Origin of the sequence: Mucilaginibacter terrigena, assembly GCF_004168255.1 — a bacterium.
Classification (GTDB): Bacteria; Bacteroidota; Bacteroidia; order Sphingobacteriales; family Sphingobacteriaceae; genus Mucilaginibacter; species Mucilaginibacter terrigena.
In genome coordinates, this window is the sequence record NZ_SEWG01000006.1 from 173014 (window position 1) to 226651 (window position 53638).

Below are 53638 nucleotides of genomic sequence, written 5' to 3' on the forward strand. Positions count from 1 at the left end.
CCTGCAGGCCGATGTGGGCATTAGCGGCGCAAACTTTTTAATAGCCGATACAGGCAGCATCTGCATTACCGAAAATGAAGGCAACGCGCGCTTAACAACCAGTTTCCCTAAAATACATATTGCCGTGGTAGGTATCGAAAAAATGATACCATCTATAACCGACCTGGACACCTTTTGGCCCATGCTGGCCACACACGGCACCGGGCAAAACTTAACCGTTTACAATACCATATTAAGCGGCCCCCGCCAGGCGCATGAGACCGACGGGCCCGAAGAAATGTACGTAGTATTGCTTGATAATGGCCGTACCAACTTACTGGCTCAAAAAGAGCAGCGCCAGGGCCTTTACTGTATCCGCTGCGGCGCCTGCCTTAACGTTTGCCCTATATTTCAAAACGTGGGCGGCCATACTTACGATACTACATACGGAGGCCCGATAGGCTCGGTTATAGCGCCCCATATGCGCGGCATGGAGGAGTTTAAACACCTTAGCTATGCATCAAGCCTTTGCGGTAAATGTACCGAGGTTTGCCCCGTAAAAATTGAGATCCACAAAATGCTGCTGTTAAACCGCCGCGATGCGGTTGCCGAAGGCCTGGTAGCTACCAAGGAAAAATGGGGCTGGGCCGGCTGGAAGAAAGGGATGCTAAAACGCAGCCTTACCGACTTTTTTAGCGGTAAAATGAAAAACAGGTTGATGAAGATGTTTTTCAAAAAATCGTGGGGGCATTACAAAGAGATGCCCGAGGTTGCCCCAAAATCATTCAGCCAGATGTGGAAAGATGGCCATAAGCCGGAATAACGGTTGATCATTGCCTTTAGAATAATTCCCTCCCTGGGGAGGGGTGCGGTTGATTGTGTAGTGGCGGGGAGGGGTTATACGCTCTGTATCATATCAAGATATTTTAGCCTTTGTTGGTGTTGTCACCAACAACTTTAGGCAGGTATCAAGCAATTGTAAATTTGGCTAAAGCCCTCTGTGTTTGTTTGTGATCCGTTGGCTGAAGCCAACGGCAATGATAAGACAATGGCTATGCATTTTATTCATTGCCGTCCCATTTATGGGGCGGACAAGGCATCACGAAATGGGCTTTAGCCCAAATCCTTAATGCTTATCGCCAAACCCAAACTCTTTGTAAGTATTGGGCTCGTCGTTATGGTTGCTAAACGCGAAGGTGTAACTGGCCACCCACGATTCGTAATCGGCATCCTTACCCTTCGATGCTTCAAACTTGGTAGCCCTTAACATGTATATTCCCTCGCGGCTAACGCTAAAATAAACCTTGCCCGATGCATCGCTGGCAAGCTTTTGCGGATATACATTGCCCGATGCCGTTTTAATATATAGCATTACCTGCCCGGTAAATGGCTTGCCTTTAAAATTAACTACTGCTGTAATATCATCGCCATAGTTAAGCTTATAAGGGTTGCGTTTCAATACGATCTCGAAATCGTCATTTAAAACCTTTTCGTAGGCATTGCCGCCGGGTTCGTCAACGGTAATAAGTGTTTTTAAGTAACGGTTGTATTTTTCGGTAAAATTTAAAGCGTTGCTGTTTTTTAGTTTATCGGCAATTTCATCGTAGCCCTGCTCGGTAAGGTATGGTAAAAAATCTTCGCGGGGTATGTCGTTCAATTCGTTGGTGTTCATTTCAACCAGTACAAGGCCATCGTGTTCTAAATTGTAATTTAGCAGCGGCATTGCATCATTTTTAGTTACTTTGGAAAGATCGGTTTTTTTCGACCCCTCGTAGATCATAAATTTGGTAGTTTGCGCCGCGGTATAAGGCACCTCGCGTTCTTTAACAAGGGTTTCGCCCGATAAAAGGTGCAGGTTAAATTTATCGCCTTTATGCAGGTAGAAGTTTTCGGGCATTAAAAATTGATCGGGTATAAACGCTACCAACCCAAAAATTGATAACATTATAAGGAATTTAACGTAGAAGTGCTTCATAGCGAAAAGATGGATTGTTCAAACATACAAAGTTTTAAAAACTTCTTAGCTTTACCCGATGATTTTTGACCGGAAAAAGATAGATAATGACGGTTTAATAACGTTTTATAAGAAATTGTTATTGCCCCGTCTGGTCGAAGAGAAGATGTTGATTCTGCTCAGGCAGGGGCGTATTGGTAAATGGTTCTCGGGCATAGGGCAGGAAGCCATTGCCGTAGGCAGTACCCTTGCGCTTAATGCTGATGAATATATCCTGCCCATGCACCGCAACCTGGGGGTGTTTACCTCGCGCAATATTCCAATTTCGCGCTTAATGGCCCAATGGCAGGGTAAGGCATCGGGTTTTACAAAAGGCCGCGACCGCTCTTTCCACTTCGGTACGCAGGAGTTTAAGATCATAGGGATGATATCGCACCTTGGCCCGCAGCTGGCCCTGGCAGATGGTATTGCCCTTGCCGATAAATTAAAGAAAAATAAAAAAGTTACGCTGGTTTATACCGGCGAAGGCGCTACAAGCGAAGGCGATTTCCACGAGGCGCTTAATATTGCCGCCGTGTGGGACCTGCCCGTGATATTCCTGGTAGAAAATAACGGCTACGGCCTTAGCACCCCGGTTAACGAGCAGTACCGCTGCACATCGATAGTTGATAAGGCCATAGGCTACGGTATGGAAGGCCGACGCATTGATGGGAACAACGTGCTGGAAGTTTATCATACTATAAACGAGTTGGCCCAGGAGTTAAGAGAAAACCCCCGCCCTGTGCTGATAGAGTGCATGACCTTTAGGATGCGCGGGCACGAAGAGGCATCGGGCACAAAATATGTACCCCAGCATTTATTTGACGAGTGGAAGCAGAAGGACCCGCTTGATTGCTTTGAAAAGTACCTGCTTGACGAGGGCGTACTGCGCCAGGAGTGGGTACCTTATTTAAGAAACGAGTTTACCACCCTGATAGATGCCGAGGTTGAAAAGGTTTTCAGCGAGCCGGATATCATCCCGCACCTGCAAACCGAGGTGCAGAACATGTACCGCCTGTTTAACACACCGCGGCATGCCCCATCAGAAATAAGTACCAATAAACGTTATATAGATGCCATAAGCGATGGCCTGCGGCAAAGCATGCGCATGCACAATAACCTGGTTATAATGGGCCAGGATATTGCCGAATATGGCGGCGCCTTTAAAATAACACAGGGCTTTGTTGATGAATTTGGTAAAGACCGGGTGCGCAACACACCTATTTGCGAATCGGGCATTGTGGGTACGGCCATGGGGCTTGCCATAAACGATTATAAGGCTATTGTAGAAATGCAGTTTGCAGATTTTGTAAGCTGTGGTTTTAACCAGATCATAAATAACCTGGCCAAAACCTACTACCGCTGGGGCCAAACCGTTGATGTAGTGATACGTATGCCGGCAGGCGGCGGCAGCGGCGCGGGGCCATTCCACTCGCAAACCAACGAGGCCTGGTTTACCAAAACCCCCGGCTTAAAAGTTGTTTACCCGGCCTTCCCTGACGATGCCAAAGGCTTGCTGATGTCGGCAGTGGACGACCCAAACCCGGTTATCTATTTTGAGCACAAAAACTTGTACCGCAGCATGAGCGGCAACGTGCCCGATGATGATTATTATGTAGAGATAGGCAAAGCAAGGGTAGTGCGCGAAGGTACCAAAGCCAGCATAATCACCTTTGGGCTTGGCGTACACTGGGCTATTGAATATGCCGATAACCACCCCGATCAATCGATAGAGATACTGGACCTGCGCAGCCTGCAGCCCTGGGATAAAGATGCGGTTGTAAAAACCGTGAAGAAAACATCCAAGGTGCTGGTATTGCATGAAGATACGCTCACCAGCGGCTTCGGCGGCGAAATAGCTGCCTACATAGGCGAGCATTGCTTTAAATACCTCGACGGGCCTGTAATGCGCTGTGCCAGTCTTGATACTGCCATACCCATGAACAAAGCGTTGGAAGACCAGTTTATGGCCAAGGCAAGGTTAGAAGAAACAATGGATACCCTGCTGAAATTTTAACAACCAAACAGCACTTAAAATAAAACGCAGCGCTTTTAAAGGTGCTGCGTTTTTTTATGGTAACCTCCTGAAAGGTTAATCAAGCGTTATCTGCCTTTTAATGCTTTCTTCTAATGATATAAATGTTTCGGTACGCTGTATACCTTTCACGCTTTGGATGCTCTCATTCAAAACTTCGCGCAGGTGGTTGGTATCGTGGCAAACAATTTTGGCAAAAATGCTCCAGCTGCCGGTGGTGTAATGCAGCTCTACAATTTCGGGCACCAGTTTCAATTGTTTTACGGCTTCGTTATACTGCGAACCCTTTTCCAGGAAAATGCCCAGGAAAGCGGTTACATCATACCCAAGCTTTTGCGGGTTTACTTCCAGGCTGGCACCTTTTATTACACCCATCTCCTCAAGCTTTTTCATCCTAACGTGTATGGTTCCGCCAGAAACTATCAATTCCTTTGCGATTTCGGTATAAGGAGTGGTCGCATTTTTCATCAATATCGATAATATCTGTATATCGAGATTATCAATTTCTAAATTTTGAGGTTTCCTGTGAGGCATAATTTTAAATATCTATATTCAAATACAAGTATAATTATAATAAAAGTAAAAATAAAAATATTTTGTTGAAATATTTGCAAGAAAGTGTCAACTCTGTTAGATTTGTATATAGCAAATGACAATTGCTCTATCGTTCTTTAAAAAACAACATTGTTGGGTGGTGAAATTTTTGGCAGACACACCTCCTTGTCCCGGTGGCGGAGAATATGGGAAACCCGAAGCGGGCTAACCACTCTGTGAAGGTTCGAACCCTTCCCCAACAGCTAAGTTCTAAGCCGAAAGTACAAAGTCTTAAGTCATCCAGACTTCCGACTAAAGACTTTAGACTTGTAACTTAAACATCCTGTAGGATGGTGAAATTTTTGGCAGACACACCTCCTTGTCGCGGTGGCGGAGATCATGGGAAACTCTTAGCAATAAGAATAACCACTCTTTGAAGGTTCGACCCCTTCTCCTACAGCTCTTCTCATAATTTAGGTTTATAATTGGTTAGTAAAGGCCCCTGCCCATCAGGGGCTTTACTTTTGTAAGAGATTTTTTATTTGATCAAAATCGGCGTTTACCAAGCCACAAATGTTCACGTTCACGATTGCGCATGCAGCACACTTTTTTGTAAAACGCTCATATTAAGCGAATTGGGAGTTAAACTACTGACAGTCTATCGCCACCAACGAGTCAAAAAAATCAGGTATAAAAAAATCCCGGTTGTTCACCGGGACCTTCGCATTGTTTTGAATTTATTATATCACTTAAAAGAATTTGAAGCCTACGCTTACCGCCCAGATGTTTTGGCGCTGCCCGTAGTTTTCGTTAATTTTTGTAAGGCCGCCTTCGTAACGTACATCGGTTGTAATGTGGCCGATATCGATACCCGCGCCTACCTGGTAGCCCAGGGTGCTTTTCTTGTAATCGCCAAAATCGTTATAAGCGCCGCTTACATTATCGCTAAAGCTTTGAGTTTTATCTAACAAATAGCTGTAAACCGGGCCGGCCATCACCCTGAAGTTTAAATTATCGCCCCCAAAACCTTTACCTAACAGCAGAGGTACATTTAAGCTGGTAAAACGCACTTTGCCGCTGCTGGTTACTGTGCCGCCGTTGTTGTTAAAATCGAATTTACCACCGCTGCTGCCCAGGTAAAGTTCGGGCTGTACGTAAAAACTGCTTCCAAAACGGGCAAATAATCCCGCCTGGTAACCGGCCACAGTTGATTCCTTTACGTTATCGGTACTTATTTTTGAAAAATTGACGCCCGCTTTGGCGCCTAATGAAAATTGCGCCTTAGCGCTTATTGCCGCTATAAATATTATAGCCACGCTTAACAAACATTTTTTCATGGTAGTGATTTTTATTTTTGGTTAATAAAACGTTAGATGCGCAAACTTGTTTAAAGTTTAACAGCACCGCGACATATTAAACGTTAGGAGCGGCGTATTTTTTATATTTTTGCTTAAATATTTTATTTATGGCAGAGATAACTATCAGCAATAAGGATTGGGAGCGTATAAAAATAAAGGTGCAGCGCAAATATAACCACCTTACCGATGAGCAGTTGCAATACGCCGAAGGCCAGGAAGACAGCCTGATAACACGTATTATGCAACTGGTGAACCGCGACAGGCAATATGTGGTGTTCACGCTAAAAAAAGCTTTGGTGAATATGGATAATAACCGCCTTTAAAATCAGTTTATTATAAAAAGCCATTTGGCTTTTATATATTTATATTTCAATAAGTTAAGGGTGATGGATAAAAGGATGATAAGCAAATACAGGAAACCGGCTTTGTATGCGGGTGGCTTGGCTTTGGCTATAAGCATATGGAGTTTTAACGACGATCTTTTCCAGATATCCAAAAACCTGGATGTTTTTGCATCGGTATATAAAGAGGTGAACATTAACTATGTTGATGATATCAACTCGGCTAAGCTGGTTAAAACGGGAGTTGATGCCATGCTGGAAGGATTAGACCCTTATACCGAGTTTGTCCCCGAATCGGAAATTGAAGATTACAAGCTGCATTATGTAAGTACCCAATACGGCGGTATTGGCGCAAGTATCTTCCTGCGCGATAAAAAAGTGTACGTATCTGATGTATTTGAAGGGTTCCCGGCGCAGAAGGCCGATATCCGACAGGGCGACCAGATGTTAAAAATAAACGACATTGACCTTGCCGGCAAAACAAACGACCAGGTGAGCCAGCTGCTTAAAGGATCTAAAGGCGCACTTATAAAGCTTTTGATGAAGCGCGAAGGCGAGGCCCCCGTGGCCAAAAGCCTGATGCGCGATGAGATAAAGCAACCCAATGTGGTTTACTCGGGCATGGTAGGGGGCAATATGGGCTACATCAAGCTTAATAAGTTCCTGGAAAACTCTGCCGAGGAAGTAACCACCGCGCTTATAGCTATTAAAAAAAATAACCCCAACGGTATTATCCTCGATCTGCGCTCCAACGGCGGCGGCATCCTGCAGGAGGCTGTTAAAATTGTGAACCTGTTTGTACAAAAGGGCGTGCAGGTGGTATCGCAAAAAGGAAAAATAAAAGAAAAGAATTTTACATATAGCACCGTTGCTACTCCGCTTGAACCAAACCTGCCGCTGGTAGTATTGGTTAACGGCCGCTCGGCATCAGCATCAGAGATCGTTGCAGGGGCCTTGCAGGACCTGGACAGGGCGATAATTATAGGCCAGCGCAGCTACGGCAAAGGCCTGGTACAGCAAACCTTTAACCTGCCGTACAACAGCCTGGTAAAGGTAACCGTGGCTAAATACTACGTACCATCGGGCCGGTGCGTTCAGGAACTGGATTACACCCACCGTAAGGATGATGGCAGTGTGATAAAGGTGGCCGATTCATCTATCCACGAGTTTAAAACCAGGAACGGCCGCTCGGTTTATGACGGCAGCGGTATATACCCCGATGTTTTTATAAAGCAGGATAGGTTTGCCAATATTACACAAGCGCTGGTAAGCAAGCTGCTGATATTTGATTATGCTACCAAATACCGTATAGATCACCCAAAGGCGGTTGACCCTAAAACCCTGGTATTAACCGACGCGGAGTATAATGATTTTATCAAATACCTTGACGGGAAGAATTACACCTACAATACCATTTCGGAAAAAATGCTGAACAGCCTGAAAACCGAAGCAACAAAAGAGAAACAGTTCAGCGAAATACAAACGGAATACGACGCTTTGAAAGCCAAAATGGCGAGCAGTAAAAAGAACGACCTGCAGCTGCATAAGGATGAGATAAAACAAGTTCTTGAAAATGAGATCGCATCGCGCTATGCATATGAAAAGGGCCGTTACGAGGCTAACTTTAAATACGACAAAGAACTGGCCGAAGCCATAAGAACCATGCAGGACAAACCACAGCTGGCATCGATACTTAAAGGCGTAGGCGATTATAAAACCATTGGCAAACCCGTATTGGCCATGGCCGTTAAAAAGGATGATAAGGATAGCGACGACGATTAAAAGCTGCCCCCTAACCCCCTAAAGGGGGAATAAAATATTAAAAGCTTGTCCTTATTAAAGGCAGGCTTTTTTTGTAGAATAAAATTTGGCTCCCCCTTCAGGGGGCGGGGGGCTCTGTAACATCCCTGTTATAGCGTGCAAATGGGTTAAACTATAGCGGTCCTATAGTTGTCATACCTGCAAAAAACATACAATTATGAAAAAGATAATAATTACTGCAGCGATATTTTTAAGCTGTATAGCATACAAATCAGCCGATGCGCAAATTAGTTTAAGCATTAACATTGGCAGCCAGCCAGATTGGGGGCCAGTAGGTTACGACCATGCCGATTATTACTACATGCCCGATATCGATACTTATTACGATGTGCCTGCCCACCAGTATGTTTACCTGGAAAATAACGCCTGGGTACGCCGCGCAAGCTTACCTGCAAGGTACAGCAATTATAACGTATACAACGGTTATAAGGTAGTAGTGAACGAGCCAAGACCATGGACCCGCGCAACCGTTTACCGCACTAAATATGCAAGCTACAGGGGCCATACAGGGCAAACCATTATCCGCGATAGCCGCGATGTAAAATACCGTAACCATTGGGTTAGTAAAAATAACCGCCCGGTACGTGTAGAACACAGCAAGGTAATAAAAACCAAAAAAGTGAAGCATGATAATGGCAAAGGCCATGGCCGCGGGCACAGAAACTAATTCCCCCTCCATCATATATACAACAGCAAAGGCCCTTTATTCAGGGGCCTTTTGCTGTATAAAGGGGTTAGCTATTGTTTTGCAGGATACCGGTAACCAGCGATTTCCATTGCGGTACAGATAGGCCTTCGCGGGCGGCAAGGGCAATAATGGTATTGCGCACGGTATCGTAAAGGCCGGTGTCTTTATTATTTGGGGTTTCGTTACGGCCGTGTACGGCAGCGCTTACATGGTTCTGGTAACGCTCTACAATAAAAGTACTGGTAGAGTTATGGCTGAAAAAATGAGCAGTGGCCTTATCGGGGTGCCTGGGGTTGGCAACCGGCCTTACGGTCATGGTGATATATTCGCTTTCGGCATCCGCGTCTTCCAGTTCTTGTATGGCTTCAATACGCACCCATTCCTTACCATCACCAGCCATCGGGCCGGGTGCGGGCAGGTTAATGTAAAACAGGTCGCCCTTTTCGGCCATCTTGTAAACCTCGTTACCCGCGGCATCTGTTATGGCAAACTTTGCCGAGTGCGGCCCGCTTAATACATGCCATTGCGATATATCCTTCAGCCTGTCCTTCGCCAATAAAAACAGGTGGTGCGCATCAGGTACGTTTGCACAATCGGCAAATTGTATGATATCGGTTTTCTCCCCCTCGGTTTGTACGGGTATATTGTCGGCGGCGTTGTTCATGGTATGTTAATATATATCCTTACAACATAGGAGCTAATGGGGTTGTTTTAGCCGGGCTACACAAAAAAAGCGGCCTTTTTCAAAGCCGCTTTTTGGTATCTGAAATTTCCTCTACTACCAGAAGAAGGAATACAATGCTACGATGATACCGCCTACAATAAGCGCACCGGCTGTAAACGCGCGCGATGTTTTAAACATAGATGCGTCAATTTCCAACCCGTTGGTTTTAACGCCTTTGGCCTGGTCAATTTTTGATATGATGATCATCCCAATCACACATAAAACGAATACAAAACCCATACGGTCTATAAAAGGGATCTCGTATAGTTTGGTCACCTTATCATCCTGCAAGGCTTCTTTCGCAAAGCCATAAGGGTATAAAAAGCTTAAGTCGGCAAAGCGTGGCAATAGTTTAAAAAACACCGAAAATATAAACCCGCCTACTGTAGCAAACAAAGCCGCGTTGGAGGATGCTTTTTTCCAGAAGAAACCCAGGATGAACATGGCAAATATACCCGGCGATACAAAACCTGTGTACTCTTGTATATATTGAAAGCCCTGCTTGCCTTCGCCCATTAAGCGCTCGCCAATTACCAGCGACATGATAACCCCTAAGGCCATAGCCACCAAAACAGACCATTTGCCCAATACCACCAATTTTTTTTCGCTTGCCTGTGTGTTGATAGCCTTTTTATAAACATCCAGTGTAAAAATGGTGGCAATGCTGTTTGCCTTGCCGGCCAACGAGGCTACAATAGCCGCTGTAAGCGCTGCAAACGAAAGGCCCTTTAATCCGGCAGGTAAAAGATTTAAAAGCGAAGGGTAGGCCTTATTTACATCTGTAACACCCGATGAGCTTAACATCTCCTGGTGAAACATCCCCCTTTGATAAAGCACATACGCCGCAATACCCGGTAATACCACAATAACCGGCATCAGCAGTTTTAAGAACGCCGCGAACAGGATACCCGCGCGGGCGGTTTTAAGGTCGGCACCCAAAGCCCTTTGGGTTATGTACTGGTTACATCCCCAGTAGTTAAGGTTAACAATGATCATACCGCCTATAAGCACCGATAGGCCCGGCAGATCCATGTAATTGTCATTCTCCTTTTTAAATATCATATGGAAGTGGTCCGAAGCCTCATTATGTAATATTTTGAGTCCCGAAAGTATGGAATGGTCGGCGGTATGTTTTGTTAATTCACCCAATGCGATATACGTGGCGGCTAACCCACCCAGTATCAGTACAAATACTTGTATAACATCGGTATAGCCAATTACCTTCATGCCACCCAGCGTTATAACAACAGCAAACACCGCTAAAGCAACTATACAGAAATAAATATTTAAGCCCGATATACCGCTTATGGCCAATGCACCCAGGTACAGGATAGACATGAGGTTAACCACGATGTATAACAATAGCCAGAAAATGGCCATTACCATTGCCACCGTACCGTTATACCGCTGATGCAGGAACTGCGGCATGGTGAAGATCTTATTTTTGAGGTATATCGGGATAAAGAATATAGCCACGATAATTAATGTTGCCGCAGCCATCCACTCGTAAGTAGATATGGCCAGCCCCATTTTAAACGCCGAACCGCTTGTACCTATAAATTGCTCGGCCGATATATTTGAAGCGATCAGCGATGCGCCAATTGCCCACCAGGTAAGCGAGCCTTCTGCCAAAAAGTAATCTTTTGATGTGGCATCGGCGTTGCGTTTGCGCCTGTATATCCAGTACCCATAAAAGGATACAACCAAAAAGTAAATAAGGAAGACGATCTTATCGCCAAAGGTAAGAGAGTTCATTTATGTGGGTTTAACTTGGTTTATAATTTGGGAGCCTAATAATAGTTATATATATCGGTTAATCAAATTTTCAAGATATTCCTGCTGCCCGCTGATGGTTGCCGGCTCGCCATTATCAACCGCGTATTTACGCAGATCTTCGAGCGATAGTTTACCGGCCTCGAAATCCTTACCCGCGCCGTTGTTAAACGAGGCGTAGCGGTCGGCACGGATCTTTTTATAATCAGACCGTTGCAGGATATCGTTAGCAATGATAAGCGCCCGTGCAAAAATATCCATACCGCCAACATGCGCGTAGAACAGATCGGCAGGATCAGTTGAGTTACGGCGGATCTTGGCATCAAAGTTTATACCGCCACCGCTAAAGCCACCGGCCTGCAATATGATCAGCATATATTCGGTAACCTCGGTAATATCATTGGGGAACTGGTCGGTATCCCAGCCGTTCTGGCTATCGCCGCGGTTAGCATCTATCGAACCCAGCAGGCCCGCATCCGCAGCCACCTGCAACTCATGCTGAAAAGTATGACCGGCCAGGGTGGCGTGGTTAACTTCCAGGTTCAGCTTAAAATCGTTAAGCAGGTCGTACTTCTGCAAAAAGCCCAAAACGGTAGCCGCGTCATAATCGTACTGGTGCTTGGTTGGCTCGCAAGGTTTTGGTTCGATAAAAAAGTTGCCTTTAAAGCCCTGCTTGCGGGCGTAATCCTTAGCAGTATGCAAAAATTTTGCAAAATGTTCCTGCTCGCGTTTCATATCGGTGTTCAGCAGGGTCATGTAACCTTCGCGGCCTCCCCAAAACACGTAGTTTTCACCGCCAAGCGCAATAGTGGCATCAATAGCCGCTTTAACCTGGGCGCCCGCGTGCGCCAGTACATGAAAATCGGGATTGGTAGAAGCGCCGTTCATGTACCGGCGGTTGCTAAACAGGTTTGATGTACCCCAAAGCAATTTTACGCCACTATCGGCCTGCTTTTGTTTGGCGTAATCAACAAGGGCCTGCAGTCGGCGGTCGTTCTCATTAATATCGTTGGTATAATCAACCACATCCACATCGTGAAAGCAGTAATAGGGCAAATTCATTTTGGTGATAAATTCGAAGGCAGCGTCCATTTTATCTTTGGCACGTTCAACGGCATCGGTTTTAACCCCCCATGGGAAGATGTGCGTAGGCTCGCCAAACGGGTCGGCGCCGTTACCACAGAACGAATGCCAGTATGCACAGGCAAAGCGCAGGTGGTCTTTCATGGTTTTACCGGCAACGATTTTATCGGCATCGTACCAGCGAAACGCCAGCGGGTTATCAGATTGCGGCCCTTCGTATTTTACTTCCCCTATTCCTTTAAAAAATTCCTTTTCCCCGGTTACAATTGCCATAACAATTTATTTAGTGAATTATTGAATTAGTGATTTCTCGTCTTGATCGTTATCAGACAGTTATTTAGTAAACTCCTGTCCTGTCTCTTGCTTCTTGTTATCCTGCAGCCCTTCCAAATGCTTTTCAAGTATAGTTTTCCAATCCTGGTAAACAGCCTCAAACGCTTCGGTATTGGTAGGCTCAATATACCCAATCCGTTCGGCTTTGCTAAATGCTTCGGCTTGCGAAGGGAAGATCCCGGCGCCTATACCCGCGCCTAACGCCGCGCCCAGGCTGCCATCGTTATTATAAAGTTCTACCGGTACGCCGGTAGCATTTACAAAAGTTTGGGTGAACAGGGCGCTTAAAAACATATTGGTTTTACCCGCGCGGATAACTGTTGGGGTGATGCCGTTACCGCGCATGATATCCAGCCCATACCTGAACGCGCATGCAATACCCTCCTGCGCCGCGCGGAAAATATGGGTCGGGGTATGCAGGTTCAGGTCGATGTTATGCAGCTGCGCCCCAATTTGCTTGTTGTTCAGCATCCGTTCGGCACCGTTACCAAAAGGCAGGATGCGCAAGCCATCGCTGCCCATCGGTGCTGTCTCGGCCAGTTCATTCATTTGCCGGTAGGTAAGCGATGCTCCAAAAGTATTTTTTACCCAGCGGTAAAGGCTGCCTGTGCCGTTGATGCACAATAATACACCCAGGCGCTTGCGCTCGTTGGTATAGTTAACATGTGCAAAGGTGTTCACGCGCGATTGCTTGTCGTAAGCCAATTGGTCGCTCACGCCATATATTACGCCCGATGTGCCCGCTGTTGCGGCTACCTCGCCGGGTTTTAGGACGTTTAATGATAAAGCGTTGTTGGGCTGGTCGCCGGCTTTGTAAGTAACCGGGATACCGGCCGTTAGCCCCAGTAGGGAAGCAACGTCAGCAGTCACCCTGCCATGCGGCGAAAATACCGGTTTAACCGGTGGGAACAGCTTATCGCTAAAGCCAAAATAATCTACAATATCTTTAGATAGCCCGTTAGACCGGAAATCGAAGAAGATCCCCTCTGATAATGCCGAAGCCGAGGTGGTAATTTCGCCGGTAAGTTTCATGGCGATATAATCACCGGGAAGCATTATTTTATCTATTTGGGCATACACCGCCGGTTCGTTTTGTTTTACCCAGGCCAATTTTGAGGCGGTAAAGTTACCCGGCGAGTTTAGCATGTGCGATAAACAGGTTTCGGTACCGATGTCGCCGAAGGCTTTATCGCCAATTTCAACCGCCCGGCTGTCGCACCAAATGATGCTGTCGCGCAGAATTTGATGGTCTTTATCTACCAAAACAAGGCCGTGCATCTGGTAAGCTATGCCAATAGCCAAAATATTTTTAGGATCGTAACCACCTTTTTTATAGCATAGCGCCAATGCTTGCTGCGTTTGCTGCCACCACATATAGGGCGATTGCTCGGCCCAGCCGGTTTGCAGCGAAGTAATCGGCGACTCCTCATCTGGATATTGCGCGGATGCTATAACGCTTTGGCTTTCAGCATCAACTACGCATACTTTTACCGACGAAGTGCCTATATCAATGCCTAATAGCAGCATGTGTATGTTCTTTTAAGATTACGTAAGCAGTAAACAATTGGTATGAAAAAACGAATTTAAAGTAATTTTTGAAAAAGTGTCTGTTTGACGTAAATAAAGCTAAAAACAATAAAAATGATAATTTTTTTAAAACGACTTGTGTAAAACAAAAAGGTGCGTATATTTGCAATCCCAAACGGAGTGGTAGTTCAGCTGGTTAGAATGCCTGCCTGTCACGCAGGAGGTCGCGGGTTCGAGTCCCGTCCATTCCGCTAAAAAGGGTAATAATCCTAAAAACGCTTAGATCATTGATCTAAGCGTTTTTTTATAACCCAAAATACCCATTCAGTTAGTCGCGCAAACCTTCTACTTTTACTGTTGTAAGGTTTTGGCTTTCAAAGGTCAGGTTAACAGATCTGTTTCCGTTTGGCCTGGTTCGGTGAATTACATTTTTGGGTATTGTAAACAGCTGGTTGGGGAACAGCTCAACCGTGCGGTCTTCCAGGTCGATAAATACCGAGCCTTCAATGATCAGAAAACTCTCATCCGAATCAGGGTGCAAATGCCAAAAATAAGGTTCGGTCATTACGCTCATTCTTACTACATGGTCATTTACTACGGCAACCGGTATATTGGTATAAACATTATTGGTTACAGCCGTTTGCGCAATGTCAATTACAGTTAGGTTGTTATTATCCATTTGTTTAAAAATTAACCTGCAAAAAAGCCCCGGATGTAAACACAACCGGAGCTTCATGTATTTTAATAGATCATTATTTAAGCGTTATGCTGGTTTTACCCATTGTATAACCATCGGCATACATCAACACGGTATAAGTACCTTTTTGAAAGGGCGAAGGGTTTACCCAATCGATTGTATAACCGCTGCCATCGTCCCTAAAATCGATGGACGTTTTATAGGTGTATTGCAGGTCCTGGCTATCGGCATTAAATGTGCCCGAGTCATTTTGGGTTATCAGGTTGCCGGTTGGGTCAATAATTCTGATGTAAATATCATGCAGGCCTTTTTCGGCAACGGCATTGGTAGCCACAATAAAATTGATCTTTATTTTTTGTGCCTGTTTAGCTTTGGTAACGTCGCTTTCCTTACCGCTGTTTTTCACCTTATAGGCAACAACATCAGCTGTAGCCACTTTAATGGCCGATGCTACTTTAACTTTGGTATCCAGTTCCTGGTTCTTTTGCTCAAGGTCGGTAGCTTTTTGGCTAACGGTAGCCAAATTAGTTTTTAAGGTGTCGCGTTCGGTAGCCAGGGTTGTATTTTGTTTTTTAAGTTCTTCGATATCGGCAGTGTACTTGGTAACAAAATACCTTAGCTGTTTAATATCTTCCTGGGCTTTGGTAAGTTCGGCAACGGTTAATTTGCCTTTTGCCAGTTCGCTTCGTAACACGCGTATCTTTACCCGTAACGAATCGTTTTTGGCCTGCATAGCTACCGACATTTTTGCGCGGCCTGCGTTAACCTGTTCTATCTGTGCTTCAAGGCTATCCAGTTCGGTTTGCAGCCTGGTTTTTTCGTCGTTTTGGTAAACAATTTTTACATCAGAATTTTTCTTCTGCGTATACAGGTAAACATCGGTACCCAATAATGCAACCACAACAGCTATCAAAAAATAAATTACGTTTGAATTTTTTTTAGGCGCTTGTCCGGGTTGGTTTTCTACTGGTTGGTATTCCATAGTAATTAGTTAAAGGTTACGATAACCGGCTGCTAAGCTGTATACGTTATCTTTCTTTTTTAATATCTAAATAAATATAGGCAAAAAACTAACATTACGAAAGCTAAAGCCCTTATAGTACTTATATAGGCACGGGCTAAAATAAGTACAATATGATTAAAACACAAAATAGGCGTAATTATTATACTAATACTAAAACTGCTTAGTTATGAGTTTATATCTTTGGAACTTTAAAATAAAATATCCGCTTAATGCTTTTCTATAAACGCTTACTTATTACCATTTTTCTTTCTGTTATATATTCCCTGTCAATAGCGCAAACATTTACCCCCGAGGAGGTTACACCCATAGAACCCAAACGCGAGTTTAGGGGCGTGTGGATAGCAACAGTGGTAAACCTTGACTGGCCAACTAACGCCAGGGCACCGGCCGAAGCACAGAAAAGAGACCTGCTAAATCAATTAAATTTTCACCAGCAAACGGGTATTAACGCGGTAATGTTCCAGGTAAGGCCTGCTGCCGATGCTTTTTACGCCAAAAGCCGCGAACCATGGTCAAAGTATTTGACCGGTAAACAGGGGCAAGAGCCCGGCTACGACCCTTTAGAGTTTGCAACTGCCGAAGCCCATAAGCGTGGTATTGAACTGCACGCCTGGTTTAACCCTTATCGTGCAACGTTCGATAATAAGTTTTTTACCATTGCACCAAACCATATTACCCGCACTAAACCCGAGTGGTTTTTTATTTACGAAGGTATAAAGTTGTTTAACCCGGGTATCCCCGAGGTGCGCGAATACATTGTGCAGGTGATACTTGATGTGGTGAAGAATTATGATGTAGACGGCATACATATGGACGATTACTTTTACCCTTACCCGGTAAGGGGGCAGGTAATAAACGATGCCGAAACGTTTGCCGAATATGGCGGGGACTTTGATAATATTAAGGACTGGCGAAGGGACAACGTAGATAAACTGGTGCACATGCTGGCCGACAGCATACATAAATATAAACCCCACATGAAGTTTGGCATAAGCCCTTTTGGGATATGGGCAAACAAAAGCCAGCACCCTGATGGCTCTGAAACCAACGGAGGGTCGTCATACATTGAAAACTTTGCCGATACCCGTAAATGGATGCAGGAAGGTTGGATAGACTATATAAACCCGCAGATATACTGGCATATTGGCTACCGCCTGGCGGCTTTTGATACGCTTTTAAACTGGTGGAGCAACAATACCTACAACAGGCACTTATATATTGGCCAGGGGCCCTATCGTTTTTACGAGCAGCGCAGCCCTGCTTATAAAAATCCATCGGAGATACCCAACCAGATCCGTTTGATAAGGGCCAACCCAAGGGCGCAGGGGAGCGTGTTCTTCCGGTCGCAATCGCTTATGGCCAATGCCAACCATTTGGTTGATACCTTAAAAAAAGATTTTTACCGCTATCCGGCATTACCGCCGCCAATGCTTTGGCTGGATTCTATCCCGCCTAACGCGCCGCAAAATTTTATAGCTAAAGCCGAGAGCAAGGGTATTATGCTGAGATGGCAGGCGCCTTTACCGGCTGCTGACGCCGAACCGGTTTACGGGTATGTGATATACCGCTTTATGGAAGGCGAAAAATTTGACATGGCCGACCCCAAAAACATATTGCATATTCAGTACGATACCACGGCGCTTTACATGGATACCAATGTTAAGCCCGGGCAAACCTATTATTATGTGGTAACCGCTTTAGACAGATTAAAGAACGAAAGCGACCGATCGCCTGCTATGATGGTAATTGCCCCGTAAGGTTTTACGGGGTTATAAGTCCGCGGGCCGTAAGTTCGTCGAGATGAATATCAAGCTCACTATCGCCCATACCGTATATTTTTTCGTTAGCCCAAAATGCGGCGTAAATGCCGGGCCTGTCATGTGTGCCGCTGTTGTAAATATCCAGTAGCCTTTGCTGGATATAGTTTAAACCTTCGGCGTTAACCCGCAGGCGCTTTAAATGCGCTTCCATAGCGGGTTTAAGGCATTGCATATTCGCCCAGAATGTTGTGGAACTTAGCCAGGCCTGTAATTTAACAGCATTGCCGGCTACGTACAGGTCCCACGCTTCGGTGGCCAGTTCAAAATCATAGTCGCCCAGTTGTACGCGGGTGTTGTCAAACAGGGATTCCAGTTGTTCGCCATTCAACTCGCCCATACCGCGAAAATCGCTTACGCCGGTAACCTCGGAAGGGCATATTAAATAAACGGCGGGGCCGGATAGGTTTGTTTGCTGCGATAGCAACATCATAACTCCCAGCAGGTTTACCTGGCAGTGCAGGTCAAACTCAAACCATAGGTTAATTTCCTCATAAGGCCCGCTAAGTTTTTCCAGCTGAGCAACCATACCCTCGTGGTAACGGTGGGGAGTTTCATCAAAGGTTTTACAAATAAAGGCTGAACGTTGCTGCCAAAAATTCGCTGAGGTTATCCTTTCAGATACCGGTCCTTCAGATAATACTTCGCGCCAAACCATTACATCGCCGGCAATGCCGGTTTGTTCAAAACCGTATAATGTGGAATCGCCATTAAGTACGTGGAGGATGGTGCTCATAAATATATTTTATACAGAACGCATAACAGGCATTAAAGTGTGGGCTTTTAGCATTTAAGGCAATTATCTTGAATATTAGTTGGCCGGATTGTTACCAAATATATTGATCCCATCTATCAGGGTGAAGTGCTTGTCCTTAGTAAAAATGGCGAGTTGGTATTGTTTAGCAGTAGCCGCGATCCAAATATCATTTTCAGGGATCGGTTTACCTTTTAATAGCAGGTCGCTTTTAATAATTGCATATTGTTTGGCCGTTTCCGCATCCACCGGCAGGAATTCGCATTCGCTTACAAACGATTGTATTTGCGATAGATGTTTTACGATATTTGAAGACCGGTAAGCTCCTAAATACAGTTCGCCCAAAGCTGCTGCGGGGAGGAAGATAAATTCTTGTGCATCTAATATCGACAATATATCGTGGTCGCCCTTAAACAGATCGATAATTATGCTTGTATCTAAAAGCATTATTTCCAGTCTTCAGGATTTATATTTTCGCAGGAATTCTTAATTGCTAATTCTATTTCTTCGGCCTCTTTTTTAGTCCATATTCCGGCAAAATCCTTGAAACCGGTTTTGGGAGTTTCTTCTTTCAGCTTTTCAACAACACTTTCCAGTTTGGCCAATGCGGCGTCGCTATTTAATTTTAGCACCTCATCAATTATATGGAGTTTTCTTCCTTCAGTGTACATAATATATGTATATACTCAAATTTACCTGATAAAATCCATATAAACAAAAAACCCTCCTGACAATAGTCGGGAAGGCTTTCTAATATTCACAGTTGTTACTATTATTTGCTAACGTACATTACTTCTTTTACGGCCTTTATCACACGCTCGGGGTTTGGCAGGTACTCCTGTATCAGGGTTGGCGCGTAAGGCAATGGAACGTCGCCGCCCATTATGCGCAGTACCGGTGCATCTAAATAATCAAACGCGTCTTTTTGTACTTTAAATGCTATTTCGGTGGCTATCGATCCTAAAGGCCAGCTTTCTTCAACAATTACCAAACGGTTTGTTTTTTTAACCGAGTTGATAACGGTAGCATAATCGATAGGGCGTACAGTACGCAGGTCGATAACCTCGGCATGGATGCCTTCTTTTTCCAATTCGGCGGCAGCGGCGTTAACCACTTTCATGATCTTGCCGAAACCTACCAAAGTAACATCGCTGCCTTCTTTGGTTACGTTGGCTTTACCAATTTCGATATAATAGGTTTCTTCGGGTACTTCGCCTTTATCGCCATACATCAGTTCCGACTCCATAAAAATAACCGGGTCGGGATCAAGTATCGCCGATTTTAACAGGCCTTTTGCATCGTAAGGGTTTGATGGCACAACCACCTTTAAGCCCGGACAGTTTGCATACCAGTTTTCGAAACACTGGCTGTGCTGCGAACTTAGCATACCCGCGTTACCGGTTGGGCCGCGAAATACGATAGGCACCGAGAACTGGCCGCCGCTCATAGACATAATTTTGGCTGCGCCGTTGATGATCTGGTCGATAGCTACCAACGAGAAGTTGAACGTCATAAACTCGATAACCGGTTTTAAGCCGTTCATGGCCGAACCTATGCCTATGCCGGCAAAGCCCAATTCAGAGATAGGCGTATCAATAACACGTTTGGCACCGAATTCATCAAGCATACCCTGGCTTACTTTATAAGCGCCGTTATATTCGGCAACTTCTTCGCCCATTAGGTATATGTTTTCATCCTTGCGCATTTCTTCCTGCATGGCTTCCCTTAGCGCTTCCCTGAATTGTATTTCTCTCATTATGTTGTTAAAATGAAGTTTTTTACGACCGCAAATATAATCACTAAAGTGTAAAATACAATCGCGTAAAGGTACTATAAGTATTTATGTATTATTTGTTACATTGTGCTAACTAAACCAAGCCTAATGAAATTTCCATCAGTTAAAAACCTGGCCCAGGGTGCGCTTATCACTATCAAACGTTTCCCGTTCGAAGTACTGTTCGCACTGGCAGGTACTATAGCCGGTACCGTTAAAATTGAATTAACGTTACTAAACCGCGTCAACGAAAGCTGGTGCGCGCGCACCATAATGATAGCCAACTTAGGGTTGCTGCTTAGCTTATCGGCATCGTTATACAGCGAGAGCAAGGGTATAACCGGCAGTAAAAAAATGCTGCTAAGGCTTACTGCGGCAGTATTGGCTATCCTGTTGATATTTATTATAAACCCCGGCGAGCGCGAATCTGATTACATCAGGTTCTTTCTGTTCAGCTTGTCGTTTCACCTGCTGGTTGCTTTTGCTGCCTTTACCGTTAAAGGGCACATACAGGGCTTTTGGCAATTTAACAAAACGCTTTTTTTACGATTTTTAACCAGTGCCTTATATAGCGCAGTTTTATTTCTGGGCCTTGCCGCAGCTATTGGCGCCATGAACTTTTTGTTCAATTTTAAATTTGAGTGGGATACCTTTGCCATTTTGTGGGCGTGGATAGTCGGCATGTTCAGCACCCTGTTCTTTCTTTCGGGGGTGCCCGCTGATATTCATGGGCTGGATGAGGATTTTAGCTATCCTAAAGGGTTAAAAGTATTTACGCAGTATGTTTTGATTCCGCTGGCTACGGTTTATGTAGCTATACTGCTGGCTTATGAAATAAAAATCCTGGTGCAATGGCAACTGCCCAAAGGCATGGTGTCGCATCTGATATTAGGTTACGCCGTTTTTGGGATATTATCGCTATTGCTTGTTTACCCCATACGCGAACAGGAAGAAAACAAATGGCTTAAAACCTACACGCGCAGCTTTTACTTTTTACTGATACCCTTGCTTGGTTTATTATTTACCGCAGCGGGTACCCGTGTGTTTCGTTATGGTATTACCGAGATGCGCTACTTTTTGATATTGCTGGCCTGCTGGCTGCTGTTTATCACAATTTATTTTTTAGTCACAAAAAAGCAGAACATTAAGCTGATCCCAATTTCGTTATCAATAGTAACACTCTTTTCTATCTACGGCCCTCAAAGCGCTTTCCGGGTATCCATGTTTTCGCAAAGGCGGGTACTGGTAGAGGTATTTAAAAAGAATAATGCTTTTAAGGATGGCAGACTTACGCCGGTTGACAGTGTGAAGATCAGCAGAAAGGATGGTAACAAAGCCGTGGCTACTTTAGATTACCTTATCGCTAAACACGATCTTACGTCCCTTCAGCCCTATTTTAAAGAGGACCTGGGCAAAGTGTCGGATTCGCTATCAAAAATAAAATACACGGGGAGCGTGATCAGGATAGGAAGCATGTCTGATTATGAGCTGCGCTATGCAAAATTAGAATGGGCCAAAAAGCGGTTGGGGTTAGGTCCGTTTTCTCAATATGGAGGAGATGAGGATGAGGTAGATGCGCCCGCAAAAATTAACGGATATACCTTCGCAAACAGGATAGATGATGTGCATACGGTTAGAAACTATGATTACATGGTGGATATTTACGGAACCGGTAGCGACACGGCTGCCTATACGGTTGATGGCATTGCAATAAAGAAAATAGGTAACGGCGATGGTATTTATACGTTGCAGTTAAACAACCAAACGACATCTTTTAATATACGGCCATATTTGGATAGCTTGATAGATGCTAAAGCAATAAAGGCCTATAGCACTCTTAATAAGCAGTCGTCTGATGCTTATGTACTGCCGGATGATAAATTGGTTTTTACCAAAGAAACCAAAGACTTTGGCGTTACACTAAAAGTTGACAGGATAGGTTTCAGTAAAATAAAAACTATCCAGATCAATTATATTCACGCTTATTACTTAATTAAACGGAAGTAACCGGGAATCCCGAAAATCGCAATATCAAATTCGGATCGGGGATATTCATCAGGTATTCCGCTTTGCGCGAGTAGCGGCCAACGCCGGGGTAATCGCCCTGCGCATCTCCAATATCCAGCATCAGCTGAAAGTGCAGATGTGGCGGCCAGCGCCCGTTTTCGGTAGCGTTGCCTAAAGTGGCTATCTGCTGGTTTGTGTTGATGGCTTGCCCATCCGCTAAGCCAGCCAGGCTTTCGCGGCTTAAATGCCCGTATAAGCTATACATTGTAAGGCCATCCAGGTTATGCTGTAAAATGATGGTAGGGCCATAATCGCCAAAGTTATCGTTATCGGCAAAGCTGTGTACCGTTCCTTCCAGTGGGGAATATACCGGTGTGCCCGCCTCGCCCCAGATATCTACACCCAGGTGCAGGCGGCGGGGTTCGTCTTCGGTATCAAATAAGGTGCTGCGGGTGTAAATGGTGCGGTGTTCCATGTAGCCGCCAATGCCATAGCGGCAATGGTTATCAGCAAGCTTTTTATCAATCCATCGGCTAAACGAGGCAGTATCGGCAACCAGTTCTTCGGTTAATGCTGTGTTGGCCGCGGTAAGGTCAAGCGGGTATAGCTTATCGCTTTTAGCGTCAAAGTCCACCAATTTGCCTATGGCAACGGGGCAGACTTTGATATGAGCTGCTAATTTATCGGTAGCAAGCATGGCGTATTAATTCTCTTCGGTATCGGGCTGGCGTGGCTCGTGGCTTATCTTATCGAAGATTTTCTCCATACGTTCTACATATTCGCTGGTATCATCAACAAAAAACTCCAGCTGGGGGATTATTCTCACCTGGTCTTTAATGCGGGCACCAAGTTTGTAACGTATTTCTGATGCGTGCAATTTTATGGCCTGCAGGGCGGTTTGGTTATCTGTATTGTTAAAAAAACTGAGGAATACACGGGCGATGGCCAAATCGGGCGTAACCCGCACCTTGGTAATGGTAACCAGTGTATGCGGAAGATAATTCATCCCCTCGCGTTGAAATATTGCGGCCAGGTCCTGCTGTATTACCCCGGCAAATTTTTGCTGACGTTTAGATTCCATAGTATTTAGTAACGCTGCTTAGGCGAATGAGTTTGAATTTTATTTGGCGAAGGTAATGGTTAAAGCTAATGAATTGAAAATAGCCTGCAAAATTGTGTTAGTAAAAAGGCCGCACCGCAATTACTCACCCCGGCATCGCTTCGCTGGCCGACCCTCTCTGCTGCGCAAAGAGGGTAAAAAAAAGAATATTCAGCTCCCCCCTCTTTGCGCAGCAGAGAGGGGGGAGGGGGTGAGTCAACCTGCGAACAGGCAACTTTTAACCCCTTACAGATCTTGCTTTATCTCGTTAAGCCGTTTAACGCTTAAGCTGGAACTGATGCCCGAGGCGATAACCGCTATAATGGTTACCGTTAAAAACACCAGGCCGATATCGCCCAATTTAAAGGCTACAGGGTAGGCGTCCAGCACAGACATGGCCGAGCCCATTTTAATAAGGCCAAACTGCTGTTGTATAAAACAAATAATTAGCCCAAGGGAAAGGCCGGCTATGCACCCTATCACTGATATCATCATGCCTTCGAAAAAAAAGATCCCTTGTATAAGCCTTTTATTGGCGCCCAAACTGGTTAAAATGGCAATGTCTTTACGCTTATCTATCACCAGCATAGTTAGCGAGCCTATGATGTTGAAAATAGCGATGATGAGCACAAACGTTAGGATCATAAAAATAGACCACCGCTCGTAATTGATGGTTTTATAAAGCTCGGTGTTTTGCTCTTTGCGGTTGCGTACCGTAAAATCTTTTCCAATTTTTTCCTGTATCGCTTCCTGCGCTTCGGCAAGGTCGGTGCCTTTTTTATAATTTATTTCTATGGATGATACCTTATTTGGCTCGTCGAGCAGGTCGCGGGTAAACTCGATAGGGGTGATGATGAAATCGTCAAAATCCTGCTGGATGCCAAACACCCCCGATGGATGTATGGACCGGAAGACAAAATCGTTCATCGGATCGGGCGAGTTACCCGCGTTGCGCCTTGGCGAAAATATTTGCAGTGATACAAATTGGTTTTTTAAGCTTACACCCAGGTTGCCCTGCACGGTAGCGCCAATAACAGCAAGGTTTTGCCCCTTATCTTTTAGCGTAAACGAGCCGAACTGTATAGTGCTATCCAGTTGCCGCCCTTTTAAAAAATCATCGCTTACTCCCTTTATGGTGCCAATAAACGACCTGTCGGCATATCTTATCAGCGCTTTTTCCTGTAATACCTGCGTATACGAAACCACACTTTTATCTTTACTCAGCGCTATAAAATAAGGCTCGTGCGGGTCAAACGTTTTACCCACGCGCGGCTCTATTTTTAGCTCGGGTGTAAAGTTGCTGTATAACGATAAGATAACTTTCTCCAGCCCGTTAAACACCGAAAGGATGATGATCAATGCCGCGCTGCCAACCAATACCCCCAGTATGGAAATCCCAGATATGATGTTGATGGCGTGGGTCTGTTTTTTAGAGAACAGGTACCTTTTGGCTATGTAGACGGAGGTGTTCAAATGCTGTTGCTTTACAAATATGGGTTAGTTTGCTTTTCGTAGCCTATGGTTGTTTCGGGGCCATGGCCGGGGTAAACTATACAATCATCAGGCAGGGTAAAAAGTTTTTCTTCTATACTTTTTACCAGCGTGCTAAAATTGCCCCCGGGCAGGTCGGTACGGCCGATGCTGTTTCTGAACAATACGTCGCCACCTATCAGGATATTTGCCGCCCTATCATAAAAGCACAAATGCGCGGGCGAATGGCCGGGCGCAAATATTAGCTCTAAACCGGTATTGCCAAATTTGATGGTGCCGGTTTCTGGCAGGTAAGCATCCGGCAGTGGCGATGGCTCGTACCTGAAACCCATTGAGGGCGCATAAGCTACAACAGCAGCCAATACTTCTGACTCGCCTATGTGAAATTGCGGTTTTAAACCATACTGATCGAACACAAATCTATTGCCCAGCACATGGTCGATATGGCAATGGGTGTTTAATAATAATACAGGTTTAAGGTTATTATCCTTAATAAAACCCACTACCGCGTTTTGCTCGGCAGCGGTGTACATGCCGGGGTCAATAATGGCGCATTCGCCGGTTTCGTCAAATAGCAGGTAGGTGTTTTCCTGGTAGGGGTTATTCGCAAATATTTGAACGGTAGCCATAAGGCAAAGGTAGATTAATAAGCCCGAAGTCTAAAGCCTTAAGTCCGAAGTAAAAGACTTTCTACTTAAGACTTACGGCTTGAGACTTGCTTTATTTCCACTTAAACGTTTTTATCATCACGTCCACATCCTTTTTAATAAAATTAAGCACGGGTTGTATCGAATCGAGGCGGGGCTCGGAGTTAAAGTAAAGTGCGCCGCGCAGGTAGTGTTTGGTGCTATCTGTAAGGAAGAACTGGGCGGATGAGGCGGCATTACCATCAATGGTATAGTAAATGCCGTAAACCTTGCGGTCGGGATAAGCAATTACGCCCTCATCAATTGATGTTGCTTTTACAGTATGTTTAAAGCTTAGTTTATGCGCATCTTCTATCAGTTCGTTAAATTCTTTTTTTGAAGTTACAGGCTGGTAGCTTAAATGGAGCGTGGCATTAAACTGTGGGAACTGGATATTTTGCCAGCATGGCTTTGCGCCGGCAGACCTGTCCGGTTCTATCTTTCCATATTTAGGGTAATCAAAAGTAAAGGGGCAGCCCTCGGTGTATGGCTGGTACTCTTTTTCGGGGAAAACGATGCGGAAATAACCGCGCGGCTTCGGCGAATAGTCGGCACTGCCGCCACAGGCAGCTATAAACAGTACAACTATAAACAGTGCAAAATATCTCACGGGTGCTTCGCTTTTGAATTCCATATCTCCCAGGCCTTTTCTGCCTGCAATACTAACATTTCATATCCGTTTTTTATAGCGGCGCCGCGCTCTGCCCCTTTTTTAAGGAATAAGGTTTCCTCCGGGTTGTATATCAGGTCGAACAAAAGATGGTCATCGGTTATGGCGTCGTAGGGAATAGGCGGGCAATCGTTCACATTGGGGTAGGTACCCAAAGGGGTGGTATTGATGATGAGTTTATTCTCTTCAATGTGTTTAGCGGTAAGGTCGCTGAACAGGATATTGCCCGGGATAGGTTTGCGGGTTACGCAGCTATAGGTAATGCCCTTGTTATCCAGTACACATTTTACGGCCCGGGCGGCCCCGCCATCTCCCAATATCAGGGCAGTATCATGTTTGTCGGTAAGCAGCGGGCTAAGCGACATATCAAACCCGTAAATATCCGTATTATACCCTTCCAGTCTAAAATCGTGGCCGCCAACGCCAACCTCGCCCGAAAATGCTGCCTGCAGCGGGCTTTCGGATGTAATGCGGATACAGTTAACAGCACCCGCGCCTTTGGCGTCCTGCTCTATCCAGTCCAGGTATTTTAAAACGCTTACTTTATGGGGTATGGTTACATTAAGGCCGCAAAGGTTTGGGTTGGCGTGCAGCAGTTTAGGCAGGTCGCTGATGTTTTCAAGCGGGTAAAGCTCGTAAGTGCAATCGGCTATCTTATCGTTTACAAACTTATCTGTAAAATATTTTTTTGAAAACGAATGCGAAAGCGGGAACCCGATAAGGCCGTAATGTTTCATTGCCGGTAGTTTTTTGAAAATGTAATATTAGCAAAATGCGGCAAGGAAGCGTAATTTATTATTGTTTATACCGATGCCTGCAACAGCGCTTCATAAAGCCTATCTATCTCTATGGGCTTGCGTAAAAAAGCAGTAAAAAAGTCTTTGTATTCTTTATTCCCTTCGGCGGTAATATCAGCAGTCAGGGCAAACACCGGTGTTTTGGCGTTTGGGTTTTGTGCTTCGCGGATATTTGCCGTAGCATCAAACCCGTTCATTTCGGGCATGTGGATATCCATCAAAATAAAGTCAAAGGCCTTGGTTTTTGATTTTTCAACCGCCTGCAGGCCATCGGCAGCATGTTCAGATATAATGCCCCAGTTTGATAGCAGCTTACGGGCCACCATGGCGTTTATCAGATTATCTTCGGCTAACAGTACCGTTTTGCCCTGCAGGCCTGCCGAAGTTTTTGCGGCTATTTTGCCGGGGGCATCTGCCGGTTTTAGCTTAAGCGTAAATGAAAATACCGACCCAACGCCAACGGTGCTTTTAACCTTAACTTCACTGCCATAAAGTTCGGTCAGTTTTTTTACAATGGCCAGCCCTAAACCTGTGCCGCCCTGTTTGCGGGTGGTAATGGATTTAGGCTGCGAAAAACTTTCAAAGATCTCGTCAAAAAACTCCTCGCTTATGCCCGATCCGGTGTCGGCAACGCTAAACTTTAATTCGTCAAACCCACCGGCACTGTTCACTTTTTCAACAATAACCTTTACGTGGCCATGGTCGGTAAACTTAATGGCGTTGCTAATCAGGTTGCCCAATATTTGCGATAACTTGGTTTCATCAAGTTCGTAGCATTCGTTCAAGGTTGTATCGCCTGTTAGCAGCAGTTGGATACCTTTTTTATGTGCAAGGCTGTTGTATGTTTTAATAATGCGGCCAAGCAACCCGTTAAACATACAGGGCACGCTTTCTATCTGTACTTTACCGGTATCAAGTTTGGTAAAATCAAGTATATCGTTTATAACAAGCAACAGGTTGTTCGAGGCAAATTTTAACGATTCCAGCAGGTCGTCTTCGCGCTCTCCTGCCTTTTGGGTAAGCAGCGAGGTAATGGTGGTTACCGCGTTTAGCGGCGTGCGGATCTCGTGGCTCATCGTCGATAGAAAGTCCTGCTTCATGCGGGCGGCTTGTTCGGCACGTTCCTGTTTCTCCATAATGGCAGCCCGTTCTTTTTGCAGCCGGGCTTCCTTCTCCATCGATTCCATTTTGGCAATAAGCTCGTAATTCTCAATCACCTTTAAGGTTTGGGTATTTATTACTGCTTCTTTTTGGTGCAGGTACAGTTCCAGGTAGGCCAGTGAGCTTTCCAGTTTGCCCTGCATTTTGCTGATCCTGTAAAGCAGGTAGCTGCATTTAAATTTGGTAATGGCAATGTTATATTTAGTGCTAAAGCTATGGCCCTTTTTAAGTACATCTCGCGCTTTATCCAGTTTGCCCATCTCGATATACAACGCGCCCATTTTATGATAAGCCATACCCAATCCAAGTTTTTCGCCGGCGTTAATATGGATCTCTATAGCGTTCTTCAGATCGTTTTCGGCCTCCTGGAAACGGCCCATAACGGTATAAACCTTGCCCCGCCCGTACAGCGCAAAGGCAAGGCCCCTTATATCGCCGGTTTTAGCTTTCATGGCAATAGATTGTTCTATAATGCGCAAAGCCTTAGCTGTTTTTTTCTGTTTAAGATAGATGCCTGATAGCGGGTTGTAAACATTTGATACCAGGTTAATATCCTTCACCTTGCGTGCGGCGTCAATGGCGTTCTCATAAGCGCGGATGGCGTTCTTGCGGTCGCCGAAGTACTCGTAAATAGTGCCTAATGATTTATGGGTGCGTGCCTGGTTGTGGTAATCATCAAATTTGCGGTAAGTAGCAAGGCTTTCAAACAGGTAAATTAAGCCTAAGTGGTAATTATCGGTTTTGTAATAAGCGCCGGCAATGTTGTATTTGGCGTCGGCTACCCCTCTTTCATCTTTTAAATCTTCAAAATAGGTAATGGCCTGTTTAGCCATTTGCACCGAGCGTTTATAAGCGCCACGGATCATGTAGAACAGCGAAAGCTGGTTAAGGCTTTTGCCAATAAGTATTTTGTAATCGTTTTTGCGGCTTAACAAAAGGGCTTCGTTAGCCAGTTTTATACTGTGTTTTAAATTATGGATACGATTTACATACGCATCATCCAATAATGTGGTGATGGCCTGGCTATCGGTAATTGCTATCGCTTCCATAAAGGTTTTAAACAACACTAATATAAGTAATTGGTAATTAGATGTTGCAATAAATGTTTAAACATAATATAGTACTACAGCTATATACGTTATACCGCCAGAAGGGTTTAAAGGTTGCTTTTATTTACAGGGATAATGCAAAAAGCCATCCTGGATAAGGATGGCTCGGTTTATAGAGGAACTACTTTATAGCTTCAAATTTTACAACCAGTTCCCATCGTTTGGGGTTCTCTACCAATTTGAACATGGGGTCGGCCGAGTCGTTAAATTCGCACCTGCGGATATTGGTAAACCCGGCATCGCGCAGTTCCTTTTCTGTCGATTCCCAGTCCCACAGCCAAAGGTGTTCCAGGTATCCAAATAAATGCTTGGTAACCGCTTTAAAGCTGCGCGGCCTTACCTCTACGCCCATCATCATTCTTTTTATAAGCGTTATAGATGCTTCCGGGTCGTGCTTTACATCCTTATCGGTGATGTAATCGCGCACCAAAACTTCCAGGTCGGGCATTATTATCCGGAATATGCCGCCGGGTTTCAGCATTTTATAGGTATTGCGTAAAGCTATCCTGAAATGTTCGAGCGACATGTGCTCCAGCACATGCGAGCAATACACCCCGTCGGCGCTGTTATCTTTAATGCCGGGTAAGCCTTTAGTAATATCGCCATACTGCACATTCCTGTCAAATACCTGCCCCAGGCTTTTTTTAAGCAGAAAGCCTACAACGGGGGTGTTTTGTATAACCAGTGTTGGCGATACATCAAAGTTCGCCCATTCCTGCGGGGCTGTTTGGCCACAACCATAATGAACATACAGTTTATTATCAGACATTTTATAAGGGGTTTTTATCTAAAAAGCAGTTTTACTTACCGTTTTAAAGGTAAATTAATTTTGCAGAAATTTAAAGGCGTTAAAACATATAATTCAGCACCATTAGCTCTTTTTAGGTGTGCTAATTTTTTCAATAGCAACAGGTTTATTATTAGTTTAGCAATAAATATTATCAGTATGATCAACAACCGTAATATATTGTGCATAAGCGGTACCGAGTGGAACGGTAACTATATTAAGGCTGTTGTTGAGCTGATGAAGGTTTTATCGGCCAAAAATAAAATACTGTTTGTTGAGAATGCTTACACCTATAAGGATGCAATTGCAGGCGTAAGCGATAAAGATAAAATAGATTTTGCAAAAGCGTTTGGCTTAAAAAGCCGTATAAAAACCATCCAAACGGATAAGGGCGGAACAGTGCATGTCCTTTTCCCACCGCTGGTATTCCCGGTAAATTTTTTGCCTAACGGCATGCTTTATAATAACCTGTTAAAGTTTAATGGCTGGTTGCTGCGCCGAAGTGTAAAGAAGGCGCTGAAGAAGCTGGACATGCAGGACGAACTGATCAACTTTACATCGTTTAACCCCGGCATGGGTTTGATAACCGGACGCACTTTTAACGAAAAAACGCTTATCTACCATTGTTATGACGAGATAAAAGGCGCGCCATACTGGCTAAGCAAGCACGGGCTGCGGCTTGAAGCCGGCTTTATGAAAATGGCCGATGCTGTTATTGTAACCTCAAAAGGGCTGTATGATAGTAAGAAAGACTTTTGTAAGCAATGTTTTATTGTGAAAAACGCTGTAAAGGTTGACCTGTTTAAAAAAGGCTTTAACAACACGCCCGACCATACCAAAAAAGTGGTTGGTTATGTAGGCACTATTGATGATCGGTCTGACTATAACATCCTGCAATACCTTTTTACCAGCCTGCCCGATGCCGAGTTTGTGTTTGTAGGGCGCATATTGAGTGAGCGCGGCGAGGCCATCCTGCGCAAATACCCCAACGTAAAAGTTGAGGGGCCAAAAATGCCCGAGCAATTGCCGCCTTACCTGCAAACCTTCTCGGTTGGTATTATCCCTTTTGTGAAAGATGATTTTACAAAGGGCATTTACCCCATGAAGATAAACGAGTACCTGGCAGCAGGCCTGCCCGTAGTGAGTACAAACTTTGGCGATATTGCCGATTTTAGAAACCTGATAAAAATAACCGACGATAAAGAAACGTTCATGCAATATGTTTTAGCTGAAATGGCCGGAGATACGCCCCAAAAGCGCGAAGCCCGTTTAAAGACCGCCGAAAGCAACACCTGGGACAAGCGCGCCGATGAGCTATCGGCAGTGATAGAGCAGGTTGAGGATGGTTTAAAATGAGCCGGACTGGAAAAAAATCCCTTTATTTGAGCACCTGTTTATGAACCCGTACCAACAAAAACGCCGCTGGAAATATTTTTTGCTTGCCTTTGCCGTGGTTATTGCCAGCGGGTCGGTTTTTTATACCAGCTACCTGGTAAGAAACATTGCCCGGTCCGAACGTACGCGCGCACAGGTTTGGGCGTTGAGTATGAAGCAAATAGGCAACACGTACGACAACGACTTCCTGTCGTATGTACTATCGGTACGGGATAGCCTGGTTGTACCCGCCATTGTTACAGATGCCAAAGGCGAGTTTTTGTTTACCCGCGGGCTCGATTCTACCAAAACATTTATCAAAATGGATAAGGAGGAAGAAAAGGCCCAAAAAAAGAAATTCGACCTGCAATACTTTAAGGACGAACTGGCCTACATGAAAAAACAGCACGAGCCTATAAAGCTTACAACTGTTTTTAACGAGCCCTGGCTGGTTTATTACAAAGATTCGCCGTTGCTAACGCAGTTAAAAATGTTCCCTTACATCCAGCTTTCAGTTATTGCCATATTCCTGATAGTTGCATACACGGCGTTCAGCTCTTCCCGAAAATCAGAACAGAACCAGGTTTGGGTTGGTTTGGCAAAAGAAACCGCGCACCAGTTGGGTACGCCTATATCATCGCTAATGGCCTGGATAGAGGTGATGAAAGAAAAATTTAATGCCGAGGACGACCCGCTGATGGCCGAAATGGAGAACGATGTAAGGCGCCTTGAAATAGTTGCCGACCGGTTCTCGAAAATAGGATCGAAACCAAAACTGGAGGAACACCCGGTTTACGAAGTGGTGAAAGATTTTGTAGATTATTTTAAGGTACGGGCAAGCAGCAGGATAACCTTCGAGCTAACCGGTAACCGCCGTTTAACTGCCGGGCTAAACATCCCGCTGTTTGACTGGGTATTGGAAAACCTGCTGAAAAACGCGGTTAACGCCATTCAAAACACCGGTACTATTAAGGTATCGGTAACGGGTAACAAGCAAAAAAAACTGATATTTATTGATATTACAGATAGTGGTAAAGGCATACCGCGCTCAAAATTCGATACGGTGTTTCAACCCGGGTACACTACACGCCAGCGGGGCTGGGGGCTGGGCTTATCGCTAACCAAGCGGATAATACAGAATTACCACGACGGGCAAATTTTTGTAAAGGAATCTGAACTGGGTAAGGGCACAACATTCAGGATAGTATTAAAAACCATAAAGTATGATAAGCAAGCCAAACTCTAACGATTACCCCCCTTATGCTGCAGCATATGTAAACGCGGTACCCCAAGGTGCGGATGTACTGCAGTTATTGGCCGATAACCAGGCATCAACCCACAACCTGTTTTATAACATGAGCGATGAGCAAGCTATGTATGCTTATGCCGAAGGTAAGTGGACGTTAAAGGAATTGCTTGGCCACATGATAGATACCGAAAGAGTGTTCTCGTTCAGGGCTTTCGTGTTCTCGCGCGAGGACATCTCGTTACCAAGTTTTGACCAGGAAACTTATGTAAACAGTACGGATTTTAATAGCCGGACCATACAAAGCCTTGCCAATGAGTTTAAAGCCGTACGCGAAGCCACCTTGTATTTATACAGATCGTTCAGCGGGGAGCAGCTGGCCTGCAGCGGCGTAGGCGGCAGCGCACTGGTTAAAGTGGCCGCCCTGGTTTACATGACAGCCGGGCACGAAATTTACCATCTTAACATTATCAACCAAAAATATTTAAAATAAAAAGCGGGTGTGGCTAATTGCCACACCCGCTTTGTTAAGGCTAAACGCTTAATTATCTTTTTTGTGATCGTTATCATAAAGTTCTTTCTTCTCGATACGGTAAGAAAGCACTAGGCCAAGCCCGCCGAATATGGCTATCAAACCAAAGTAAATAGCCTCGTTATTGTTTTCGGTGTTTGCAAAAACGGTACGGTCAAGCAAGTAGGCCAAAAACAAACCTAAGCCTGCCCCAATTAACAATAAGCCCCATTTAAGATTTTGATAAGGTGCCGGCTGTGCTTTATAGCTGCGTGGGTCCATCCCACGTTCTATCATTGCCATGCGTTCGCGGTTCCTGATGTAGTAGATACCGAAAATCATTGCGAAAAGTCCCAGAGAAATGGATATTGGGATCAAAAATTCTGCTTCCATGATATTTTAAGTTTAATAAGTTAATTTTTCTGTTTTAAAACCACCACCACGGTGTATTTGTAAGCTATGACCACATGGTTTTTAAGGAGGTTACACCCGGGGCAAAAAAATATTTCGAATATTGAATTTTCAATTTCGAATGTGTTTATACATTATATAAACCTGAAAGAACCCTACATTTACATAAATCCGGAATTGAACATCCGAAATTCGAAATCACCTGTAACCTAACTTGCGGATACGTAGTCAGAGAGGTTGTATATATGCAAAGCAAGCTTTCAGATATTGAATTAATAGAGCAAACACTTGGTGGCAACCAATCGGCCTATGCCGACCTGGTGAAACGCCACCAGCGTTTTGTATTTACGCTTGCTTTACGTTTTGCAAAGGGCCGCGAGGATGCCGAAGAGATTGCGCAGGATTGCTTTATAAAGGCATACCGGTCGTTATCATCTTTTCAGCAGCAATCAAAGTTCAGTACATGGCTGTATAGTATTGTTTATACAACTGCCATGACGTTTCTGCGGAAAAAGCGGGTTGATACTGCCTCTATTGATGATGACGAAAGTTATATACAAATAGAAAGCAAGCCCAGTGGTTACGATGAATATAACGTGGAGAACAAATCGCGGTCATATTACCTAAACCAGGCCATAGAGCAGCTACTGCCCGATGATGCAACTATTATAACTATGTTTTATAAAGGAGAGCAATCGCTTGAAGAAATTGCACAGGCAATGGGTATTGAGGCCAACACGGTTAAGGTAAAACTATTTAGGGCACGCCAGCGTTTGAAAGAAAGGCTGGAGCGCAATTTAAAACATGAAGTTAACGAACTGATATGAACAGTATAGAAGAAAAACTTTGGAACTACATTGATGGCACCTGCCTGCCCGATGAGCAAAAGGCCATTGCTGTACTTATTGAACAGGATGAGGTATACCAAAAAAAGTACAATGAGTTGCTACAGTTGAATACGGAATTTGCCGCGATGGAACTGGATGAGCCATCTATGGCATTCACCTACAACATAATGGAAACCATACGCACCGAAAACGCGAGGCAGCCACTAAAGGCAGCTATTGATAAGCGCATTATTACAGGTATAGCGGCATTTTTTGTGGTAAGCCTGGCCGTGCTGTTAATATATGTACTAAGCGCTGTAAACTGGTCGGCGGGCAGCGGCTTTAAAATGCCCCAGGAACTAAACGTTACCCAAATAAAGGTTACCCATATCAGCAATTATTTTACAGGCCCTGTTGTTAAAGGGTTTTTGTTTTTTGATGTTGTGATGGGTTTGTTCCTGATGGATAATTATCTGCGGCGCAAAAACGTTGCAAAGCAGCGCTAAACTGTCAGGTTTGTTGTATAATATAACTGACACCCTACAGGTTATACAGATATTGCAACCGTACCGTTTTTAAAAAACTGGCCCTATTACGTCGTACCGACACATTTAAAAACAAGTTTAAACATTTATAAATTTTGGTATAGTATTTGTTCTAAGCCATGCATACCGGCAAACTTGCCGGTTAATTGTGATAAGGTTTAGGTTGAAAGTCCCCCGGAGCAAGTCTGGGGGGCTTTTATTTTTTACGGGGTTTTACCCCCGGCCGTTGTAACATATATTTCACTAAAAATTCATCTTACAATTAGTAACTTCGTAATTATGATGATGATGAAAAAACCTTTTATATATGTTTTTGCCATGCTATTGGCATGTGCAGCCTTAACTACTTACGCGCAGGAAAAACCACGCATACCCGAGGCCAGTTCGACCCAAACCCTTATACAGGATTTTGGACTTGGAAAAATTACCATTACCTACTCGCGCCCTAACGTTAAAGGGCGTAAAATATTTGGCGGTATAAACCCTTACGGCGAGGTTTGGCGTACCGGTGCAAACGCCGCGACTACCATCACCTTTACCGAGAATGTTTTGGTTGAAGGCAACAAAGTAGCTGCAGGTACATATGCCCTGTTCAGTATACCCGAGCAAAACACATGGACTATCATATTAAATAAAACCGCTAAACAGTGGGGCGCATACGATTATAAAAAGGAAGACGACTACTTACGCTTTACCGTAAAGCCAAAAACTGTTAAAGAAAAACGCGAAACGTTTACCATACAATTTGCCAACTCTACAACAAAAACTACCGACTTATACCTGGTGTGGGACCATACTGCCGTGCCTATACAAATGCAAACAGACGACGACGCGCAGATAACTGCTAACATTGATAAGCTGATGCAGGGCGACATAAAAAAACGCCCGTATTTTAATGCGATACAGTATTATTACGAAAACGATAAAGACCTTAAAAAAGCTATGCAATGGGTTTTAGAAGCAGAGAAACTTGAGCCGAACGGCCCATGGTATAAACTATGGAAAGCACGTATCCAGCTAAAAACCGGCGATAAAGCTGCCGCTATTGCAACCGCGCAACAAGGTGTAAAACTGGCCAAAGCAAGTAACGACGACGAGTATGTTCGCCTTAATGAGGCTGTGATAGCACAAGCAAAAAACTAATATTCAACCAAAATATTTGAAAGCCTTAAACCACAAGTTTAAGGCTTTTTTATTTCGAACAAACTGCTGGGGATACGGGTATACGTTTGTGGCTGCACAAATACAAGCTTTATCAAAGGAAATGCTGTTTTAATAGCCAGCCGTACCCGCTCAATAGATGCGGTTATATCTTCGGTATCAATATCCGGGTCAAACTCTACTATCAGCATTAATACCACTTCATCGGGTGCCTGGTAGGTTGATAATACATTTACAACCCGTATAACTGCCGTGTCTTTTTCTGCGATCACCCTTATTTTATGCTGTGTATCGCGGCCAACGCCTTCGCCCATTAACAGGCTGCGGCTCTCTCTTGCCAGTATGGCCGATACAAAAACCAACAGCAGCCCCACCAGTACAGATGCAACACCATCCATATAAGGCATATGGTAATTATGGCCTATCAGCATAAAAACAAATACAATGGTGAGGCCAAGCACTGCTGCCCCATCCTCAAATAAAACCAAAAAACTGGATGGATCTTTGCTTTTTACGATGGCTTTCCACCAGCTTTGGCCGTTACGCACCATATTAAATTCTTTAATAGCTATTACCAGTGATGCGCCCTCAAATACGAACGAAGATGCCAAGACGATATAGTTCCAAAACGGATCGCCCAGTTCTTCGGGCTTAATAATGTGGTTAATGCCCTGGTATATTGATATGCCGCCGCCTAAACCAAATATCAATATGGATACTATGAACGACCAAAAGTAAAGCTCTTTACCATAACCAAACGGATGCGAATTATCCGGCGCTTTACGGCTTTGTTTTAACCCGTAAAGCAACAATACCTGGTTAACGGTATCAACCATAGAGTGGATGCCTTCGGATATCATGGACGAACTGTTGGTAAAGCCCCCCGCGATAAATTTTGTTACCGCAATAAGCAGGTTAGCCGCCCGCGCGCTGTAAATGGATGCATTGTTTTTAGCTTTCATACCGGTGTTATAGTACTAATGCTAAAAAAGAAAATGTGTTTGTTTTGACGTGCTTTTACTTGTGTGCGGTCAAACTATTTATATTAAGTAAGCTCCTATGGAGCTAAATGTTGTTGTTTATCTTTTCTATAAACAGGGAACTCCTACGGAGTTACTTTATAATTGATAAGGTGAAGGTAAATAACGGATTGAACCACCTAAATCCACTTCATCATTCAACATTATGCATTCGGTGTCCGATATTAAGGTATACACCAATATTAACATATGGTACCGCCCCATCGGGGACACCCTGTTTATAGAAAGGATTAAATAGAGATAGCTTAGCTCCTTAGGAGCTACCTGAAACAACAGCACCCGGCTTAATAAATTTATTTAGTACCCAGGCAATAATAATTACCCCAATGCAGCCTATAGCATTTAGCCACAGGTAGGCTACCGCATTATAATAGCCCATAATGCATATCAATATTTCGGTAATAACGGCGGCTATAAATACCGGGGTACCTTTAATACGCTTTAAATAAAAGGCCACAATAAATACGCCTAAAATTGTACCATATATGTACGAACCTAATTGGTTAACCGCCTCTAACAGGTTGCCTATTTTGCTGGCGTATAAGGCCATGCCGATACAAACCAAACCCCAAAACACAGTTGCCAGCCGCGATGCCGTTACGTAGCTATGATCGCTTTCGCCGGGTTTTAGGATACGTTTGTAAATATCCACAACCGTGGTTGATGCCAGCGCGTTAAGGCCGCTGGCGGTTGACCCCATCGAGGCCAGGAAGATTATGGCTATCAGCAGCCCTATTAAACCGCGGGGCAGGTAATGGGTTACAAAAGTGAGGAACACGTAATTGGTATCGTTCACATTATCGTTGCCGCTGTTCTTTTTTATAATGCTGATAGCGCTTTTGCGCAAGGTATCGGTTTGTGCTTCGGCAACTTTTAAATTGGCTTTGGCTGCTGTTATCTGCTTTGCATCCTTACTGTCAAAAGCTTTTACAAGGCTTTCTGTCTTTTCCCTTTTCAGCTCAAAGGCATCGTTATATTGCTTTTCCAGCTGATTGAACTGCGGCGCGTATTGGCTTTTTTTAACCTGCTCAACTTCGTAATTATTAAAAAATACCGGCGGCCTGTTAAACTGGTAAAAGCTAAAAACCAGTACGCCTAATAGTAGTATTAAAAATTGCATGGGCACTTTTATAAGCCCGTTCATGATAAGGCCCAGCCTGCTTTGCCCTACCGAACTACCGGTTAAGTAACGGCCCACCTGGCTCTGATCGGTACCGAAATAGGATAACTGCAAGAAGAAGCCGCCGATGATACCGCTCCAGATATTATAGCGGTTATCCGGGTCAAACTTCCAGTCGATAACGTTCATGCGGCCCAGGTTGCCGGCCAGCTTAATGGCTTTGGTAAAACCTACGTTTTGCGGCAGCAGCATTACTACCAAAACGCCTGCTGCAAACATGCCGGTAAAAATAATGCTCATTTGCAGCAACTGCGTGTACGATACCGCCTTTGCCCCGCCATAAACGGTGTAAAACAAAACCAGCCCCCCAATAAATAATGTTGTATAAGTGGTGTTGATATGCAGTATGCCCGACAAGATAATAGCCGGCGCGTAAATGGTGATGGCGGTAGATAGCCCGCGTTGTATCAGGAATAAAATTGATGTGAGCGCGCGTGTCTTCAGGTCGAAACGCTGCTCTAAAAACTCGTAAGCAGTGTAAACCTTAAGCTTGTGAAATATGGGTACAAAAGTGATGCACAGCACGATCATGGCCAGCGGCAGGCCGAAGTAGAACTGCACAAAGCGCATCCCATCGCTATAGGCCTGGCCGGGTGCCGATAAAAAGGTGATGGCGCTGGCCTGCGTAGCCATAACCGATAGGCCAACATGGTACCATGGCAGCGACCGGTTGCCCAAATATTGGTCGATATTTTTACTGCTGCCGCTTTTCCATACGCCATAGGCAACTATGGCAAGCAGGGTACTGCCTAAAACTATCCAATCGGTTAAGCTCATTCAAAAGATATTGTGATGAGCCAAAATACTAAAATTAAAAAAACCAGCCATACGATAACGATACCGTAAAACTGGTTCCAGTTTTTTATAAAAGATGGGAGGTCGGTATTATCAGACCTCTTCACGGCCTTTCACCAGGAATTTTATGAACAGGGCTGCGGTTAATAAACCGAAAACACCACCCACTGGGATCCAGATAAAGCCTCTTTCAACAATTGCGCCTACAAACAAGCCGCTAACTAAGGCAACCAGGTAAAATACGTAATCGTAGTTTTTTTCTTCTTTTTGTGGGTGATGATGATGTGACATAGTATTTGAATTATATGGCAACAAAAATAGGTGATTAATTGGTTTATATCAACAGCTTATTTCAGCAAAAATTAACCCGGTATCTGCTCTTCGTAAAAGCCGCCAAGGCCAATATAGTTTACCCGTTTGTTGCTGCCGGTAAGGGTAGCTTCGTATATGCGCACGCCTGCATCGGCTATACCCTGCATAAAATGCGGGTAAGTGGTTTTACCCTGCTGGTTATCCCGTATAGCTTTTATCACAAGTTCGCGGTTAAAATCGCGGGCTATTGCAACGGCATCTGTACCATTATTATGCAAAATAGTTACACCATCATTCAATCGGTATAGTATCGCTTTTGTTGCCACATCTACCACGTACGATTGTATGCCCGCCGCGGCTAATTTAGCGGCAAGGTCGGGGTAGTTTTTGGCAGTTGCGTAGGCTTCCTGTAATTTCTCTTCGTTCGTCATGTTAATTTTTAGGCTTGCTCAACAAATTGATGAATAAACGGTAGGCGCCCGGCACCCCTGCAGGCAGCTCTCTGAAAAACGCCAGCGATGTGTACACAAAGCGGCCCTTGCCAAAGTTGGTAACTATAAGCGCTCCCTTGTTTGGCTCCATGCCGGTATCGTTCATTTGCAATGGCGCGCTGTACTGGCTGTCAATATTGCTAACAAAGTACAAGCCGCGTTCCTGGGTCCAATCATTAAAATCGGCGCCGGTTATTTTATTTGGGTAATTAAGCACCGGGTTTTGCGGATCGGTAAAGCTAACTTTTGCATCTTCTTCGGTTACCCGCTGGTTAACTACTGTAAAAGGATACGGGCCAATTTGTTTTGTTACCAAACCATTGTTGTTGTTGTATTGTACTACCAGATTGCCGCCATTTGATACATATTCCAACAACCGTGGCTGCTCATAAGCCAGGCGCTGGTTTACGTTATAGGCGCGTACGCCGGTTACAATGGCGTCATAAACAGAAAGGTCGCCATTAATAATTTCGTTCTCGGTAAGCTGGTGTACCTCATAACCCACTTCGCGTAAGGCATCCGGGACAAGGTCGCCTGCACCGGCAATGTACCCGATTTTTTTGCCCGCTGTTTTCAGATCGATGCTTACCAACCTGGCCTGCGCCGGCGGGAAGATAGTGATGGCAGGTATATGATTGTAGCGGATATCCAATAATCCCTGCGAAAAGGTTTTGCCGTTGGCTATAACATCCGCCTGTAAAACGGCCGTATTGGTTTTGGTATCGGTTGGCGAAACGGTAAAAGCTACCGCCCACTCGTCGCCTTTGTTTTTGCCGGTAAAGTCAATTTTTGCCGGACTGATCTTCCAACCCGCTACGGGTTTTAAACTGATGCTACCGCTTGCGGTGGTGAAGCTTTTTAGTTTTATCTGCACCGTTTGTGGTTGGGTATTGTTGAAGGCGTAAACCTTTTCGGCAATGTTGGCCGTTACCGGTGGGGTAATCTCTAAAGGCTGATAGATCTCGCCACGAGCGGGGTCAACATATTTATATTGGATAGGCCTGTAGTAAACAATGTTTTTACCAGCGATCCTAAATGAAAATTTGGTTTTAAGCACGTCTGGGTTTTCTGGATAGCCGGCCAAAGTGTCGCTTAGTAAAGTATAAGAACCAATGCCATGTGCGGCAGTAAGCCAATAGGGCTGTGTAATTATCTTAACAGGAGTTTGATCCTGTCTCATTTCAAAATTAAACGATCTTAGTTCATTTGAGGGCATATTGCTATCAATACTTTCTACTGCTCTGCCATAAGCGCCCCCGCTATTTACGTTTATAGCACTTAGTTCTTTACCACTTCTATTAATAACTTGGTTCAATACGATCATGCTATCGCCTACGGCATAAGTGGGCTCTTTAGCATAACTCTCAAACCACAATCCCGCGCAGGCGGCAATCAGGTCTTTCAGCTCCTTTGTCTTTTGTTTATGCCAGTAATCATAACTCGAGTTAGCCACCTCGGTTAACCGTACGGTTTGGAACGCTTTGTTAGTAGCTACCGTTTGGTCAACATCGCCCAATAAAGCTACTAATGCCGGTACCGATGCCTGAGGCGCATCATCATTAAACGCTTTGGTAATAGCAGTGATTTTTTGTGCTATAGGGGTACCAAATGGGGTGCGGGTCCAGCTAACATCCACGCCATCCATCAGGTCGGTTTTTGGGGCATCGCCAAGGATGGTCTTAAAATATTCGAATGCATCGCCACGCTGCCTGGCCGAGCCAAAGCCCTGTGTTTTGTGGTTACTGCGGCTTTCGGCTGCTATCTCGCCATAGCTTTTGCCCAATAAAGGGTTGTAGCCTCCAACGTTTATCTTAAACTGATCGGGTGCTGTAGTGTTGGTATTGCCAAAGTTAAAGGTGTTCCATAACAAGCGTTTGGCCTGCCATACGCCAACATATTTTAACTGTTCGGGATAACGTTTTGGGTCGGCAGCGGCGCTAAACGCTTCCTGCGCTAAAATTGCCGAAGCCGTGTGGTTACCGTGGCCGCCCTCGCCGGTTGTTGGGAAACGGCAGATCATTACATCGGGCCTAAAGTTACGGATCACCCAAACCATATCGCCCAATACTTTATCCTTATCCCAAAATTTCAGGGTTTCTTCGGGGCTTTTAGAAAAGCCAAAATCATTCGCCCTGCTAAAAAACTGCTCCGCACCATCCATGCGGCGGGCGGCTAAAAGCTCCTGCGTGCGTATCAAGCCTAAAAGTTCGCCCTGCTCGGTACCTATCAGGTTTTGCCCGCCATCGCCGCGGGTGAGCGAAAGGTATCCGGTTCGGTAATGCTTTTCCTGCGCCAGGTAGCCCAGCAGCCGGGTGTTCTCGTCATCGGGGTGGGCGGCAATGTATAGCACGCTTCCCAGCACATTCAGCTTTTTTAAATTTTGCCGTATGGTGCCAATATCCGACGGAGGCGATGTTTGTGAAAAAGCTAAGTGACAGGATAAAAACAGGATAAGAGTAACCGATATACGCTTCATAACAACAAATATATCCGAAAGATGCTTTGATGCAATAACGGTACAATAATTATAGCGTCATAATTATAGTTTCAACCTTGTTAGTTAATCGATTGATTAATTTTTTATTTCTGATTATCAGTTTGTTATAAAAAAATTAATAATAATATTTTTTATTAATCAATCGATTAATTAGTTTTGTGCGGGACAAAAATAAAATGGAAAAGGAAAAAACAGATAAAAAGGATCACATACTCGACGTTGCCGAGCGTGTTTTTGCCGAATTAGGATATGATGGCGCATCAACCCGTGTAATATCGGGCGAAGCCGGAGTAAACATGGCCATGCTTAATTATTACTTCGGTTCAAAAGAAGGTGTTTTCCTGGCAATTTTCGATCGCCGCATCTCCACATTCCAATCGGTATTGCTTAGCATAGGCAATGACGAAAGCACAAGCTGGTGGGAAAAGCTGGATAAATATATAGACAGCTACGTAGAGAAGGTTATCAATAACAACTGTTTCCACGTAATGCTTCACCGCGAGATCTCTAAATCAAAAAAAACCGAGCTTACCGACCAGATAACCGGCATTATCATGAAAAACGTAAGCGTATTGCAGGATATAGTAGACGGCGGTATAAAAAGCGGAGAGTTTAGCAAGGATGCCGATCCGCAATTTATAGTAGCCACGGTATTTGGCACTAAAAGTTATATCGTTAACACACCGCATATTTCGTCGGTAATTATAGGGTACGATGTAATGGATGCTAAAAATCAGGACGAGAAATTGAAGCCCCGGTTAAAAACATATCTCAAAAAACTGTTAAAAGCTTATTTACAGAATGAAAATGACAACAAATAAATATATACACTTGAAACCTTTACAAATTAACAAAGCCTTAAAGGCGGCGGGCAGTATAGCAATGTTACTATTGGCTTTACTGGTTACCAACCCCACCGCCGCGCAGGACAGGACAATTACCCTTGACGAAGCCATTAAGCTTGGGCTGGATAACAGCAAGGTGCTTAAACTTTCGCAATCGCGTATTGACCAGGCCGTGTCGCAGTATCAGCAGGCAAAAGACCGCTCGTTACCAACGGCCAGCGCAGGTTTTGGCTACAACCGCGCGCAGATCCCGGCCAACAAATTAAACTTTGGCGAAGAAAGCCTGAAGCTGCCTACCAGTGCAAACGCGTACCTGGGCACTTTATCTGTTAACTACTCGATATGGGCAGGTAATAAGTTAAGGTACGCCCGCGAATCGACAACCCTATTAACAGATGTTGCCCGTTTAGATGCTGTTAACGACCGCGACCAGATAACTTACAGTATCATCAACGCTTATTATAACCTGTATAAAGTACTGCAAAGCAAAAAAGTGGTGGATCAGAATCTATCTACCATCGATGCGCAGATCAAACAGTCGCAGCGCTTTTTTGAGCAGGGTTTGGTTACCAAAAACGATGTGCTGCGTTTCCAGTTGCAGCGTTCGAATATCGAACTGAACGGCATCGACCTGGAAAATAACCGGCGCATTATCAATTACAACATGGATATTTTGTTAGGGCTGCCCGAAGGTACCGAACTTAATATCGCGCAGATAACCGAGGCCGACAGGTCGGCCATGCCTTTAACTACTTACCTGGATTCGGCAATGAGCAACCGCCCCGAATTTAAACAACTGGATTTGCGCACACAGGTTGCCGATCTTAATATCAAAAGCATAAAGGCCAATACATCGCCATCGCTTTCGGCATCGGGCAGTGCATATTATGTGGGCGTATCGGCCAACCCGCTGCCAAAAAGCGGCAACTTTATTACACCTATATCAATTGGGCTAACATTAGGATGGGATTTTGGCAGCCTTTGGACCAATAAAAACAAGGTTAACGAAGCCAAACTGCAGCGCGAAGAAGTGATCATTAATCGCGGTATCACTACGGATAACGTAAAGAACGAGGTGAACCAAAGCTACCAGAACTATAAAGCCGCATTGGATAAAATAGCCCTGCTGCAAACCTCGATCAACCAGGCTACCGAGAATAACCGCATACTGGAATCTAAGTACCGCAGCAACATATCATCAGCAACAGACCGTGCCGATGCGCAAACCCTGCTTTACCAGGCCGAAATAAACCTGGAACTGGCTAAAGCCGATGCGGGGCTTGCATACTATACCTTATTAAAATCAACAGGAAAACTTAACAGATAATTACAATTTATAAAGCAATGGCAAAAGAAACACAAGAAGCTCAACCTAAAAAGAAAAACAAAGTACTTCCAATTATACTGGGGGTGGTTCTTTTAGGGGGTATCATATTTGGTGTAAAAGAATATATATACTTCAGCAGGCACGTAGACACCGACGATGCACAGATAGACGGCGACATTAGCCCCGTAGTTGCCCGTGTAGGCGGCTATGTGGACAGCCTGATGTTTGAAGAAAATACACACGTTAACAAAGGCCAGCTACTGGTTAAGCTTGACGACCGCGACTATAAAGTAAAAGTAGAGCAGGCGCAAGCCGCCCAGGTTGGCGCGAGCGCCGGCATTAACGTAGGCGAATCGCAGATATCGACCACTGCTGCCAATTCGGCAAGCGCCAGGGCGCAGGTTGCATCGGCAGCCGCAAGGTTAGAGAAGGTACAAAAGGACTATGACCGTTATGCCAACCTGGTAAAAGATGGTTCGGTTACCCAGCAGCAGTTCGACCAGGCCAAAGCCGATCTTGATGTTGCGCGGGCTACCTACAATGCATCAAAAGATGAGTACAAAGCGGCCCAGCAGCAAATAGCAACAAGCCGCAGCATGTTAAAGGTTACCAATACCGGCGTAAGCCAAAAGCAGGTAGATATTGATTATGCCAAACTGCAATTAAGCTACACGGATGTAAAATCGCCGGCAAGTGGTATCGTTGCTAAAAAGAACGTGCAGATAGGCCAGTTGGTACAGGCCGGGCAAACCTTGTTCTCGGTAGTGAATGATAACAGCATATTTGTTACCGCCAACTTTAAAGAAACTCAGCTAAACAAAATTAAGAACGGGTTAAAAGTTGACCTTAAGGTTGATGCCTATCCTGATCTGAAAGTGGAAGGCACGGTGTATAATTTTTCGCCTGCTACGGGTGCTAAATTCTCGTTACTGCCGCCTGATAACGCTACCGGTAACTTTGTTAAGGTTGTACAGCGTGTGCCTGTTAAAATTAAGATCACAGGCAGTAAAGAAGATATCGCGAAACTACGCCCGGGCATGAGCGTTGACGTTTCGGTAATTACAAAAGACTAAATAACATGGCTGAAACTGGCTTTAAAAAATGGATAATCACCATTACGGTGATTATGGCTTCATTACTCGAGCTGATTGATACCACCATCGTAAACGTTGCTATACCACACATACAAGGTAATCTGGGCGCTACCCTTGAGGATATTGCCTGGGTGGTTACCGGTTATGCCGTGGCAAACGTTATCATCCTGCCTATGTCGGGGTGGCTTGGTGGCCGCTTTGGCCGTAAAAATTACTTCCTTACGTCTATTGTAGTATTTACTATAGCTTCCTTTTTATGCGGTAACGCCACTAATCTCGACGAGTTGGTAATATTCCGGATATTACAGGGGCTTGCAGGCGGGGGTTTGATATCTACCGGGCAAACCATATTACTGGAAACCTGGCCGCGCGAGCAAATTGGTACCGCTACAGCCCTGTTTGGGTTGGGTGCGGTAGTAGGCCCAACAGTAGGCCCAACCATTGGCGGATGGATAACCGAGAACTACGCATGGCCCTGGATATTTTATGTGAATATCCCCGTTGGCGCGCTGGCTATATTTTTAACTTATACGTTTGTTAGGGAAACGCCCAAGGAGGAGAAAAGGCCCATCGACTGGTGGGGCATTGGCTTACTGGCCGTTGCCGTGGGCAGCTTGCAAACCATACTTGAAAAAGGCGAATCGGAAGATTGGTTTGCAAAAAACTATATCATCGTATTAACCATAACCGCCATACTCGGCATCATACTGTTTATATGGAGGGAACTAAGTACCGACCACCCCATCGTTAACTTCGGTATTATGCGGCACCGCAGCTTTGCTGTAGGGATGTTCACTTCCTTTATATTAGGGTTTGGGCTATACGGCTCGGTGTTTGTGTTCCCGGTGTTTTGTCAGAATTTGCTTGGGTTTAATGCACAGCAAACGGGCGAGTTGCTGTTCCCGGGCGGCTTGTGTACCATTGTAATGATGCCCTTTATTGGTAAAATGCTTAATAAAGGTGTCCCGGCACAGTTTATGGCTACCGCGGGTATGTTCCTGTTCTTTGTATTTACATGGATGCTGAGCAACTCTACACTGGCAACAGGCGAGAAGGACGTATTGATCCCGTTATTGATACGTGGTGTAGGTATGGCCTTGTTATTTGTGCCTTTAACTACCTTAGCCATGGCCGACCTGAAAGGGCCCGAAATTGGGCAGGGGTCGGGTTTGAATAACATGATGCGCCAGTTGGGTGGCTCGTTTGGTATCGCGGCTTTAACAACTCTTATACATGTGCGCCAGGGTTATCACCGCAGCACGCTTATCGAGCATGTGAACCCTTACAACCCGGCATTTACCGAACGCTTAAACCAATTAATGCACGGGTTTATGGCCAAAGGTAAATCGGTAATGGATGCTACACACATGGCATACGCAGCTATTGAGGGTGCCGTTATCAGGCAAACCATGCTGCTTACTTACGATGATGCCTATTGGATATCGGGCTTAATAATGCTGTTTTCGATACCATTGCTATACCTGCAGCCCTTTAAAAAGCTAAAGGCTGTTACAGACTCCCACTAAAAAACAAAGCCATTCTGCTTTTACAAGCGGAATGGCTTTTCCAAAAAATCAACAATTAAAATTTGTAATCCCCCCGGGATCGGTAATTGTTTTACAGTAATAAAATATTATGACAACAGGGGTTAGTAGTAATATTTAAGCCTTAAAATTAGGGCTTTTAAATGAACAAACACAAATTTTATTTGACATTATTTATAAACACGGCTAAAAATATCCGTTTTTATCAGAAAATAATTTTGCCCGTGGCGGTAACCAACGATGCTATCCTAACGGCATCAAAAATGCGCTCTTCGGTAGTGCCCAATTTTATCAGCGAATCCTCGTGCGCGTTAACACACATTTCGCAGCCATTAACCGCAGAGATGGCCAGGCTCATCAATTCAAAAAACTCTTTGCCGGTAACCGGCTTCATCATCAGTTGCATACGTATCCTCGCGGGTATTTGAGTATATTTCTCCTTTTGGGTAAAATGCCTGAAACGGTAAAATATATTATTTGATGCCAGTAACGATGCACAGCCCGCTGCCTCGGCAACATCGGCATCGGTGGCTTCGTTTTGCTTTGCCACGCCGGTATAATAGGCAATAAGCGGCGCGTTCTGGTTATTCACCGCGGTACTTAAACCAAGCAGGGCGCATTCTTTAGCGCTAAGGTGCTCGGATGTTAAGGTGCTGGCAAAGTTAAGTTTCAGGTCGCGCAGGTAACGCGATTCGCCTGTTTCTAACAGGCTAAGGGCCGGTGTACGGTATGTTTTGTCAAGCCCTGTTGTTTCCAGCAGTTCCTGAACTATTTCGGTGCTTTCGCTCATAGTGGTAGTTTTTATTAGATAAAAATTAACCACAGAGGGCACAGAGGTTTTCACCGGGATTCAGAGTTTATATCTCCGTGGCCTCTGTGAACCTTTCTTTGTGTTCTCTGTGGTTAAAATATTTGTTAAGCTGTAATTAAACAGTTAAAGTTTCCTGGCCTTTTTCCCAGTTGCATGGGCAAAGCTCGTCAGTTTGCAGGCCATCAAGCACACGCAAAACTTCTTTAACGTTACGGCCCACGCTTAGGTCGTTTACCGATACCCAGCGGATAATGCCGGTAGGGTCGATAATAAACGTAGCGCGGTAAGCTATCTTTTCGTTCGGCTCTAAAATACCCAGGTCTTCGGCTAATGATTTTGAGGTATCGGCCAGCATCGGGAATTTAAGGTCGCGCAGGTCGTCGTGGTGGGTTCTCCAGGCAACGTGTACAAACTCGCTATCAGTTGATGCGCCAATTAAACGGGTTTCGCGGTCGCGGAACTCGCCAAAGTTTTTGTTAAACTCGGCTATCTCTGTAGGGCATACAAAAGTGAAATCTTTTGGCCACCAGAACATTACGGTCCAAACGTTATCGTCGTTAACCAGGTATTCTGATGTTATGGTTTCAAACTCTTTGCCTTTTTCAAGACTTGTTACGGCAATTTTAGAAAATTCGGGAAATTTTTGTCCTATCGTTAACATAAAGGTTATTTTATTAAAATTTATGCAACAAAAGTAAGGATAAAAACTCGGCTGATTTTATCGCAAATATCTATATGATATAGTTTTTGTCTATGAGATAAGATATTGATATTGAGAATATTTATAATAAGGTTTAAATATATTTTTATTAATTAAACAAATTTCCGGGATTTATCTCGGCTTTGTTGCCGCCGGGCGTAGTTATATAAACCTTTAACGGGGTTTGCCTTATCCGGTAAGCGCCGGGCTGCAATACAGGCTGGTTGTAAATGTATTTTACCCTGATGGTGTGGTATCCTTTGGCAAGCGGCAGGGCAGGCTCGGCTTCGGTAATTTTTTGCCCGTCGATGAATACCTGTGTATCGGTGTAGGATGCCTGGCTAAAGCTATAAGCGCCATCTGCAGGGATATTGATGTACCCATTGTAAACCGCGCCAAAATTAGGATTGTCTTTTTTGAATTGCTCAGCGCTAAGCTGATCCGTTATAGCCGAATCTTTTACAGTTACATAATCCAGCTGGTCGGGCGAGGTAAATTTGTTTTTGAACAGCTTATAGCCGAGGCCGGGTTTATTGGCAGTATAATTAACGGCAGGCATTAATCCGCGATTATACATCAGTACCCGTGTAGCAATACTGCGCCTGCCCGATGGGGTAATAACGCGGGTTTTAAACTCGCGCTTTTCGTTTGCCGGTATGGCAAAGGTAATAGGGTTGCCGTTGTACTCCAGGTCGGTATCCAGCGGGTCGCGGCCATTTAGGGTGTAATAGATCTTTGCCCCCGGTACAACGCTTTTTGGCGCCCAGGTAAACCTTTGCCCAAACACCATGGTATCAATAACCGGCATTGGGGTAGGCACGCGGTAGTTGTAACCCTTTGCATCTAACCGGGCAAAATGTTTGGCCAGGCGCACATCGGCAAAATTGCTGTAATCCTTATTTGCCGGTAGGCTCCAGGCCACTTCGCTAAGCGCGAAAAGGCGCGGCATAATCTGGTATTGCAGCTTGGCCATGGTTGGCACGTACTCCGTCCACAGGTTGCCTTGCGTGCCAATGATATATTGCTGCTCTTCGGGCGTCAGTTCTTTTGATACCGGGTCGTAATTATAAGTTTCATCAAGCGTGGCGTAACGGCCAAACGATACCGGCTCCTGCGGCGAGCCACTCTGGTAATGGTCGAAGTAGTTACCGGTGGTTTGCGGTGTCATGATAACGTTATGTTTTTGCCGGGCCGCAGCAATACCGCCTTCCTCGCCTGTCCAGCTCATTACTGTAGCGTTTGGCGCAAGCCCGCCTTCCAGGATCTCGTCCCAGCCAATAATGCTGCGGCCTTTGGAGTTGATAAATTTCTCCATCCGCTGTATAAAATAGCTTTGCACGCCATTCTCATCTTTAAGGTCTTTCTCTTTTATCAAATTCTGAACAAAAGCCGATTCTTTCCAGGGCTGTTTGTTGGCCTCATCGCCGCCCACATGTATATATTTGCCGGGGAAAAGCGCCATCACTTCGGTAAGCACATTTTCTAAAAAGGTGAACGTTTCCTCGGTAGGGCAAAATAAGTTGTTGTAGGAGCGGGCATTGGTTTTGCTATCGGCAGGCTGTTCGCATTTAAGTTCGGGATAGGCGCGCAGGGCGGCTTCGCAATGCGCAGGCATCTCAATTTCGGGCACTATGTTAATGAACCTGTCTGCGGCAAATTTTACCACATCGCGGATGTCGTCCTGGGTGTAGTAACCGCCGTAGGTAAGACTGTCGGGCCAGTCGCGGTTGGTGCCAAACATAGTTTGGTCGCGGTAGCCGCCCACCTGGGTAAGCTTAGGATATTTTTTGATCTCGATACGCCAGCCCTGTCCATCCACCAAATGCCAGTGAAAATTATTGATCTTGTAGGCTGCCAGCAGCTCTATTACCTGCTTAACCTGCGGCACCGTGAAAAAGTGGCGCGATACATCCAGCATCATGCCCCTATAGCCAAAGCGCGGCGCATCTTCAATAACCACGCAAGGCAGCTTTTCGGTACCTGATGTAGCCACCGGGAACAGCTGCATAAAGGTTTGCATCCCATAAAATAAGCCCGCCCCTTTACCAATAATAGTAATGCGATGTGGGGTAATAGTAAGCTTGTAACCTTCTTTTGGCAGCTTATCGGCACCTATGGAAGTTAGCACCAGCGTTGTGCCTTTTGTTGATTTTATTTTTGAATTGTACTTGCCAAACTTGTTATTAAAATGCCGGTTATTCAGCAAAAAATCCCGCAGGAAAGAAATGGTTTTATCTTTTGGGTTATCGGCCTTTACCTGGGTTAGCTGACTAAAAACAAATACCCCGCTGTTTTTTGTAATAGACGCCGGCGCAGGGATAATACCCAGCTGAGGGTCGTCGGCAGGTGTTTGTGCTTTGGTTTGCAGGTTTAACGCGAGTAGCAGGCTTAAAGCAAACAATACTTTTTTGGGCAGATGAGTTACGGTCATAACAAGCAGATAGTGTGTGAGATATTTGGTATGAAATGCTAAAATACTACAATAGCCTGTGGTTTACTATATTAGCCATGTAACAAATAATTGACAGGCAGAATATTACATTTGTACCCACCCGAATTATAAAATTGAATTTTACTACATGTACGATATTTGCTGTATAGGCCACATTACCTTAGATAAAATTGTAACCCCCAGGGCTGTTAAACACATGGCGGGCGGTACCGCTTTTTATTTTTCGAACGCTATGCGCAACATGGATGCGCGTTATAAACTGGTTACCGCGGTTGCCGATACCGAGTTGCCAAGCGTAACCGACCTGATCAATAAAGGTATCGAAGTAAAAGTGTTGCCCAGCGCCCATACGGTTTATTTTGAGAATATTTATGGCGAGAACCAGGATAACCGTACCCAGCGTGTTTTGCAAAAAGCTGATGCCTTTACCGCCGAAGATATTTTAGATGTAGAAGCTATTATTTTCCATTTAGGCCCGCTGCTGGCCGATGATATGTCGACCGACCTGATCAAGGCATTGTTTAGCCGGGGCAATGTGTCGGTAGATGCGCAGGGCTACCTGCGCGAGGTAATAGAACAGGGCGTACATGCCATTGACTGGGCCGATAAAAAGGAAGCTCTGCAATACATCGACGTATTAAAAGTAAATGAACACGAACTGGAGGTGCTTACCGGTATTGCCGATATAAAAGAAGGCGCCAAAGTACTGGCCGAATGGGGCGTAAAAGAGGTGGTGGTAACCCTGGGCAGCATGGGGTCTATAATTTATCACGACAATATTTATTACACCATCCCAGCCTACAAACCTACCGACGTGGTAGACGCTACAGGCTGTGGCGACACCTACATGGCCGGCTACCTCTACAAACGCGTTAAGGGAGCTGATGTTCAAAAAGCCGGGGAGTTTGCAGCAGCCATGGCAGGCTTAAAAATTGAAACTTCGGGGCCGTTTGAGGGAAGTGAATCGGAAGTTTTAGCGATGATGGAGCGGTAGAAGAAACTGCAACTAAAAAAGCCCTGCATTTCTGTAAGGTTTTGTGGAAGTTACCGGGTTCGAACCAGTGACCCTCCCGATGTAAATCGGGATGCCCGACACCAACTGCCAAACTAAATTTTTTTTACAAAAAAAACCTCACATTTCTGTGAGGCTTTTAAAATGTGGGGATTACTGGGTTCGAACCAGTGACCCTCCCGATGTAAAATCGGGATGCCCGGCACCAGCTGCCAAACTAAATTTTTTTTACAAAAAAAGCCCTACATTTCTGTAAGGCTTTGTGGGAGTTACTGGGTTCGAACCAGTGACCCTCCCGATGTAAAATCGGGATGCACTGAACCAGCTATTTTGAACTGGCAATAAGCTGTTGTATCATTTTTTTACTTTTCCAGGATTTTATCTGACGCTCGCGCATGCCTGCATCTTCTTTTGTAGGTAATGTTTCTGACCATTTAATTACCCAATCGGGAGCCCTGCCGGTGAAGCCTTTGTGGTTAGTATTATGTTTTTTTACACGTTCATCCAAGTTGGATGTAGAACCAACATAGTATTTGTCAAGCGACATAGAATATAGTATGTAAGTGAAAAACATATGCTTAAACAAAAAGCCCTACATTTCTGTAAGGCTTTGTGGGAGTTACTGGGTTCGAACCAGTGACCCTCCCGATGTAAAATCGGGATGCACTGAACCAGCTATTTTGAACTGGCAATAAGCTGTTGTATCATTTTTTTACTTTTCCAGGATTTTATCTGACGCTCGCGCATGCCTGCATCTTCTTTTGTAGGTAATGTTTCTGACCATTTAATTACCCAATCGGGAGCCCTGCCGGTGAAGCCTTTGTGGTTAGTATTATGTTTTTTTACACGTTCATCCAAGTTGGATGTAGAACCAACATAGTATTTGTCAAGCGACATAGAATATAGTATGTAAGTGAAAAACATATGCTTAAACAAAAAGCCCTACATTTCTGTAAGGCTTTGTGGGAGTTACTGGGTTCGAACCAGTGACCCTCCCGATGTAAAATCGGGATGCACTGAACCAGCTATTTTGAACTGGCAATAAGCTGTTGTATCATTTTTTTACTTTTCCAGGATTTTATCTGACGCTCGCGCATGCCTGCATCTTCTTTTGTAGGTAATGTTTCTGACCATTTAATTACCCAATCGGGAGCCCTGCCGGTGAAGCCTTTGTGGTTAGTATTATGTTTTTTTACACGTTCATCCAAGTTGGATGTAGAACCAACATAGTATTTGTCAAGCGACATAGAATATAGTATGTAAGTGAAAAACATATGCTTAAACAAAAAGCCCTACATTTCTGTAAGGCTTTGTGGGAGTTACTGGGTTCGAACCAGTGACCCTCCCGATGTAAAATCGGGATGCACTGAACCAGCTATTTTGAACTGGCAATAAGCTGTT

General features: G+C 44.7%; 50 protein-coding genes, 2 tRNA genes and 1 pseudogene (1 of these 53 cut by a window edge). 20 read left to right on the forward strand and 33 right to left on the reverse strand.

The annotated features are described in order from the left end of the window. Positions 1–802: pseudogene (locus tag EWM62_RS15865) on the forward strand (LutB/LldF family L-lactate oxidation iron-sulfur protein) (it extends 580 nt beyond the left edge of the window). 303 nt (positions 803–1105) lie between these two features. On the opposite strand, the gene EWM62_RS15870 reads toward EWM62_RS15865, so the two are convergent. Next, positions 1106–1924: a DUF4198 domain-containing protein gene (locus tag EWM62_RS15870; RefSeq protein ID WP_162499857.1), complete on the reverse strand. Its 819-nt coding sequence runs from the start codon at positions 1922–1924 to the stop codon at positions 1106–1108. 175 nt (positions 1925–2099) lie between these two features. Here EWM62_RS15870 and EWM62_RS15875 point away from each other — a divergent pair, with 175 nt between their 5' ends. Next, positions 2100–3989 carry an alpha-ketoacid dehydrogenase subunit alpha/beta gene (locus EWM62_RS15875; protein WP_238989367.1) on the forward strand — a complete coding sequence of 630 codons (1890 nt, stop codon included), beginning with the start codon at positions 2100–2102 and terminating at the stop codon, positions 3987–3989. A 75-nt stretch (positions 3990–4064) separates the two neighbouring features. On the opposite strand, the gene EWM62_RS15880 is transcribed toward EWM62_RS15875, so the two are convergent. Next, complete coding sequence (locus EWM62_RS15880) at positions 4065–4541, reverse strand: Lrp/AsnC ligand binding domain-containing protein (protein WP_129877662.1); 477 nt, start codon at positions 4539–4541, stop codon at positions 4065–4067. A gap of 151 nt (positions 4542–4692) precedes the next feature. Here EWM62_RS15880 and EWM62_RS19355 point away from each other — a divergent pair. Beyond that, positions 4693–4804: transfer RNA gene (locus EWM62_RS19355), tRNA-Asp, on the forward strand. Between the two features lie 486 nt (positions 4805–5290). Here EWM62_RS19355 and EWM62_RS15885 read toward each other — a convergent pair. Next, positions 5291–5878, reverse strand: coding sequence for a porin family protein (locus tag EWM62_RS15885; RefSeq protein ID WP_129877663.1), 588 nt, complete (start codon positions 5876–5878; stop codon positions 5291–5293). A 128-nt stretch (positions 5879–6006) separates the two neighbouring features. On the opposite strand from EWM62_RS15885, the gene EWM62_RS15890 reads away from it, so the two are divergent. The 3 genes from EWM62_RS15890 to EWM62_RS15900 all read left to right on the forward strand — a co-directional run bounded on the left by EWM62_RS15890 (position 6007) and on the right by EWM62_RS15900 (position 8728). Continuing rightward, entirely contained in the window at positions 6007–6222 is a 216-nt protein-coding gene (locus EWM62_RS15890) for a hypothetical protein (RefSeq protein WP_129877664.1), read from the forward strand. Positions 6223–6285: 63 nt separating this feature from the next. Further along, entirely contained in the window at positions 6286–8022 is a 1737-nt protein-coding gene (locus EWM62_RS15895; RefSeq protein WP_129877665.1) for a S41 family peptidase, read from the forward strand. 196 nt (positions 8023–8218) lie between these two features. Further along, positions 8219–8728, forward strand: a complete 510-nt coding sequence (locus EWM62_RS15900; RefSeq protein ID WP_129877666.1) for a hypothetical protein — start codon at positions 8219–8221, stop codon at positions 8726–8728. 67 nt (positions 8729–8795) lie between these two features. Here EWM62_RS15900 and EWM62_RS15905 read toward each other — a convergent pair whose 3' ends face one another. The 4 genes from EWM62_RS15905 to EWM62_RS15920 all read right to left on the reverse strand — a co-directional run bounded on the left by EWM62_RS15905 (position 8796) and on the right by EWM62_RS15920 (position 14189). Further along, positions 8796–9413, reverse strand: coding sequence for a hypothetical protein (locus EWM62_RS15905; protein ID WP_129877667.1), 618 nt, complete (start codon positions 9411–9413; stop codon positions 8796–8798). A gap of 114 nt (positions 9414–9527) precedes the next feature. Then, the gene (locus EWM62_RS15910) at positions 9528–11228 is read right to left on the reverse strand and encodes a sodium:solute symporter family transporter (RefSeq protein WP_129877668.1); all 1701 of its coding nucleotides are present in this window, start codon (positions 11226–11228) and stop codon (positions 9528–9530) included. 45 nt (positions 11229–11273) lie between these two features. Then, positions 11274–12602, reverse strand: coding sequence for a xylose isomerase (xylA, locus tag EWM62_RS15915; protein ID WP_129877669.1), 1329 nt, complete (start codon positions 12600–12602; stop codon positions 11274–11276). Between the two features lie 60 nt (positions 12603–12662). Continuing rightward, entirely contained in the window at positions 12663–14189 is a 1527-nt protein-coding gene (locus tag EWM62_RS15920; RefSeq protein ID WP_129877670.1) for a xylulokinase, read from the reverse strand. Positions 14190–14366: 177 nt separating this feature from the next. On the opposite strand from EWM62_RS15920, the gene EWM62_RS15925 reads away from it, so the two are divergent. Beyond that, positions 14367–14440 (forward strand) — tRNA-Asp (locus EWM62_RS15925). A 77-nt stretch (positions 14441–14517) separates the two neighbouring features. On the opposite strand, the gene EWM62_RS15930 is transcribed toward EWM62_RS15925, so the two are convergent. Then, the gene (locus tag EWM62_RS15930; RefSeq protein WP_129877671.1) at positions 14518–14868 is read right to left on the reverse strand and encodes a cupin domain-containing protein; all 351 of its coding nucleotides are present in this window, start codon (positions 14866–14868) and stop codon (positions 14518–14520) included. A 73-nt stretch (positions 14869–14941) separates the two neighbouring features. Then, positions 14942–15868, reverse strand: coding sequence for a hypothetical protein (locus tag EWM62_RS15935; protein ID WP_129877672.1), 927 nt, complete (start codon positions 15866–15868; stop codon positions 14942–14944). 251 nt (positions 15869–16119) lie between these two features. Between EWM62_RS15935 and EWM62_RS15940 the strand changes: the two genes are divergently transcribed. Beyond that, positions 16120–17667, forward strand: a complete 1548-nt coding sequence (locus EWM62_RS15940; RefSeq protein WP_129877673.1) for a glycoside hydrolase family 10 protein — start codon at positions 16120–16122, stop codon at positions 17665–17667. 4 nt (positions 17668–17671) lie between these two features. Here the strand turns inward: EWM62_RS15940 and EWM62_RS15945 are convergent, their stop codons facing one another. The 4 genes from EWM62_RS15945 to EWM62_RS15960 form a co-directional block, all read right to left on the reverse strand. Further along, positions 17672–18463 carry a hypothetical protein gene (locus EWM62_RS15945; protein WP_129877674.1) on the reverse strand — a complete coding sequence of 264 codons (792 nt, stop codon included), beginning with the start codon at positions 18461–18463 and terminating at the stop codon, positions 17672–17674. Between the two features lie 75 nt (positions 18464–18538). Further along, positions 18539–18928 (reverse strand): type II toxin-antitoxin system VapC family toxin, encoded by a 390-nt coding sequence (locus tag EWM62_RS15950; RefSeq protein WP_238989368.1) that lies wholly within the window; start codon positions 18926–18928, stop codon positions 18539–18541. Further along, entirely contained in the window at positions 18928–19152 is a 225-nt protein-coding gene (locus EWM62_RS15955) for a hypothetical protein (protein WP_129877675.1), read from the reverse strand. Before EWM62_RS15955 ends, EWM62_RS15950 begins: the two co-directional genes overlap by 1 nt. Before the next feature lie 101 nt (positions 19153–19253). After that, entirely contained in the window at positions 19254–20237 is a 984-nt protein-coding gene (locus EWM62_RS15960; RefSeq protein ID WP_129877676.1) for a pyruvate dehydrogenase complex E1 component subunit beta, read from the reverse strand. 126 nt (positions 20238–20363) lie between these two features. Here EWM62_RS15960 and EWM62_RS15965 point away from each other — a divergent pair, with 126 nt between their 5' ends. Beyond that, positions 20364–22262 (forward strand): DUF4153 domain-containing protein, encoded by a 1899-nt coding sequence (locus EWM62_RS15965; RefSeq protein ID WP_129877677.1) that lies wholly within the window; start codon positions 20364–20366, stop codon positions 22260–22262. Here EWM62_RS15965 and EWM62_RS15970 read toward each other — a convergent pair. The 8 genes from EWM62_RS15970 to EWM62_RS16005 form a co-directional block, all read right to left on the reverse strand. Next, positions 22249–22959, reverse strand: a complete 711-nt coding sequence (locus tag EWM62_RS15970) for a peptidoglycan DD-metalloendopeptidase family protein (RefSeq protein ID WP_129877678.1) — start codon at positions 22957–22959, stop codon at positions 22249–22251. The genes EWM62_RS15965 and EWM62_RS15970 overlap by 14 nt on opposite strands. A 6-nt stretch (positions 22960–22965) precedes the next feature. Further along, positions 22966–23343 carry a 30S ribosome-binding factor RbfA gene (gene rbfA / locus EWM62_RS15975; RefSeq protein WP_129877679.1) on the reverse strand — a complete coding sequence of 126 codons (378 nt, stop codon included), beginning with the start codon at positions 23341–23343 and terminating at the stop codon, positions 22966–22968. Between the two features lie 264 nt (positions 23344–23607). Beyond that, positions 23608–24834, reverse strand: coding sequence for an FtsX-like permease family protein (locus tag EWM62_RS15980; protein ID WP_129877680.1), 1227 nt, complete (start codon positions 24832–24834; stop codon positions 23608–23610). A gap of 11 nt (positions 24835–24845) precedes the next feature. Further along, complete coding sequence (locus EWM62_RS15985) at positions 24846–25481, reverse strand: MBL fold metallo-hydrolase (RefSeq protein ID WP_129877681.1); 636 nt, start codon at positions 25479–25481, stop codon at positions 24846–24848. A gap of 91 nt (positions 25482–25572) precedes the next feature. Further along, entirely contained in the window at positions 25573–26172 is a 600-nt protein-coding gene (gene gldD / locus EWM62_RS15990; protein WP_129877682.1) for a gliding motility lipoprotein GldD, read from the reverse strand. Further along, complete coding sequence (locus tag EWM62_RS15995) at positions 26145–26945, reverse strand: shikimate dehydrogenase family protein (RefSeq protein ID WP_129877683.1); 801 nt, start codon at positions 26943–26945, stop codon at positions 26145–26147. The genes gldD and EWM62_RS15995 overlap by 28 nt, the downstream gene beginning before the upstream one ends. Positions 26946–27010: 65 nt before the next feature. Then, positions 27011–29215, reverse strand: a complete 2205-nt coding sequence (locus EWM62_RS16000) for a tetratricopeptide repeat-containing hybrid sensor histidine kinase/response regulator (RefSeq protein WP_129877684.1) — start codon at positions 29213–29215, stop codon at positions 27011–27013. 181 nt (positions 29216–29396) lie between these two features. Further along, the gene (locus EWM62_RS16005) at positions 29397–30044 is read right to left on the reverse strand and encodes a class I SAM-dependent methyltransferase (RefSeq protein WP_203235063.1); all 648 of its coding nucleotides are present in this window, start codon (positions 30042–30044) and stop codon (positions 29397–29399) included. A 177-nt stretch (positions 30045–30221) separates the two neighbouring features. On the opposite strand from EWM62_RS16005, the gene EWM62_RS16010 reads away from it, so the two are divergent. From EWM62_RS16010 to EWM62_RS16020, 3 genes are read left to right on the forward strand one after another with little or no spacing between them, the layout of a single operon-like run. Continuing rightward, the gene (locus EWM62_RS16010) at positions 30222–31418 is read left to right on the forward strand and encodes a glycosyltransferase (protein WP_162499858.1); all 1197 of its coding nucleotides are present in this window, start codon (positions 30222–30224) and stop codon (positions 31416–31418) included. Between the two features lie 40 nt (positions 31419–31458). After that, on the forward strand, positions 31459–32682 hold the full coding sequence (locus EWM62_RS16015) for a sensor histidine kinase (protein WP_129877686.1): 1224 nt from the start codon (positions 31459–31461) through the stop codon (positions 32680–32682). Then, positions 32660–33175 (forward strand): DinB family protein, encoded by a 516-nt coding sequence (locus tag EWM62_RS16020; protein WP_129877687.1) that lies wholly within the window; start codon positions 32660–32662, stop codon positions 33173–33175. Before EWM62_RS16015 ends, EWM62_RS16020 begins: the two co-directional genes overlap by 23 nt. 48 nt (positions 33176–33223) lie before the next feature. Here the strand turns inward: EWM62_RS16020 and EWM62_RS16025 are convergent, their stop codons facing one another. Next, positions 33224–33586, reverse strand: coding sequence for a DUF6249 domain-containing protein (locus tag EWM62_RS16025; protein WP_317127822.1), 363 nt, complete (start codon positions 33584–33586; stop codon positions 33224–33226). Positions 33587–33849: 263 nt separating this feature from the next. Here EWM62_RS16025 and EWM62_RS16030 point away from each other — a divergent pair, with 263 nt between their 5' ends. The 3 genes from EWM62_RS16030 (at position 33850) to EWM62_RS16040 (ending at position 36119) form a co-directional block, all read left to right on the forward strand. Next, complete coding sequence (locus EWM62_RS16030; RefSeq protein WP_129877689.1) at positions 33850–34431, forward strand: RNA polymerase sigma factor; 582 nt, start codon at positions 33850–33852, stop codon at positions 34429–34431. After that, positions 34428–34937: a hypothetical protein gene (locus EWM62_RS16035; RefSeq protein WP_129877690.1), complete on the forward strand. Its 510-nt coding sequence runs from the start codon at positions 34428–34430 to the stop codon at positions 34935–34937. Before EWM62_RS16030 ends, EWM62_RS16035 begins: the two co-directional genes overlap by 4 nt. Before the next feature lie 324 nt (positions 34938–35261). Next, positions 35262–36119, forward strand: a complete 858-nt coding sequence (locus EWM62_RS16040) for a DUF2911 domain-containing protein (protein WP_238989369.1) — start codon at positions 35262–35264, stop codon at positions 36117–36119. Between the two features lie 38 nt (positions 36120–36157). On the opposite strand, the gene EWM62_RS16045 is transcribed toward EWM62_RS16040, so the two are convergent. From EWM62_RS16045 to EWM62_RS16065, 5 genes are all read right to left on the reverse strand, one after another. Then, positions 36158–37099 (reverse strand): cation diffusion facilitator family transporter, encoded by a 942-nt coding sequence (locus EWM62_RS16045; protein ID WP_129877691.1) that lies wholly within the window; start codon positions 37097–37099, stop codon positions 36158–36160. Positions 37100–37430: 331 nt separating this feature from the next. Next, complete coding sequence (locus tag EWM62_RS16050; RefSeq protein WP_129877692.1) at positions 37431–39134, reverse strand: sodium:solute symporter; 1704 nt, start codon at positions 39132–39134, stop codon at positions 37431–37433. A 111-nt stretch (positions 39135–39245) separates the two neighbouring features. Beyond that, complete coding sequence (locus EWM62_RS16055) at positions 39246–39443, reverse strand: hypothetical protein (RefSeq protein ID WP_129877693.1); 198 nt, start codon at positions 39441–39443, stop codon at positions 39246–39248. A 71-nt stretch (positions 39444–39514) separates the two neighbouring features. Continuing rightward, positions 39515–39895, reverse strand: coding sequence for a DUF1398 family protein (locus EWM62_RS16060; RefSeq protein ID WP_129877694.1), 381 nt, complete (start codon positions 39893–39895; stop codon positions 39515–39517). Position 39896: 1 nt separating this feature from the next. After that, positions 39897–42431 (reverse strand): PIG-L family deacetylase, encoded by a 2535-nt coding sequence (locus tag EWM62_RS16065; protein ID WP_129877695.1) that lies wholly within the window; start codon positions 42429–42431, stop codon positions 39897–39899. Between the two features lie 197 nt (positions 42432–42628). Between EWM62_RS16065 and EWM62_RS16070 the strand changes: the two genes are divergently transcribed. The 4 genes from EWM62_RS16070 to EWM62_RS16085 are packed head-to-tail and all read left to right on the forward strand — an operon-like array spanning position 42629 to position 47244. After that, entirely contained in the window at positions 42629–43273 is a 645-nt protein-coding gene (locus EWM62_RS16070; protein ID WP_129877696.1) for a TetR/AcrR family transcriptional regulator, read from the forward strand. Positions 43274–43283: 10 nt separating this feature from the next. Further along, a complete protein-coding gene (locus EWM62_RS16075) occupies positions 43284–44624 on the forward strand; it encodes a TolC family protein (protein ID WP_238989370.1) in 1341 nt (446 codons plus the stop codon). Positions 44625–44641: 17 nt separating this feature from the next. Further along, positions 44642–45697, forward strand: a complete 1056-nt coding sequence (locus EWM62_RS16080) for an HlyD family secretion protein (RefSeq protein ID WP_129877698.1) — start codon at positions 44642–44644, stop codon at positions 45695–45697. A gap of 5 nt (positions 45698–45702) precedes the next feature. Beyond that, a complete protein-coding gene (locus tag EWM62_RS16085) occupies positions 45703–47244 on the forward strand; it encodes a DHA2 family efflux MFS transporter permease subunit (protein ID WP_129877699.1) in 1542 nt (513 codons plus the stop codon). Between the two features lie 223 nt (positions 47245–47467). Here the strand turns inward: EWM62_RS16085 and EWM62_RS16090 are convergent, their stop codons facing one another. The 3 genes from EWM62_RS16090 to EWM62_RS16100 form a co-directional block, all read right to left on the reverse strand. Further along, positions 47468–48052: a carboxymuconolactone decarboxylase family protein gene (locus tag EWM62_RS16090; protein ID WP_129877700.1), complete on the reverse strand. Its 585-nt coding sequence runs from the start codon at positions 48050–48052 to the stop codon at positions 47468–47470. A 136-nt stretch (positions 48053–48188) separates the two neighbouring features. Next, positions 48189–48734 (reverse strand): peroxiredoxin, encoded by a 546-nt coding sequence (locus EWM62_RS16095; RefSeq protein WP_129877701.1) that lies wholly within the window; start codon positions 48732–48734, stop codon positions 48189–48191. Positions 48735–48882: 148 nt separating this feature from the next. Beyond that, complete coding sequence (locus EWM62_RS16100; protein WP_129877702.1) at positions 48883–51204, reverse strand: family 20 glycosylhydrolase; 2322 nt, start codon at positions 51202–51204, stop codon at positions 48883–48885. Positions 51205–51352: 148 nt separating this feature from the next. Here EWM62_RS16100 and EWM62_RS16105 point away from each other — a divergent pair, with 148 nt between their 5' ends. Continuing rightward, positions 51353–52219 carry a PfkB family carbohydrate kinase gene (locus tag EWM62_RS16105; RefSeq protein WP_129877703.1) on the forward strand — a complete coding sequence of 289 codons (867 nt, stop codon included), beginning with the start codon at positions 51353–51355 and terminating at the stop codon, positions 52217–52219. Positions 52220–52562: 343 nt separating this feature from the next. Here the strand turns inward: EWM62_RS16105 and EWM62_RS16115 are convergent, their stop codons facing one another. The 3 genes from EWM62_RS16115 to EWM62_RS16135 form a co-directional block, all read right to left on the reverse strand. Then, positions 52563–52811: a GIY-YIG nuclease family protein gene (locus EWM62_RS16115; RefSeq protein ID WP_129877704.1), complete on the reverse strand. Its 249-nt coding sequence runs from the start codon at positions 52809–52811 to the stop codon at positions 52563–52565. Between the two features lie 101 nt (positions 52812–52912). Next, positions 52913–53161, reverse strand: coding sequence for a GIY-YIG nuclease family protein (locus EWM62_RS16125; RefSeq protein WP_129877704.1), 249 nt, complete (start codon positions 53159–53161; stop codon positions 52913–52915). Positions 53162–53262: 101 nt separating this feature from the next. Beyond that, positions 53263–53511 carry a GIY-YIG nuclease family protein gene (locus EWM62_RS16135; protein ID WP_129877704.1) on the reverse strand — a complete coding sequence of 83 codons (249 nt, stop codon included), beginning with the start codon at positions 53509–53511 and terminating at the stop codon, positions 53263–53265. Positions 53512–53638: the final 127 nt, after the last annotated feature.

Coding starts and splice junctions, on each gene's coding strand:
- EWM62_RS15870 (WP_162499857.1), bottom strand. CDS start 1,924: ATGTTATCAATTTTTGGGTTGGTAGCGTTTATACCCGATCAATTTTTA.
- EWM62_RS15875 (WP_238989367.1), top strand. CDS start 2,100: ATGTTGATTCTGCTCAGGCAGGGGCGTATTGGTAAATGGTTCTCGGGC.
- EWM62_RS15880 (WP_129877662.1), bottom strand. CDS start 4,541: ATGCCTCACAGGAAACCTCAAAATTTAGAAATTGATAATCTCGATATA.
- EWM62_RS15885 (WP_129877663.1), bottom strand. CDS start 5,878: ATGAAAAAATGTTTGTTAAGCGTGGCTATAATATTTATAGCGGCAATA.
- EWM62_RS15890 (WP_129877664.1), top strand. CDS start 6,007: ATGGCAGAGATAACTATCAGCAATAAGGATTGGGAGCGTATAAAAATA.
- EWM62_RS15895 (WP_129877665.1), top strand. CDS start 6,286: ATGGATAAAAGGATGATAAGCAAATACAGGAAACCGGCTTTGTATGCG.
- EWM62_RS15900 (WP_129877666.1), top strand. CDS start 8,219: ATGAAAAAGATAATAATTACTGCAGCGATATTTTTAAGCTGTATAGCA.
- EWM62_RS15905 (WP_129877667.1), bottom strand. CDS start 9,413: ATGAACAACGCCGCCGACAATATACCCGTACAAACCGAGGGGGAGAAA.
- EWM62_RS15910 (WP_129877668.1), bottom strand. CDS start 11,228: ATGAACTCTCTTACCTTTGGCGATAAGATCGTCTTCCTTATTTACTTT.
- xylA (WP_129877669.1), bottom strand. CDS start 12,602: ATGGCAATTGTAACCGGGGAAAAGGAATTTTTTAAAGGAATAGGGGAA.
- EWM62_RS15920 (WP_129877670.1), bottom strand. CDS start 14,189: ATGCTGCTATTAGGCATTGATATAGGCACTTCGTCGGTAAAAGTATGC.
- EWM62_RS15930 (WP_129877671.1), bottom strand. CDS start 14,868: ATGGATAATAACAACCTAACTGTAATTGACATTGCGCAAACGGCTGTA.
- EWM62_RS15935 (WP_129877672.1), bottom strand. CDS start 15,868: ATGGAATACCAACCAGTAGAAAACCAACCCGGACAAGCGCCTAAAAAA.
- EWM62_RS15940 (WP_129877673.1), top strand. CDS start 16,120: ATGCTTTTCTATAAACGCTTACTTATTACCATTTTTCTTTCTGTTATA.
- EWM62_RS15945 (WP_129877674.1), bottom strand. CDS start 18,463: ATGAGCACCATCCTCCACGTACTTAATGGCGATTCCACATTATACGGT.
- EWM62_RS15950 (WP_238989368.1), bottom strand. CDS start 18,928: ATGCTTTTAGATACAAGCATAATTATCGATCTGTTTAAGGGCGACCAC.
- EWM62_RS15955 (WP_129877675.1), bottom strand. CDS start 19,152: ATGTACACTGAAGGAAGAAAACTCCATATAATTGATGAGGTGCTAAAA.
- EWM62_RS15960 (WP_129877676.1), bottom strand. CDS start 20,237: ATGAGAGAAATACAATTCAGGGAAGCGCTAAGGGAAGCCATGCAGGAA.
- EWM62_RS15965 (WP_129877677.1), top strand. CDS start 20,364: ATGAAATTTCCATCAGTTAAAAACCTGGCCCAGGGTGCGCTTATCACT.
- EWM62_RS15970 (WP_129877678.1), bottom strand. CDS start 22,959: ATGCTTGCTACCGATAAATTAGCAGCTCATATCAAAGTCTGCCCCGTT.
- rbfA (WP_129877679.1), bottom strand. CDS start 23,343: ATGGAATCTAAACGTCAGCAAAAATTTGCCGGGGTAATACAGCAGGAC.
- EWM62_RS15985 (WP_129877681.1), bottom strand. CDS start 25,481: ATGGCTACCGTTCAAATATTTGCGAATAACCCCTACCAGGAAAACACC.
- gldD (WP_129877682.1), bottom strand. CDS start 26,172: ATGGAATTCAAAAGCGAAGCACCCGTGAGATATTTTGCACTGTTTATA.
- EWM62_RS15995 (WP_129877683.1), bottom strand. CDS start 26,945: ATGAAACATTACGGCCTTATCGGGTTCCCGCTTTCGCATTCGTTTTCA.
- EWM62_RS16000 (WP_129877684.1), bottom strand. CDS start 29,215: ATGGAAGCGATAGCAATTACCGATAGCCAGGCCATCACCACATTATTG.
- EWM62_RS16005 (WP_203235063.1), bottom strand. CDS start 30,044: ATGTCTGATAATAAACTGTATGTTCATTATGGTTGTGGCCAAACAGCC.
- EWM62_RS16010 (WP_162499858.1), top strand. CDS start 30,222: ATGATCAACAACCGTAATATATTGTGCATAAGCGGTACCGAGTGGAAC.
- EWM62_RS16015 (WP_129877686.1), top strand. CDS start 31,459: ATGAACCCGTACCAACAAAAACGCCGCTGGAAATATTTTTTGCTTGCC.
- EWM62_RS16020 (WP_129877687.1), top strand. CDS start 32,660: ATGATAAGCAAGCCAAACTCTAACGATTACCCCCCTTATGCTGCAGCA.
- EWM62_RS16025 (WP_317127822.1), bottom strand. CDS start 33,586: ATGGAAGCAGAATTTTTGATCCCAATATCCATTTCTCTGGGACTTTTC.
- EWM62_RS16030 (WP_129877689.1), top strand. CDS start 33,850: ATGCAAAGCAAGCTTTCAGATATTGAATTAATAGAGCAAACACTTGGT.
- EWM62_RS16035 (WP_129877690.1), top strand. CDS start 34,428: ATGAACAGTATAGAAGAAAAACTTTGGAACTACATTGATGGCACCTGC.
- EWM62_RS16040 (WP_238989369.1), top strand. CDS start 35,262: ATGATGAAAAAACCTTTTATATATGTTTTTGCCATGCTATTGGCATGT.
- EWM62_RS16045 (WP_129877691.1), bottom strand. CDS start 37,099: ATGAAAGCTAAAAACAATGCATCCATTTACAGCGCGCGGGCGGCTAAC.
- EWM62_RS16050 (WP_129877692.1), bottom strand. CDS start 39,134: ATGAGCTTAACCGATTGGATAGTTTTAGGCAGTACCCTGCTTGCCATA.
- EWM62_RS16055 (WP_129877693.1), bottom strand. CDS start 39,443: ATGTCACATCATCATCACCCACAAAAAGAAGAAAAAAACTACGATTAC.
- EWM62_RS16060 (WP_129877694.1), bottom strand. CDS start 39,895: ATGACGAACGAAGAGAAATTACAGGAAGCCTACGCAACTGCCAAAAAC.
- EWM62_RS16065 (WP_129877695.1), bottom strand. CDS start 42,431: ATGAAGCGTATATCGGTTACTCTTATCCTGTTTTTATCCTGTCACTTA.
- EWM62_RS16070 (WP_129877696.1), top strand. CDS start 42,629: ATGGAAAAGGAAAAAACAGATAAAAAGGATCACATACTCGACGTTGCC.
- EWM62_RS16080 (WP_129877698.1), top strand. CDS start 44,642: ATGGCAAAAGAAACACAAGAAGCTCAACCTAAAAAGAAAAACAAAGTA.
- EWM62_RS16085 (WP_129877699.1), top strand. CDS start 45,703: ATGGCTGAAACTGGCTTTAAAAAATGGATAATCACCATTACGGTGATT.
- EWM62_RS16090 (WP_129877700.1), bottom strand. CDS start 48,052: ATGAGCGAAAGCACCGAAATAGTTCAGGAACTGCTGGAAACAACAGGG.
- EWM62_RS16095 (WP_129877701.1), bottom strand. CDS start 48,734: ATGTTAACGATAGGACAAAAATTTCCCGAATTTTCTAAAATTGCCGTA.
- EWM62_RS16100 (WP_129877702.1), bottom strand. CDS start 51,204: ATGACCGTAACTCATCTGCCCAAAAAAGTATTGTTTGCTTTAAGCCTG.
- EWM62_RS16105 (WP_129877703.1), top strand. CDS start 51,353: ATGTACGATATTTGCTGTATAGGCCACATTACCTTAGATAAAATTGTA.
- EWM62_RS16115 (WP_129877704.1), bottom strand. CDS start 52,811: ATGTTTTTCACTTACATACTATATTCTATGTCGCTTGACAAATACTAT.
- EWM62_RS16125 (WP_129877704.1), bottom strand. CDS start 53,161: ATGTTTTTCACTTACATACTATATTCTATGTCGCTTGACAAATACTAT.
- EWM62_RS16135 (WP_129877704.1), bottom strand. CDS start 53,511: ATGTTTTTCACTTACATACTATATTCTATGTCGCTTGACAAATACTAT.